Here is a 55,175-nt window from a genome sequence, read left to right on the forward strand (position 1 = left end):
CGCGTTTGCGACATCCTCGCCCGATGCGATGAGGTCGAGCTTTAAAGCGAGTTCCTGTGGCACCACGATGCCTTTGGACTTGAGCGCGCCCATGAGGGTCGTCGCGCTATCGCGTCCCTGCCTTCTACGCTTTGCCGCCTGCTCCGCTTTCTCGATCGCAGCTCGTTGCCGCCGTGCGACGTCTGCCTTCAGGAACGCGATTTCATCTGGAACCTTCTTCTGCAGTTCCATGAAAGCATCGTTGGTAATCAAAGCGGTGAGTGCCTTTCGACGTTCGTGAGTCGCTGCGATCTCCTCAGCCGAAAGCTCTCGAATACGCTGCCCCGATGCGGTCCATGCGGCAATCGCCTGGTCGAGCCGGTGTAGATGAGCTTCACAGATCGCGAGAACTTCTTCGCGCGTAACGATTCGAACAACCTTCGGCCCACTCATGCTATGACCTCCGTTTTCAGGGCTGCGTCGATTGCCGCTTTCAAGCGAGCTTTTTCTGCTGCTGGCTCGTGATACCAAGCCTGGGATGAGACGCGATGCAGTGTCGGTATCGCCCGCCGCAGGACGGACGGTCGCCAGATTTCGCGCGCCCTTGCTCTTTGAAGCAGATGGTGACGCGGGGCGTCACACTCGATACCGATGGCGTACAAGCCAGTTTCCAGGTCAGCGATAGCGAAATCAAGACCGAAGGCGTCGCCTTCCTGAGCGATAGCGGGCGACAGTCCAAGCTCACGCAGATATTCGAGAACATCCGATGCAAAGCCATCGGCTTCGCCGTTTTCCTCCAACTTGAGATGAGCGCGTTCGCTGCTCATACGGCCAAGAAGCGCCCGCCCGGTTGGGAGTTCTCCATTTGACATCGCGCGTGCGTACTCCAGATAGCCTTGGAGGTAATCACGGGGGATGGCCGGCTTACGCTTGGTGTTGAGCAGGTCCGAGATATCCCGGATGGGCATCGATGTAACAAGCACGACTTTCTTTCGAGCGCGTGTCACTGCGACGTTCAGGCGACGTTCGCCGCCTTTTTGTCCGAGCACACCGAAAAAACGCTTGAACGCGCCCTGGCTGTTGCGGCCGAAGGTTGTCGAGAAGATGATGACATCGCGCTCATCGCCCTGGACGTTTTCCACATTCTTGACGAAGACGCCCATGTCTTCGCCACCGTCGGAACGATCGCTCTCTTCCCGATACGCATTTCGGAACTCCTCGTCTTCTTCTGCGCGTAGCTCCAGCCGTTCCTCAATGAGATTAGCCTGCTTAAGATTGAACGTGACGACACCTACTGACGGGCGTTGATCAAAAGGAAGCTTCCAGAGTTCCGCGAGATATTCGACCACGCGGTCCGCCTCATCAGAATTCGTCTGGCGTTCATAGATACCGTTGACCGGAATCAGCTCCAATGGCTTGATTTCCCGAATCGTCGCTTCAGGATGCCGGACCGGCACGCTGAGTTCGTTGTCGTAGAACGCGGCGTTCGAGTAACCGATCAGTTCGCGATAGGCAGAGCGATAGTGAATCTGCAAAGTGGTAACAGGGAGGGAACTACGTGCCAGTTGGAGCAGGTCAGGGCAGTCCTTAATCTCGCGACGGTTCCAGGTGTCTTCGAAGAGTTCGCGTTCTTCCTCGGTTGCGTCTTCGTCGGGCTGCTCCCCGTCGTAAATCTCCGTTTCGTCGCTGTCCGTGCGACCCGAGAAGAACTTTGCCGGCGGCATCTGCTTTTCGTCACCGCTCACAACGGAGACGCCGCCACGGAACAGCGTGGGAATGGCGTACTCAACCGGCATCTGTGACGCCTCGTCGTAGACTACTGAGTCGAACAGATTCGACTTAAGCGGCAAAACGCGGCTGGCCACGTCCGGATTCATCATCCAGACCGGGCGCAGTGTCATTAGGCCAAGGCCGGCGCCAAGTTCGACGAACTCCCGCAGACGACGAGAGCGTCTGCCGCTCAGCCGGGTGACGTCCTCCCAGTCGCGCACCGAGCCAAGCTTGCTGCGATCAATCCCGTTGCGAAGGACTTCGCGATTGAGTTGACGCATTTCATCGTCGGCACCGGCCAGTGCTTCAACCTTTGCGGCCGTCTCAGTCTGATCGAGAAGCAGTTCTGGGTTCTCCTGCTCGAAGCGACGCTTCCATCCCAGTCGTGCCTCTCGATTGATGAGGCGTCGCACTTCCCAATCGAGATCTTTGGGCGGGACACTCGCGAGAGCTGCCTCGTGGGTTCGCATGACTGCAAACAGCTCAAGCGCTTGCGCATTGAGGTGCTTTGAACGTGCGCGGAACTGTTGATAAGCGGCCAGCGTCGGCACCGCGTCGTTGATACGGTTTAGGGGCGCCTGGTAGCTCACGTTCTCTGCAATGGCGCGGCGACAGGCATCAACCAGTTCGGGCGAGATCCATTCCTCAAGTCCGCTCAGCGCGTTGAGGCTGTGCTGGCGAGCGTTGTAACGAACGAAGGCTGTCTCAAATCCGTCAAGCAGCTGTTTTACGTGAGTCTGATCGCCCGTCATCACCGCCGAATCGAATTCGTCGCCGCGCGGAGCAATTGCGAGATGCTGGGCGAGCTCGCGTACCTCTTCGAGCTGGCGCAGGCGGGCGCGGCATTCTTCGGCGAGTGTCGGCCCGCATGCCGGCTCTATTGTATCCAGGTGCAACGAGCGGCTCGTAGCGTTCAACGCTTCGCGCTTCGGACGCCACTGCTGTTCAAGGCGCGCCGCCGCTAGCAGCACACGAAGCGCATCGTCAGTCGTTGGAGCGCCACAGTTCGCAAGGTACTTTTTCAGCCCGCTGCGTCGGATGTAGGTCCCGGGATTGAGTCGACTGAAGAGCGTCGGCGCCCTGGTGGCGAGTGCGGCGCGTGCTTCGATGTCGTTAAGTTCTGCATTGCCCAACTGCGTGAGCGCTGGCGATAGCGTCTTGTCGAAGGCGGCACCATCGATTTCCGACAACTCTTGATGGAGTTGCTTCAGCACGGCGTAGTGTTGATGACCAGGTGCGTCAGCTTTGTCGGCCGGTCGAAACAGGGGCAACCATTGGGCGAGACGCTTGCGTTGGGTCTCGTCGAGGCTCACGAGGCGGCCTGCGTTTGTGTCGAGCCACGCTCGATACGGCGCAGGGTCGTCAACATCAAACCGTGCCGGATGGGCGGCGAGGGTATCGACACGTAGCTGCTCAGCCTCGCGGAAGCTCGCGAACACGGCGTTAAATTCCTCGACTGTTGCAGGATCTGTTGCAAACGACTTCAACTGTGCGAGCGCGCTACCTTCGAACTTGGCTGGGAGCCAATAGCGGGCGAGCGGGGCGCATTGCTCCTCGAGCGTTGTCAACGCAGAGATGTCGAGCCCCGCAAGCTTTGCACGAAGCTGCGGCACGCTAACTGGCGCTGAGCCCGCCTCAAGCTGGATCAGCTCGCCGAGTAAGGCGCGATAGCTCAGGCCCGTCGAGTCGTCTACGCGATGGAGCGCTTGATGTTGTCGGTCGAGTTCGCCTTCCAGCGTTTCGATTCTCGCTGCCATGCGTTCGCGTTGGCGCACCCAGGTATTGTCAAACGACGAACCTCGAATGATGGCGTCAAGCTGCTCCCGGACAGCCCTGATCGTCGGCTCGCGGTCCTTGTTCACGTCATTGACCATGACGATGCGGTCACCTAGCCCTTCCGCAACTAGCCGCTTGTGTACCACCTCCAATGCAGCGTGCTTCTGGCACACGATCAGCAGGCTCTTGCCGCGTCCAATCGCGTCCGCAACCATGTTGACAATGGTCTGGCTCTTCCCGGTTCCCGGAGGGCCCTCAACGAGGAGACCGGGACCCTTCCGAGCCTGCATGATTGCAGACTCCTGCGACGGGTCGCTGGCCACGGTCAGAAAGCGCTCGATTTCGCTGGCTGACGCTTCGGGTGTCTCGTAGGCCGACTTGTCTTTGAGACGGAGCATCGATTCGAGCGCGGTCCCGGAGGGCGACAATACCTTCAATTGGCGCAGGTCTTCACCAATCGCCTGGCCAGCGAAATCCACGTGGAAGAAGACGCCGGCACACGCAATCCGAAGTTCGCCCACCGGCACGTCGGCCGTGGGAGATGGCAGGGCGCTGAGTTGGCGACGATCGGAATTTGCCAGCAACCCAAATGCGTCGACCACATCGGCGACTTTGAGCGCCGAGCGTCCGAGTACATCGTCCGCTGCGGCCCGCCATGCCTTTACCGAGTCCCGGCCGAGCAAACCTTCGAGCGCCGGGTTCAGCCGCACTTCCTCTCGCTCTCCGTCGAATGCTAGTGCAACCTGACCGCGAGCACCTAGCTCCATCAGCAGCTTGACCGGCCAGAGCAGAACGGGTGCAATGCGCGGGCGCGAACCGCTCCGACCATCCTTGTAGTGCAGGAACGGGAACCCGAGGTAGAGGCCGTCAATGCCGGTATCCCGCTTGTACAGAGACGTCTGTCTGAAGAGCGTATTCAGCCGGTTTTCCAGCGTCGCATTGGCGCCGAAAACAGCAGGGTCCACCGAAACCGACTGCGCATTGCGCTGAAGGAGGTGCTCAAGCAGCGTCGCGCTCGAGTAACGCTCGCCGTTTAGTTCGTGGACATCCACCCGGCCAGTCGTTTTGCCAATGGTCATTCGCACCAACGGGCCGCGCAACACAGTCGTGGCGACTTTCTTCTCGAAGAACTCCAGGATTTGCGAGACGTATTGCTGCTTTTGGGGCTCCAACCACTGCTCCGCAGGCACCGAGAGCAGGACAAGCACCTCGTGCAGCGGCAAGCGGCGTTCAAGGCGGAAATGCTCAGCCCACTCGTCAATTGACCGATTCCCGGTTCGAGCGAAGCCCGCGATCCGATCGTCAACCTTCCGGAAGAGCTCTGCCCGGGCAAGCGCAAGCTCCGCCTGAGCCGCCTCCCGGTCGAACGCAAGAACTTGTTCCCGCTCGGCTACGTCAGCGGCCTGGTTGAGAATCTCCTCAACTGACCGGAACTGCGAAATCTTTGCGCTCAGAAGAACGATTAGGTCTTCCTCGCTAACAATTCTGCGCTCCGAGAGTGATAAGAGGCCCGAGTGAGTGGAGTCGGGCAGAAGGAGCCGCCGCTCTTCCCATTGCGCTGCCAACTGTGCTCGCGAAGTGGAGAGCACCCCGACGCGCACCATGTCCTCGTCTAGTTCGATGGCGTGATTGTGCGCACGCGTGCGGACTTCCTCGGCCCGCCGCCGAAGGCGCGAGAGCCATGTCTCTGTGTGCAGTCGCTCAAGGAACGAGGGTACCGAGCCCGTCACGAGGTCATAGCCCTCAAGCGGGTTTCGAAGCAGCCATCCTGGCGTAACTATGTCGCCACGCAGGATCAGTGGCATTTCCGGGTTCAGAAGCTTAAGCGCGATCATCAGACGGCAATCGTCGTCAACGCCGTCAAGTTGCACAGCCTGACGCAGGCCGGCGAGCTCCTTAGACGGAAGGCCAGCTTCTTCCGCCCATGTGGCGATCACGCCACGATTCAGGTGGTCGCGGGCTTCGTCCCAGTTTTCGCGGTCCGCAGCCGCGAGTGCAAACACGGTGGGCTTGTGATAGAGCCGTGGGCCGAGTGAGATGCTTGCGCCTTCAGCCGTATCAGTCTCGGAAATCGCTGCAGATGGCGCATCGACGTGCTTGCCTTCGAGCCAATCCTTGACTTGCGCCCACTGCCATCGCTGATGGCGGTCGCGTGCCAGCAGACCGCGCAGAAGAAGGTTAAGGGCGGGGTCAAGGTCGTCCGGGAGCGTGACCCCGTTCGCCAGCACGTGAATCAAAAACGCACGTGGATTGATACCCTCAAAGCATTTTCCCTCGGTCAACTGCTCAAGCAGGATCATGCCGAGGCTCCACCAGTCCGAAGCAGCAGCAACACCGCCGGCGATGGCTTCAGGCGCCATGTAGCGGGTCGTTTCGAGCGGAGAAACGATGTCGAGGTCGAATTCCGACAACCGGGCCGAGCCGAATCCGCTGATCACTAGATCGAGTGGCCCGCGACTCCGCACAAGCAACGTGCCCGGCCGGAGGTCACGATGCCGCAAGCCAGCTTCGGAGAAAGAGTTGAGCGCCCGTCCGAGTTCGTCGACGACATGGCGAATCGTCGCCATGTCCCGCACCGCGATACCCACGTCAGCAAGCGTGCCACCACTGAGCTCTTCGGCGACTTCATAAGCCCGGGTATCCCAACGACCGGTCGCGATGATTTCAGGGACGTGCTCACGCGGAAGGCGACGGACAACGTCGTAGACAGACGGGTCTGGCTCGGCACCGTCGCGGTAGAGCGTCAGAACCGCTTGTCGGTTGGTATCGCAGTGCTGCACTACATAGCGCTCTCGCACGCCGTCGGTACTGGAAATCTGTCTGAGAAGGCGCCAACCGTCGATTTGAGTCTCGTTCGTCTGCGGCAGCGTGGTTTCATCGTCTCGGACGACGCGCTCGACTTCGTCGGTGCCCCGGTCGCGGTGCTCATCGTCTGCTGCCGTAGCGGGGTCGGCCCCGCACTCAAGACACATCAGGTCACCGTCATTCATCGGGTGCCCGTTAGTGCACAGCAGTTGTGGCTCGACATCCGCAGAGCAATCCGCTTCGTTTCTGTCGTTGTTTGCGTGTTCGGCTGTGACCACCTCTTGGGGTCGCCACCCCGGCGCTCGAATCGGCAGGCCGGACAAGTCCCAGTTGCACGTGACTTCGGCAACGGTGCCTGCGCAGAACCATTCCTCTACAGACCGCTCGGTCTTGCAGTTCGGGCAAAAACGCATCATTGCTGACATTTCCTGTCTTATCGGTTTTGCGCTTTATCGGCGCTGATCTGGACGCTGTGGCCCTGCTTCGTCAATAGGTCTCTCAATCGCTGAAAATCGTTCCGATTCGGTATCCCCGCGAACCAGACGCTACCGTCCTCATCGAACATGACGTCCAGCGACTTATCGCCCTTGCATAGGTCGCGTTCATATTGCGAAAACCTCTCCCGACCGAGCTCCGTGAGGAAGTGCATGCGCTGATTATCGCTACCTCGCAGTGGTCGCGTATGTGGAGCATCGAGTTCGAATGGATCAGTAATGAGCGCATCGATCAAACCTTCCGTCTGCGCAAGAATGCCTGCGAGCGACTCAATGGGGTGACCGCTGTAGACGAGAATATCGCTGGAAGACCGCTCGCGCAGTGCGCGGACGAGCGCAACGAGGGCATCCGGCTGATCAAAGGGCTCGCCACCCGAGATGGTAAAACCATCCGCGTGAGGTAGCCATGTGCAAACTTGCTCCACGACCAGTTCGAGAGTGGTTTTTCCGCCAATGACGGCCCACGTATCTGCTGAAATACACCCCGGGCAGCGAATACTGCAGCCTTGAAACCATATGCCGATACGTTGACCTGGCCCCAAAGACGTAACGGGAAAGTGCAAGCGTGATAGATGGATGTCCATGGCCTAAAGCTTTTGCAACTGCAGCTCACCGCTTGAGATACCTCTAATCAGGAACCGGTCGCCCGTCTTCGCGTCCTGGTCGAACAGGCCTCGTGCGAGCGGATTGATAAGGTGGGCCTCGATCTGGTTACGGATTCCACGACCGCCATTGGAGAGGTCGCCGAGGCACCGTTGCTGAAGCGCCACTCTGGAAAGCTGTTCGAGTTCGACGGCCATACCTTGTGATGCAATATCCTCAAGCACAACGCACACCATCTGGTCGAAAATCTCTTGCGCGACGTCGTCCCGGATAAAATCGAAAACGATGATGTTCTCGCCAATCCGGTTAAGGATTTCGGGCCGGTTGAGCACCAACTTGAAGTGTCGCTCGATCTCGCCGAGCACCTTTTCCTCCATCTCATCAAGGGAATCGGTGGCAAGCGCGTTAGGCACGCGTTGGCCCAATTCGTCCTCGCGGTAGATACCGAGATTAGAGGTGAAGATGATCAATGCCTCGGAGAAGTAGACCCTGTCACCACGACCGGATGTGAGCACGCCATCATCGAGAATCTGCAGGAACTTGTCGAGAATCCGTGGGTGTGCCTTCTCGATTTCGTCGAAAAGCACCACGCTAAACGGTCGCTCTCGAATCGCATTCGTCAATTCGCCGCCGACGTCATAACCGACATACCCGGGCGGCGCACCGATGAGGCGCTGGTCTGAATGCTCCGAGCTGAACTCGGACATGTCAAAGCGAATATAGGCGCTCTCGTCTCCAAACAGAAGACCGGTGAGCGTTTTCGCGAGCTCGGTCTTTCCGACACCAGTTGGCCCGGCGAGAAATGCGACGCCGCGTGGCCGGTTGCCCTTGCGTTGCGAACCTACGCCGGTCATCGCACGCTTGACAAGGTCTAGCATATGCGTTACCGCATGAGCTTGTCCCTTCACGCGCTTGCGGATAACGGGTTCTGCGTTGCGTATCTTCTCGCGCCCAATCAGAAGCCACGGGTCCTCCGTCACGCCGACCTTGTAACGCCTCACGGCATCAGAGATTTTCTCGATGGAGACGTTTTCGACTCGGGCGAGCGTAGCGATCGCGTTCATATCGGCTAGCAACAGGCCCTCGCTTCCGTCGACAAACGCCGACTCGGCTTCCTCGAGGGTCGTCGGCGAAGCTCCCTGCGAGCCTGGTACGCCGCGCAGAAGTGCGCCCGAAAGCGCACGCCGGGCAGCGCTGTCGGGTTTGGATACCGGGATATGTCGGATGCGCGGGTTGCCGATGAGCAGCCAATCGGGCAAGTCGCCTTCCTTGTCGACGACCCAGATCACAGTGTTAAAGAAGGGACGTCGTTGCTCGCCTGCCGGACGAGCGCTGACCGCGTGCGCGAGCACGAGCGCCCGCGTAAAGAGGTTGTGTTCTGCCGCGCTCAAAGACTCCGTCCGAACAGCGAGTCGCGAGGCGAAGTCAACGACTAGCGCTATTGGTTGCCCGGTCAGGGCAGTGAGGCGCTCAAGACAAGCCGCAAGCGCATCGATCCCGCCAGGCGCGGCACCGCCGACCGGCGTCAGACCAAGACGGTGTAACGTCTCATCGCCGCGCTCATCAGCAGGCACGCGCCCTTCGGGAACAGTAAAGCCGGACACAGGATTCCAAACCACCAACTGGGCGTAACCCGCCTCCCTGAGATTGTCAGCCAGCGCGCTCACGAGAGGCTGGGCCGTTACCACCCCGGGTGCCACCTCACAGGCTTGGAGGTCGCGAACGTTTCCGGACAGAACGAACTGGCTCTTCAATGGCAGAAAGCGCAGCAGATCCCTCAACCAGCGGGGCTTCACATAGGCGGACATGGCTTCGCGAAATGCTTGGAAATAGGCCAAAACGTTATCATATCCGGTGCCCCGAGATATGCGTACCGCATGACATCGGCGATTTTCACTGCGTCTGCTGGACAATCCTCGATTAGCGAGCAGTGATTGTCTTGCGTGAGCGCGAACGTATCGTGGGCGAGATCGACCCAGGTGGCTCAAAACGACGGAGCAGGGTGCGCACTTCGGATTGGAACAGATCTCCGCCAAAGCGTCTGCAAACGTGCACTACTACTGCAACTTTCAAGCCACGAAAGCGTTAGTGGTTGCTGCCCTTGTATGCGATACTTCGCCAAAAAATAGGTCAATACGGGGCGTCGTCATGGGGTTGTCATTCAGAAAATCGGTTAAGGCGGGGCCGTTCCGCTTCAATCTCTCCGGTTCTGGCGTTGGGGTGTCTGTTGGCGTGCCGGGATTCAGGATTGGTACCGGGCCGCGCGGCAATTACGTATCAATGTCTGGCGGTGGATTCACCTACCGCACGTCGCTTGGTTCACGGAACCCTCGTCCCGCACCTCTCCCTCAGCCAACGCCTCGGTCTTCCGAAGACGCGGAGCCTCGTCAGGGCCAGCGATTCATTCCCAGCGGGAGCGCTACTGTCGCACCGCTCGAAGTCATTCAGTCGGCCGACATTCGACAACTTTCCGACACCGATTCCGCGGACTTGGTTGAGGAGATCAACACTAAGCGGAGCAAGTTCGCCGTCTGGTACTGGCCCCTCCTACTGCTTGCTGCGCTTTGGCTGAAAGTGCTACAGGCTGACGGCGATCCCAACACGGTTTTGGTTGGCGTGCTGGCGGTACTGTCGATAGTCGTTGGCATCGGGTGCTTTTGGCTGTACATGTGGGATGAAGCCCGCCGAAGCATCGTGCTCTTTTTCGATTTTGACGACAGCGCAGCACAGACGTACGAACATGTTCTGAGTGCCTTTGAAGAGCTGCGGAGTTGCCGCGCATCATGGCGTATTTTGGCAAGCGGACGAGTGCTTGACGGACGATATAACGCTGGCGCAGGGGAGACGCTCAAGCGTAAGACTGCATCACTTGGCACGGGAGGGGTCAAGCATGTTAAATGCAACATCGACGTGCCTTGGTTGTCGGCAGGCTCCAATACGTTCTACTTCTACCCGGATCGCATCTTCATAGTCAGCGGGAAACAGGTGGCTGTGTGTACGTACGAGTTGTTGGGTGTGGGCGCACGATTGACAAGGTTCATTGAGACAGACGGGGTCCCGTCCGACTCTCAGGTCGTCGGACAAACTTGGCGCTTCGTCAACAAGAATGGCTCGCCAGACCGCCGTTTCAAGGACAATCGCCAGATTCCGATAGCACAGTACGAAGAGCTACAGTTGTCGTCGGCGCAAGGCATACAAGAGCTCTACCAGTTCTCGAGAGTTGGCACGGCTGGGTCTTTCGCGGACTCGTTGTCACAGCTTGGCCGATACGGACAAAGTTCCGCAAGCGCATCCATCGGTCGTCGCGTACGAATTTGACTTGAGGAGATTGTGGCAACATGAAAGAGTCGAAAACCGACGTCTGTCCTGGTTGCCCTTTGTCGCAGAGCGAGCGATTGTTTCCGGCGGGGGCGCGGGAGCCGAGGCTTCGGAGCCGCAGGCGGCTGAGGTTCGAGAGGTGTCGGAAATAGGGTGGCGGCAAAGAATGGTGCATCCAACAAAGCCGAAGCCAGCAAAGAAATCGCCAAAGATGACCGCGCCTTTCCAATCGGTGATGAACGCAGCCTGTCGTCGGGGCGTAGCTGCAATCCGGGGTGCGGCTGTTCTCAAAGATCGCGCGATTCGCAGCGCAGCCACGCGACACGAATGCAGAAATGGAGCGCAGCCGGGACGATGCGCAAACGCCACAATCCCATCGTCAGATTGCCCCGGTCCTCTCAGGCGTTGCAGCCGTCCGTTTGCCGCTCAGCCAACACCCGGTTGCGCCAGGTCCGGGCGACGCTAGTTCCGATTCGTTCGAACTCAACCCCATTTGCAATGCACTCGAGGCAATGCAATTCCTGCAGGGCGCCTTCGCCGCAGCGCTTGCCAAGCCGTTCGGCGAATCTCAGCTCTGCTCCGAGCTTCCGCTTGCGAAGCTCTTCGCATATCCAATCGGCGGCTGCTTGCCATTCAGTTGGACGAGCTTCTTCGGCGACACCCAACATCATCTCAGCATTTGCTTCGTCGAATGCATTGGAATGCAGAATTTCTTGGACTTCGCGCAGTACATCATCAGCACTCCAGTTCGGCTTCTGCACGGCAGAACGCCAATCGGGAAAACGCTCTGAGATGGCTTCGACGAGCGCTGGCATGTCGAAGTCGCGCCAAAATCTCGGTAGCGGCCTGTACGCAAATTCGAACGCGAGAAACAGGTGGCCCGCGTTCACGTGGGCGTCTCCGAGGCCACAGTCGGTCATGAAATCGATAATGGCTTTTGCTACTTCGTTGTGAGTGTTCGTGGCAGCTTGTTGGTTAGGTTCTATGGTGCTCATGATGTTGCGTGTGTGATTGCGAGAGATGCCAGGCGAGTTCGTCAACTATCTTGTCAATACGTGAGTTCTCGCTGGCGATCGTTGGCACGGAAAAACATGCGCGACTTTGGATCGCGCACGCTGCGTTCAGTATTCGTCCCGCCGACCCAGCATGTCATCGAAGGTGATGTCGCCTCGATGCAGGATAAACGACGTCACATCCAACTCGCACACTGGGTTTCCGGCAGTGACCTCGAGCAAAGCAACTGCCAAGTTGTTGAAGCTGCTGCACGGAAATCCAATGAGACCATGTTCAGGTTCAAGTTCCTCGAACGGCGGCTTATCAGACCCGGTGATGATGTCCACGAGCGGATTGCCCGTAGGCTTGAATCCTTCCGCAGCCCGTCGAGCTGGAGTCACGCCATCTTTTACCGCGTGCGCCAAAGCATCGAGCCAGTCGTCGAGCATCGCGTCAGAGAACGCGCCACCGTGCGCCTCGGCGGATTCGCCGGTGAAGTGGAGATTTCGACCCTCCGACATGTGGCAGACTCTTTCGTAGTATTCCCATTGCTCTTTCTCCAACGATGCGCGGTTGAAGCCGGCACGCCCGAGCCGTCGACGAAGAGTATCCGCAGTGGTCGAGTATACAAATTGCGTATCGACTACTTCGGCATCTAGCTCGTCGATGGGCGTACCGTAGATGAGCGGGTCGCGCTGGTCCCTTCGCCGGCACCGAATGATTCGGTCTTCGGGCCGGAAGCGCCAGCGGTTGTAGCTGTTGACAGTGCTTGCAATCGGAAAGCCCCCGATAGTGGCGTGTACGATGCAATCCATTTCAGTTTCCTTTATTCAGTTTCCGAACGAGTGCTGCATTGGCGGAAGCGGCGAAGCAATCGTGCGATCCGCGCTACAAGAGCAGCAGCCTTGTTAGATGTATGAGACGCGTGGTGGGTCCGCGTTGCAACCCGCGACCGGTGCGTTTAGCCGATGCGTCGACCGAGCAATGAGCGGCCAGGGACTGTCATCGACTAAACCGGCCCGATGTCAGATGTCATCCGCGAAGTGGCAGGTGGCGTCGTCCTCTTGATGGCAGCTCTTTTTGCGAAGCCTAAGGTCGTCGAACGTTGTGTCGCCTTGATATTGGACAAACAAGGACACCTCTTGCTCGCATACAGCGTTGCCCGGGGTGACCTCCAAGAGAGCCACCGCCATGTTGTCTATCGAGGTGCACGGGAACCCGGAAAGGCAGTGCTGTGGCAAGAGGTCGTCACTGGTCGGATGGTCCGAGCCGGTGATGATGTCCACGAGGACGTTGGTGGGCGTTGTGCACCGTCGCGAGACGAAAGTCACGCCTTCCTTGATGGCCTTCGTGAGCGCCTCGAGCCAATCGTCCAGCGTGGCAGCTCGGAATGCGTCAGCACGAGCGTGTGCCCTTTCGGCATCGGGATAGCTGCTAAAAAACATGTTTCCTGACTCCCCACAAGCCGCTTGGTAGTGCTTCAGGAACTCCTGCTCCAACGTTGACCGAGTGAAGCCTGCGCGCCCAAGACGCCGGCGGAGAACATCGGCGGTCACGGAATATGCGAAATCAATCTCGAGCTGCTGGGCTTCCAGTTGGGTTGTGGGCAAGCCCTGAAGGTGGGGATTGCGCTGGTCCTTTCGTCGGGACCGGATGATTCTGTCCTCCGGCCTGAAGCGCTCCCACACAGTGTATGAACGGCGCATCGTGGTCAGCGGATAACCACCAATCGTGATTGTTGAACTGCAAGTCATGCGTTTACCTCTGCAAATGAAAAATGCGACGACGAAACAGAGGTGTTTTCCGAATCGGAGGGCATCACTCTGCGCGTTTACGTCCTCGTGTCTCGACGGCTGTGTCGAAACCGCACGCAAACGTGGCGTGCTCAAGGGCGCGATCTGGGCGAGATCAGTCGGTCGGCACCCGGCGGAAAGCGCGGGTCGCATTTTTCGAAGGGAAACGCAAGACTTCTTTCATTGATGAAACGGAGTAAAGGGCTCAGCGCGAGGCGACGCGATGATGGTTAAAGGCTTTCGCGCCACTGATTATTCGCATCCTCGGGGGGGCATGGTTTGTAGCGCTCGATGTGTGTACTATAACACGAAATTCTACAATTACAAGTAATTAATGTGATAAATTCCACAAATAGGCGATTTTAATGAAAAATCTCCCTGTAAATAAGCGGTGTTTTTGCAGTAGGCGGTTGTTGCGCTGACAGCGCGCGCCGATCGCGAAGACGGCTGCATGCTCGGGTCGTCATGCCCTGCTTGCGAGCGGCGATGTGGAGATGGCACTTCGTGTGACAGTCCGCCATGAACGGCGATCGCGCTAGCTCTCGGCCCCGCGCAAATGCCGCACACTCTCGCGAGAATGGGGCGCGGCTCATGTCGTATCCCGGCGGGGTTTCTGACGCTGCCGGCGCGGTGCCGCTGGTGACTATCGAGGCGATCCAGCGAAGAAGAGCGCCGTGACAAACAGCAGCCACGACGCGGGCCTGGACGAAGCGGGCGGCGGCGAAGTGGGTGGCGCCAAAAAAGCCGGCAACCAGGCATGCGGTGTCGAGGTCGGCAGCTGCGAATAAGGCAAAAGGCGAAGAAGAGCGCTACAGCAGGGCAGGTAAAAAGGCGCCGGCGAAGTAGGCGCATGAGAGCGAAGAAGCGCCGTCCCTGGTTGCGGGGTCAGCGAGACGAAACGGGCGTGGCGACGACAGCATGACCTGTCGGTCCTGCTCCAACCGCATCAACGATCTGCGCGACACGAAGACAACCCCCCAACGAACAAGAATTCTGCGCCGGTTCGTCCCCGCGGCCGATCGCAACGCGATTGTCCCAATCAACCTTCGCTTGCCTGCGTTCGCCGAAGCCCGACGGCACTGCAGGCTTCGATGTGCGCTCGCAACCTCGTTTAGAGCAATTACTCTAATCGGAATATCGATTAGTAATTGATCGGAGATTTTTCGCACCGAGTATTTCACATGGTCTTTTCAAGCGCCAGAAAGCTTTTCAACTGTAATGCTCTGCCCTTAGAATTCAACTCATACCTTAATCGATCGATTCTCGAGAAGTCTGTTGCTGGGATTTTTCAAAAAAGATCACGAAGATTGAAAATTTTCTGCCAATACATGTTTTACGTCACGACTGCTCTCATTACGTTCTTCGTTAGCCCTCTCTGTCTTAAGCGAGAGGCGCACAGGTTTCGCCGTTCCCTTGATCTTCAGCGCACCGAGAAGTTGGCCTTTTTGAGCCGGCGGCGTGCTGTCCATCCATTCAAAGGGAGTAGAACCGATGTCCGTAGTGTTTGTCGCATGCAAGGGCCTTCAGAAGTTCAACGGAATCGTTGATGATGATTTTCGACGGTCACACTTTGAGGTAGACGCGGTCGAAGTAGAAGTAAACACTGATTGGCCATGCCTTGCCGACGGGCTCGAAGCCGGCGCCGTCTATATGTACGAGGAAGACGGTCGGTTTGGCTTCAAAAGCAGGCTCGATTTTTTCGTGAACCTGAACGAGCTCGCCGCTTTCGTTGGCTATGATTGTGGGATGCCGCCTGAGGATGACCCGAAACCGTTTCGCGAACTGTTTCGGTGGCGAGGCGAAGGAATCATTGGCCCGGTTGTCTCCGCAAAGTTGGCGGCTGATTTCGCTGAATGGGACGAGCCGATTAAGGCGCTCGGGGATGATGACTTCTATAAATTTTACCTGCATATGCGAAAGATTTTTGGGTTCGCAATGAACGATGGGTGCGTGTCCCTCCAAGTCGTGACCGAACGGCAAGTCGCTTGTTAAATCGCTTCCCCTCATGGGGTCGCAATGAGGCCACGACCGCCCAACGCGCCACAATGACGCCGTGCAACGTGGGGATTTCGACTGGCCGCCGTCTGCTGCAACCGGGTGGCGTGGTCGAAATCGCCGAGAAGGCGGCGGCGAAAAGGACTACGGCAAAGAAAGTTGCTCGTGATGCGAAGAAACTCGGCGTACCGGCATCGAAAAATGCCTTGCATCTGCAGCAGTATTTTGCCCCGCAAAAATCTCCCGTTCCACTCGGGAGTTTCTCGACCCGTCATGCCCCTCCAATCGCGTTATACATTAGGCGACGTTTGATTCAGCTCGATCGTCGACGCGCCTTCTACCGCGCAAAGCGGGCGGCGTGTTCTTAATCTCAATACATAGGAATGTGTCATGCCGGTTTTTTTCGTTGCACGCAAAGGATTGAAGAAGTTGGATTCGAAGTTCGTACAGACATCTGGGCGATGAGCGTGGACAACCTCACCGAGGTGATTGGCAATCCAGACCCAGTGCATCTGGGCCATTGAGGAAGCGCATCGCGGATCGCTGTTGCGGAGCAAAATCTGTGAGCACTTTGGTCGTGCTCCAACGAAATCTAGTAATAGGGTGAAGCAATATGGCAAGTATTAACGTGACTGGCGACCGTAGAGAGTCCATTGCAACTGCCGGCTTGGTACCATTGTCTTGTTTCGACCGAAGGCCCGAGGGAACGGTCGAAATGTCGGATGCCACTCCGGTGTTGACGTGCCGGTTCCAATCCTCTGACGCCGACCGCATCAAGACGGATTGCAGCCCGTCGCACGTTATCGTTGGCTATATTGGCGAAATCAGACTGATGCTGATTCAATTTCAGTTTGGCGACGTTCAGGTCTGTTGGCTTGCGGAGTTAGCTGTCCCGGTAATCTGGGGAGCAGTGGAAAAGTGGCGGCAGGAAGGACGAGTTCCGATGGCGTTTTACACCGGCGACGGTGAGCATGTAGCTAAATCGCTTTGTGTCGATATGACACCGAACTCCCTGCCAATGCCTTCGGCCTGGGTTGAGCCGGACCCAAATGAACCGGACGCCGCGGGGCAATTTTTCATCTCCGAAGCTATGCAGTTGGCCTCCTGAGCATCGTCCCTGCGGGTGATCGAGCGCGCAGGGACGAACCTGGCGGATGTCCCAAGTTCCCGAGCGTCAAACACCCGCATCGCGCTGGTGCCATTTTGTTATCAGGCGGTAGTCTGGGACAGGGCAATATGGCTGCATCTCGGGGCTACGAGGCGAGGCCAGCGGCCAAGACTCGCGGGGACTTGGCGATCCAGAGTCGTCATCCCCAGTGCCGCCGACCGAATTCACGCAGGTGGTGAAGGGTCTCAATGCCGCCGATGTGCGCATAGTCAAACCGCTGTCCGTGCAGATCGGTCAGGTCAACCGTGATACTGGCCCTGATGAACTTGCTTGCATTGTCCTCTATGCGGTCCACAAGATACTGACGCCGCCGAGCCGGATTTCGTATCTCCCAGCGCGGCTCCGAAATATCGTGAGCGAACGCGTTCCGAATTTGGCAGACGAGTTCTGCGAAGTGCTCGTCCTCGGTTTCCGGTAGGTTCCCGTTGCGCGCCAGCAAAGACACTCCGGTCGCTGCCTCAAATTCTTCTCTACACCGATTTAGCGTGATCGCCGCAGCACCGAATGCAACGGACAGTTGGTTGGCGCAAGCCAGGTGCAAATCGTCAGCCGAGTCGAAAATCCGGTCGGGTAGAACCCAGATGCCTGGTCCTTCAATTGTCAGGGGCTGGTCAAGCTCGCCAAGGTTCAGTTTTCCCTGTTCAACGTATTCGAGTAGCTTGGCTGCGAAAGCCAGTTGGGTAAATGCCGCGTCCAGAAAGTTCATGATATGGTGAGCGCCCGATGCGCAGGAAAATCGTAATTGTTGCCCAAGAATAACTGGAATCCGGTGCCCGATAAAAGCTCGATGGGTTGACGCCTTTTTTGTTGGGCCGACGCGCGCGAGGCGATGGGAAAGGTCGCGGTCCGAGCCGGGCATCGACTAACGTACAGGCCTTACGTCAAAGAGTCGGCGAAAGGTAGCCATCAACCTGCTCAGTCGATGGAAGGCGTTTGACAACCGCTCCTACTGTAGTTGCAGTCGTGCAATATCATCGCCGGAGACTCCTGGGACGCGATTAGCCGATGTTAAACTAAAGCTTATGCCTACCGCCAAAAGAAGACCGGATCAGCACATCATCGACCAAGAGGGACAACAGCTCCTTCGCGAGAAACTTCCAAAGTCTTGGATTCTTCGCGAGTACCGGCCCGACTACGGTCTGGACTACAGCGTCGAGGTATTCAAGACGTTGGAGCCAGTGGAGGGGAGGCGGCCTATGCACGAAACGCTGGGCGAGCACTTCTTCGTGCAACTCAAGAGCATCGACGATCCAGATATCGGCTCCCTTGACATATACGCGCGCGGCAATGTCGAGAAGGCGCGCGAGCAGCTCGACCGCAAAGACAAGGTCGCGACGATTGACACCTACCGATTCTCACTTGAGACAACGGAGTTAGTGACCGTCGAGCGAATGGGCATTGGCGTTCCCGTCCTGTTGGTCATCGCGGATCTGAAAGCCCGGCGCTGTTGCTTCGTCTGTCTGAATGACTACATCGACAAGATCCTGATTCCGCGACACGATGACTATCGAACGAAGGGACATCGCACGGTGCATGTTCCCGTAGCAAACGACATCGGCAGCGCGAGAGGCATTATTGCCCTGCGCTGGTATGCGAAGCGACCAAAGCTGCTCGCAGCCTTCCAACGATTTACGTACCAGTTCTCCGAGCTACAGTGGGCCGCCGAAGGCAACTGGGAAGAGCTCGCTCGCTACTTCGGAGGGCGGAACTCCGAGTACGATTTCTGGGACGACACTGAAATGTGCAACCCGATTCCATACCATGCGAAAGGTCTCCGGCGTTTCTTGATGGAGGGTCGGCCGCACTACTTCCATCCTGAAGACGCGGTATTCGCCGCGCTTCCCGAGGAGGAGCAGGCCGCGTGGAAGCGGAACGATGTGTTCGAACTGTGGCGATCCCTTGCGTTGCTGCCAAAGACCTATGAAGATGTGTGGCGCGAGTGGTTCTTGCCAACCGCCCTTGGCCACCACACCTCGTAAATCTACCGGACGGGATGTCAATCGTTTGCGTTCGACGGTGAACGAGTAACGAGCCATCGCGGACGGGTCGCTACAATGCGCAAGGACGTTGCCTTGACGGATTCAACATGCAAGCCAAAATCGAATCTCATTGTCCCTCTTGCGGACGCACAGATAAGCCGCGCCCCGATGGTGCTGAGCCGGTTTCGATTGATGGGGAAAGGTGGTGTTCGTGGTGCGCTGCTATCCGGCAAACGCCAAGCGGCGCGATGTATATCGAACGCCCGAGTCCAGGTCGGATGACCGATGGTGGTCTGCCGGACGACTCCCTTGACGCGTGGCTGGACTGTTATGAGATGAAGCCGAAGAAGCGAATCAGGAAAGATGACGCGAAGGCTGAAGTTCAACGGGCGTGGGCGCTATGGGATGGCGATAAAACGACTGGACAGCCAATGTTCCTGTTTTATCTTTGGCTCGCCCGACAAAGACCTTATTTCCTGACATTTCGGGCGAAAGGCGACCCTTGGCAAGCGGTGCATAGCTGGCTCATTCAGTACGAAGACCGTAAGGGCTGCCGCGCATAGACGCGGCAGCCTTTTCTTGTGACGCTGGGTTCGTGGATCTCGCGTTCGCGACAGAAAGGTGCCCACCTGTTCGCCAGCTTCGCGGCCGAAAAGATATGCATCTTATACGGAGCCGGCTAACCGGAGCCGGTTTTCGAAACCGTTTGCACATACGTATTGAGCGCTGACGCCCGTCCAACCCGAGCCGTTCTCAATTTGCTAAAACGCGGATGTACGTCCGAGGTGGTGCCAACGACACGACGTCCGAAGGCCGGCCGGAGAAGCGCGATCACTTGCTCGACTGGGAATCGCTGTAACGCGACGGAGCAAAAAGGATCTCCACGACCGGGCGGGGCGCGAGCATGTCGGCCAGAATCTGACCGAACTCGAAGAGCGACCGACCGGAATTGAGAGAGATCTGTTCGTCTTCGTCTATATTGGAAAAGCTGGCACGAAGCGTCCCACGAGCCTATCAGTCGGTACGTCGGCTACCTGTGCGGCCGTGATCTATGCGAGCGCGGTTTCGCTCTCCGGCGGTTGCGAAATGAGCCCGCCCCGCAAGGAGATTTTCGTTTAGACACTTTATGCTTGAATCCTGTTCGATAGGCCAAGTTATGCTTTCCTGCCGCGATCGCAGCCGCCGCGAGAGCCCTATGAACGGACAGCTTATGCTTTAATTCGCGGACGCCTTTTATCTAACGGCACAGTCTATGACGCCGACTCGCTGCTTCGGGGGCTTTTCGGGGGCAATAGAGCGTTTTCCAGTCGAGCCATCTCGGCATCGTTCTGGCTCCGTCAAGCCACCGTGAGTAGATTCGCAGAAACATCTCGACCGTGTGACCAACCTGGCACGCGCAGAACGCGGGCGTCATGCCCGCCATCAGCATGCTGGTGGCGGGCATGACGCATGCTGTACGGGCGCCGAGCGCAGCCCCAGTCGCTTGAGGATGCGCGCCCAATACACGCGCTGGAACGCCTCCTCGCTGTGCCATGGTTTGCCCGTGCGCGGGTCCTGGAACACGCGTCCGCCGGCCACTTGCGTGAAGGCGCGTTGACGCTGCAAGGCGGCGTGCGAGCGGCTTTTCAGGCGCACGAGTCGCGCCTCCGCCGTCTTGGTGCGGTTCTTCTCCTCGCCGGCCACCAAGACACGTTCGATCGCGATCGTGTTGTCCTTAAATCCACGAAGCGCCATTCCAGCCCGTTGATCTCGGACGTGCGCAGCCCCGACCAGAACCACACTTCGATGTAGTTGTGGATCTGCGGGTCGACGTTCGCCGCGTCGGCGATGATCGCTTCCGACTCCTCGCGCGAGAACGGATCGGTCGGTTGGCGCTGATGCTTGGCGCGCGAGACGGCTTCGGCGATGTTGGTCGGCATGAGCTGATCGGCGACGGCGACGGCGACGCCAAGCGCCAACCGCAGCACGGAGACGTAGTTGTTGATGGTCTTGCCGGAGAGTTCGCGGCGGCTGGCGATGGCGGTGAGGATGTGCGAGAGCTTGAGCGCGGCGAGCGGCAGTGTGCCCAGCTTACAACCTCGGTTGTCGCAGGACGCGTGGCACCAGAACTTGACGGCGGCGTCGTAGCCGATGCGCGTGGAAGTTTCGATGCGCGTCATGTCGAGCCATTGCGTGAGCCAGCTCTCGATGGTGGGCTCGGCGCTCGCATCGCCCTTTGTTCTTCGCTTCGTTCGAGGTGGCTTTTCCGGCGATTCTTCAGCCGGCTGCGGCACCGCCTCGTGCGTCCGTGGTGGTTTCAGCGGTGGCTCGAGCGGCGCGCCGATCGCCGGCGCGTGCGACGCCGACAGTCGCTTGACCGGCGTGGCGCCTTGCGGAAAGTACTCGGCCATGTCGAAGGCGCCGGCTTTGATGCGCGTGCAGATTTCGCCGATGAGCCGGTTGGCGTACTTGATGTTCGCCGGCGTCGGCGGCACCGCCACGCCGTCGATCATGAGCGTGGTCCGATAGCGCACGCCGTCTGCTGTGAAGCTCAGGCGAATGGAGGTCGCGCGGACTTCTATGCCTCCTGTTGTTCTACCGGCCATCCGGCGCGCGCCGGTATTCGCGTGCCTCGATCGACCGGCCTTCTTCGATCTTGCGGCGGATGGCTTTCTCGGAGAGACCGGTGAGGGCGGCGGCCAGCGGAATCGTCACGTAGTTCGCATTTGCCGTTTGCTTGGCTGGGTTAGCCGGTTGCGTGCGTATGATAAGTGATCCTTATAGTGTCGATGGAATGCAAGCGTGATCGTGTCAGCGCGCCGCCCCGCAAGGTCCGTCCCCGTGTGGGTCAAGCCGGTGGTGATCGAAGGCGATCGTCTGCGTGTCCACCTGCGTGGCGTGGCCGATCACAAGGGGATGCGCGTCCAGCGCGATGGTGTGTTGCGTGGTGCTGTCTTTGGCGTTCATGCGTTTGCTCCGTAAGTGGGGTAACGCCATTTACGCTCTGGTGCCGAACGATTGCGAGTCGTTTGCGCACCTTCTATGCGTGGATCGAGGCGCAACAGGAAGCGCTCTTCACCGCGCCGTTGTCGCGTCTGTTGAACGTGATTCAGTTGTCGCAGTTCGGCGCGATCGATGCGGACATCGGCTTCAGCTATGTGCCACTGTGGACGCCGTCGGAAGAGCAACTGGCCAACATGCGCAAGGTGGAAACCCGAACTTGCGCCGGACGGTACGATGGCCCATGACGCGAGTCCCGCGAGAACGCCGTGTCGACGAATGCGAGCGCCACCGAGCTGCCGACTGGCACGACGGAATCAGGATCGGCAAGCCCCGGAAATACGAAGTCAGCGGCGGCGGCTTCCACGAAAATGGGCTGGTTGCGTGAGCAGGCGGCGGGCCTCGCGGCGAACCTCAACATCGAGAGCGGCCTGCGCCCCGACATCACCGGTGACAACGGTGCAGCCTACGGTATCGGCCAGTGGCATCCCGACCGGCAGGGCGAATTCAAACGCGTGTTCGGTCACGAGATCCGTGGGTCGACGCTCGAGGAGCAACTGCAGTTCGAGAATCACGAACTCACGCGCGGGCGCGAGCAGGGGCGGGACGCGCGCTTCGGCAAGCGCGATCAGCGGGTGAGGCGGGTGCGATCGTGTCGGCGAAATACGAGCGCCCTCTGCACGTCGAGGAGGAGAAGGCCAAGCGTTCGGCGGCAGCGAGCCAGTCGTATGCCTCGTTGAACCGCTCGACGGGAGGCGCGGCCGTGCCGACAGCGGCGCCGATGATGGCCGCAGCCTATCCGGCAAGCGCCGGCGGATCGTCAGCCGTCAACAGCCACAACCGCGTGCAGACCCATATCGGCACGGTCAACGTCTATGGTACCGATACGAGCGACGGGCACGCCGTGGTGGCCGGTGCGCGACGAGCTGAAACAGAACGGGCTGATCGCGCAGGGCGCGTGGGGCATGACCTGAGTTCGCGCGACATGCCGCAGTCTTGCCGATTCATGTAACGCGAACATCGATTAATGAAACAGTGAAGTGAGCAGGCGTACCAGCGTCTCGATCATCGTCGTCGGGACTGCTTCCTGGACGGGATTGCGCGGCAGGTCAGCTTGGCGGGAGAGTGCGGCGACATCGATCAGAAAGAAGGGGCTCATGACTGTTTCACCTCGGTTGCGTGATTCGGTTGCGTTTCGGACAGGATTAATTTTGAGATGAAAGGGGTTTGGTCTCCATCGGACGTATCTCAAAATTCTTGGCCCGACGGGCTCGAATCGCCGTAGGAGGTTTTATGCCGCTGATTCCGTTTCCCGACGTGCCGCCGGTGGCAGGCGTGCCGGACCTCAACCGCTTGCCGCTAGCGGTAGGTGTGCTCACCGGCGTGACTCAGGCGTTGCAGGGGCCCGACTACTTCGGATGGCTGCCGGGCGACACACCGCAATGGATCCTCTGTGACGATCAGGGAAACGCGCTCGTGACGCCCGATGCGGTGGTCGATCTCGGCTTTCGCGGCGAGCAGCGCGTTGCCTCCTATCCGGTCGAGCAGGGCGCGTTCGCCTCGTACAAGAAGGTGGCGCAGCCGCAGGAACTGACGTTGCGCCGCGACGTGTTCTTGCTCGAACTGGGGTCTCTGCTCGGGTCGCTCACGCTGGTGAACGTCACGACGCCCGACGAGACGTATCGCGGCTACAACCTGGACCGACTTGACTACCAGCGCCGCAGCTCAGCGGGTCTGTCGCTGATCGTCGCGGAAATTCACCTGACCGAAATCCGCACGAGCGCGCAGGCGTCGTATTCGAACACCGCGCAGCCGTCGGGCAACGATCCGCAAATCCAAGGGTGGGTCTGCACCGCGGCGGAGCTACCTACGCCGACCAATCGGCTCACGCCGGTGCAGCAGGCGGCAGCCAGCATGCACGCCATGTTCGCGAACGCGCAGCAGTCGGTTGAGAAGATCGAAACGACGGCAGCGACGCAACTCACGCAGGGGTTCTCCGGCGTGGCGACCTCGCTCGAGTCCGCTGTCTCCGGCGTGTTCGCCTGACATGCCGACGATCCCGCGCTGGCAGCGACGCCGTCGCAGCGCTTGTCCGTGGCCCTCGCTCAGCAATCGTGCGGGCTTGCCGTCTATCAGAAGCGCACGGGTCTATACCTCGACTTGTATGTCGCGGGTAAGCTTGTCATGGCGGGCGTGTTGTGCCGCAATCACGTGTATCTGGTGCACGAAACGTATCTCGCGTTCACCGGAGACCTCGCGTTCGTTGATACCGCTGGCAGTGACGATCCGCAGTACAGCGGCCTGCGCGCGCTGGCAACTGCCGTATGTCGAGGTTAAGCCGTAAGAGCATGCGATGCCGTTCGCCAAGTGCCGCATCGACGTGACCTTTGCGCTCGCGAAGACGACTTTCCCTAACGGTTCGCAGGTTCTCGATCTGGCGGGTCATCGTGGGCAGGTGAGTCTCGCGAACAACGGCATGAAGTTGGCAGATATGGGCGTGTTGGCGGCGCGGGGGCTGACGGGCATTGCTGTGCGCGATGATCAGGTGACGATCGCGGTGGGCAATGTTGCTAGCGGTGGCAACGGACTCATGAACACTATCTTCGTGGGCACGATGTATTTGGCGGTCACCGACTTCAGCGGCAGTCCCGAGGTGTCGTTCGTCGTGAATTCGTCGAGCGGCTTTCTACAGCGGATTCAGGCCGCGCCGCCGAACGCCTATCCCGAGCCGCAGGACGTCGCAAGTATCATCGGCGGGCTGGCGAGACAGGCGGGTTACGCGTTCCGGAATCACGGCGTGAGCGCGAAGATTTCCGGGCAGTATCTGGCCGGCACGCTGATGGATCAAATCGGGCGCGTGGCGGGCGCGACGCAGACGCTCGTCTTGCTGGATCAAGGCATGCCGCACATCTGGCCCAACGGCGGCGCTCCGGACTTTCCGCCGGCGACGCTGTCGGCCGAGACGGGTATGCGCGGTTAGCGACTTCTCCTGATGTCGGCACATGCATGTCGAGCGATGTCCGACTTGCTGCGCGGCGCTTCCACGCCATTCCATGGCCTCATGGCAGCGACCTCCGAATTCGTCATCAGGCTGCATTCGTTCTGAATGTGACATGGGGCGCGCCTGTGAAGAGCATGACGACCAGCGAAAACCTGTGCGGGCGATACCGTGGTATCGGGTCGGCTGATAGCCATAATCGCCGAGAGGCCACTAGCCAGATTTTTGGGGCGACTCGCGAGGACGTTCGAGTCGTGCGTTTAGTCTAATTCGCGCCACATGCGGCGGCACGTCGCAGGGTTTTCCCGCGAAGATTCCTATACTTGAAGTCAGAGACAGGTCGCTAAGGCCCACACCAAGCGACTATTCGGGCTGTTCGCGCATTGCTCGACCACAGACGATAATTTTCCGGGCCAACCGCACTGGCTCAAAGCAAAGTGGCGCACATTGCCAACTGATTAGGCATGCTACTGATTATCAAATCTAAATCACGGAGATTGCTCATGAAAAAGAATGATGTATCGATGATTGTGCACGAGATCGCGCTTGCGACAAATCACTCGGAAGAGTTGGTCGCGGACTTGTACACGGCTGTTGCTATGGATATGAAGCGTGACGCTCGAATTATGGATTTCGTTCCGTTGCTCGCGGCGAGACGCGTACGCGAAGACCTAAAGGCGCGTCCATCTGCAAAGCAGGGATGTTGACGTGCAGGGTGCGGGTGACTCCGCATCGCGGCCGCGTAGGTCGATTGCTATGCGGTTGCTTTACCTAAAATCCTTCCCATAAATGACGCACGAAGTCGCTTCAATTGATTAACAGGCCGTTGAAATACCCTCTTCGCGGGTCATCCTTGCGCAAGGGAGAAACGTTGATTTAAAGAATCGAACGACACAGAGACGGAAGCGATGCGCGGCCCCGACAGCTACACTGAATCGATGTTCACGATGTCCAGACTGGACGATTTCGTTCCGGCCAATCATCCGCTGCGACCGATTCGCCTGTGGCTGAACGAGGCGCTCACGCGCATGGACGAGGTGTTTTCGCGCATGTACGAGAGCGAGGCCAAGGGCGGTCGCCCGAGCATCGCGCCGGAGAAACTGATACGCGCGCTGTTGTTGCAGGTGCTGTATTCGATTCGCAGCGAACGCATGCTGATGGAGCAAATCTCCTACAACATGCTGTTTCGATGGTTCGTCGGACTGGCGATGGACGATGCGGTCTGGGACCACTCCACCTTCAGCAAGAACCGCGACCGGCTGATGGTCCACGATGTCATGGTCAGCTTGTTCAACGAGACTGTCGAGACGGCTCGCGTCGAGGTCACCTGTCGGGCGAGCACTTTAGCGTCGACGGCACACTCATTCAGGCGTGGGCGGGACACAAGAGCTTCATGCCCAAGACAAAGTCGGATGACGATTCGCCGCCTGAGGGCGGAGGCGGCTCGCAGGAGAACTGGCGCGGCGAGAAGCGCAGCAACGATACGCATGAATCCAGCACGGACACTCAAGCGCGCCTGTTTCGCAAGAGTCGTGGCACGGGCGCGCTGCTTTGTTACATGGGTCACGTGCTGACCGATAATCGGCATGGTCTCGTGGTGAACGCACAAGTCACGCAGGCCAACGGCACGGCCGAACGGGATGCGGCCGCGGAAATGCTTGCGGATGCTGCGCGATTTGCCGGTACGACTATAACGGTCGGTGCCGACAAGAACTACGATACGGCCGGATTCGTGGCGACGTGCCGCGAGAACAACGTGACACCGCACGTGGCGCAAAACGATGCACGCGCGGTGACCCTGCCTCGTTTCCACGTACAGCAAATCATGCAGCGATCAATCTAGCCTCGCAGTCGATTGGAGTGCAGAAATCGATAGAGGTGTGCAGGCGTTCCCGATTGTAGTAGCCCTCGACCCAGTCGACGATATCCAGACGGGCCTGAGCGCGCGTTTCGTAGTGAACCTGATAAATCCTCTCGACCTTAAGCGTTTTGAAGAAGCTTTCCATCGGCGCGTTGTCCCATGCGTTAGCGCGACGGCTCATCGAAACGTTCCGGGCCTGCACGAACCAGTCTCGATATTCACTGTCGCTTTCTACCGAGAACGCCTTCGCAGCGTTGATGAAATCGGCCTGATTGCAGACCTTCACGCAGAAAGCCGCACTATTCGCACAGTTCGACGATGCCGCTCTGTACCCTGCCGTCAGTCGCCGCCAGAATTTGGCACGGATACGCTCGACCGACGAAATCGCCATCGCTGATTTTTTCCGACTCGGCCAGCGCATTGCCGAAGGCAAGAATTTCGGCACGCGATGCCGTGTCGAAATTCTCCGGGGAATCGATTGGTCGGGACCAAACCGTCCGGCCACCGAATGCAACCACGGAAGGCCCGGAAGCACACGAAAACGTGCCGGCCGTCGCTAGCAGTGAGCCCAGCGGACTCAGGACGCCGCAGCGTCATGCCGATACTGCGGACGCTAACGAGCGATCAGGAAGCGCGACTCGTATCGGACCGCAGGGTGCTATTCCAAACTATCAAGCCTGCCCGTCGCGGAGTTCGCGTCGCAGGATCTTGCCAATATTGCTCTTGGGCAGCGCCTCGCGGAACTCGACGAGCTTTGGGCGCTTGTAGCCGGTGAGTCTGTCCTTGCACCAGTCGAACAGATCGGTCTCACGCAACGCGGAATCTCTGCGGACGACGAAAATTTTCACGGCCTCGCCGGAGTGGCGATCGGGGACGCCTACCGCCGCCACTTCGAACACGCCCGGATGCCCGGCCACCACATCTTCGATCTCGTTCGGATAGACGTTGAAGCCTGAGACGAGAATCATGTCCTTCTTGCGATCGACGATCTTCAGAAGGCCGCTTTCGTCCATCACGGCGATATCACCTGACTTGAAGAAACCGTCCGATGTCATGACCTTGGCGGTTTCTTCCGTATGTTTCCAGTAGCCTGCCATCACCTGTGGGCCGCGAATACACAGTTCGCCGGGTCGGCCGAACCCGAGTTCATTGCCGTCGTCATCGCGGATCGACACTTCGGTCGAGGGCAACGGCAGGCCGATCGCGCCGCTGTATGCCGTCGAAACCGGGGAATTACAGATTACGCACGCCGACGTCTCCGTGAGCCCGTAGCCTTCGATAATCGGCACCCCCGTCTTTTCGAACCAGCGCTTCGCCACGGCTTCTTGCACCGTCATGCCGCCGCCGACGACCGCGAACAACTGCGAGAAGTCGAGCTTGTCGAAATCCGGATGATCCAGCATCGCGTTGTAAAGCGTGTTCACGGCGGGAAACATGGTGATGCGGTAGCCGCGCAGCGAATCGATCATGCCGCCCAGATCGCGCGGGTTAGGGATCAACACGGTCAAGCCGCCGGTGTGGATGGTCAGCAGCGCGCAGACGGTGAGCGCGAACACGTGATAGAGCGGCAAGGCTCCGACCGTGGTCAGTTGCGCGATATCGGCGCGCTGTGCACGCGCCGGTTCGAGCCACGCCTGCGTCTGCAGCAGGTTGGCGATCAGATTGCGATGCAGCAGCATTGCGCCTTTGGACACACCGGTCGTTCCGCCCGTGTACTGGAGGAACGCGAGATCGTCGGGACTCGCATTGCCGCGCGTGAACGGCAATCGTGCGCCCTTGGCGAGTGCAGTCCTGAACGTCGTGTGGCCGGGCAGATGCCAGGCGGGCACCATCTTCTTCACCCGCCGAACCATGAAGTTCACCAGGAGCCCTTTCGGGCCGAGCAAGTCGCCCATCGATGCAACCACCACATGCCTGATCGACGTATTCGCCACGACGGCCTGCACTGTAGCCGCGAAGTTTTCGAGCACGATGATGACTTCGGCTCCGCTGTCCTTGAGCTGGTGCTCCAGTTCGCGCGGCGTATAGAGCGGGTTCACATTCACGACCACGTAGCCGGCGCGCAGGATCGCCACGAGCGCGACCGGGTATTGCAGCACATTGGGCATCATGATCGCGACACGCGTGCCCCGCGCGAGACCCTTCGATTGAAGCCACGCAGCAAGCCGCTGCGAGAGCTGATCCAGTTGCGCATAGCTGATCGACTTGCCCATGCACGCGAACGCGGGCCTCGCGCCGTGCTTGCAAAAACTCGCTTCGAACAACTCGGCGATCGAGCCGTTGCGGTTCATGTCGATTTCCGCTGGCACGCCGGGCGGGTAGGAATCAAGCCAGATCTTGTTCATGCTCTTAATGGATGCTTCGGTCTTCGCGTCGCGGGAGATTCGAGGACTTCAGAGTTGTGGACCGAAGCATATGAACAGTGGAATAAGGAAACGAAGTGCTACGCAATACCGCCTTGAGTATCACTTTTTAAGACTTCTTCGAGCGGCGAATCTCGCGAATGCGTTGCCCATCGTCAAGTGAAAAAGTAGCGTGTGAGATGAAAGAAGACCGGTGCGGCAAAGCAGATCGAATCGACGCGATCGAGCATGCCGCCATGGCCCGCGATCATGATGCCCCAGTCCTTCGCGCCCATCGACCGTTTGACGGCGGAGAGCACGAGGCCGCAGATGAAGGCGCCAGTCACCGTGACCGCCGACATCAACGCAGCCTGCCAGAGATTGAACGGCGTGAGACCATGGAGCAGCGTGCCGAGGCCGATGGCGAGCGCGCCGCCGCCGATCAGGCCTTCCCATGTCTTGGAAGGACTCACGAGCGGAGAGAGCTTGCGCTTGCCCCACAGCTTGCCGCAGACATACTGGAACACATCGCTCGACTGCACGACCAGAAGGAAGAACAGCAACAGCGGCCCGTTGTTGCCAAAGTAGTGAGGCAAGGGCAGAAGCAGAAGAGCCGGCGCGTAGCTCAACGAATACACGCATACCATCAGCGCCCATTGGATTCTGGCGTTACGCTCCAGAAAATTCGTCGTATCCTGCGCGAACGCGCTGGCCGCCGGGAGCACGAAGAACATGTACACCGGCATGAAGATGGAGAAAAGGCCATACCAGTGAATCGCGACCAGCAGGTACTGAACGGGCAATGCGACGTACCAGGCGAGCACGAGCGGCCAGTAGTCGGCCGCCCTGGTCGGCGTGAGCGTGATGAATTCGCGCAGTGCGAAGAACGAGCAGATGAAGAACAGGAACAGGGTCGCGTAAGGGCCGAGCCAGAGCGCGACGGTGACCACGGCGATCATGACCCACCACGCCGAGATGCGCTGGTTCATGTTGACGATCGTCGTGTTCTGCGCGCCGTACTTCACGCGCAGCACGGCTCCCGCAATCGTGAAGAGACAGAGCAGGGCGAGTACGCCCACGATGGTGATCCAGAATACGTGCGGCATGGCTAGCTCCTTACCGGGTCTTTGACCTTGATGACCGCGTCGCGCGCCATCGCGAGGAATTCGTCCTTGTCGAACGCTGCCGCCCCCGGCACGGCGTCTCCGAAGGACACCTGACAGTTGAATGGCACCGGAAGCAGCTTGCCCTTGGGCATCGCGCGGACCAGATCGGCGAGATACACGGGAATCAGTTGCACGTCGGGGAATTCGCGCGAGAGCCAGTAAAGACCGCTCCTGAACGGGGCGATCTCGCCGGTCTCGCTGCGAGTACCCTCCGGAAAGAGAATGATCGACCAGCCGGACGCGAGTGCGTCGCGTACGAGCTGAAGCGGGTCTTCGCCTTCGGTGCGCTGGCGTGTCACGTAGACGACGCCCAGCACGCGCTTTGCAATGAAACGCCGTACAGGCGTGGCCTCCCAGTAGTCGCGCGCCGCCGCGGGGCGCACGCTTGCGCGCACATCCGGCGGCAGCGCCGTCAGAATGGCGAGCGTATCGACGTGGCTCGTATGGTTGGCGAAGTAGATCGTCTGTCGCGCTGACGGCGGCACGCTCGCGAAGCGGCCGCGCGCGCCCACCACGAGACGCACGACGCCAAGCAGTCCGCGCTGCATCACGTTACGCATGACGGGCCTCCTCGGCGTCTCGTCGAGTCCGACGCAGATCGAGCACGAGGGCGCGCGTGCGGGTGATGCATGTCAGTGCGCTGCCTGCCGCAATGATCGCGAGACCCGCAAGCAGGCTGACGTGCGGCCGGTGCAGCCAGATTTCGGCGATCGTCGCGGCGCAGGCGAGCGTGAGCACCGCCATCCGATGCTGTTTGGCCATCGGCCCGATGAAGCGCTGCGGCAGTCCCGCGGAACCGCCGAACACGCGCACGTAGGCGGTGAGCGCGGCAAACAGTGACGCGGCCCATCCGAGCGACGCCGCGCCGCACGCGTAGCCTGCGGCGATGAGCAACACGCTGTCCGCGAGGCGATCCGGAAACTCGTTGAAGATCGGCCCGACGATGGACTTCTTGTCGCCCTCTACCGCGACGAGGCCGTCGATGACGTTGCACAACAGCCGCAACTGGACGCAGGCGATGACGATCAGCATGGCGAGCACGCTGTCGGTGCGTAGCAGCGCCAGTGCGCCCATCGTCGCAAAGACCACGCTCGCGGCCGAGATCTGATTGGGCGTGACGCGTGTATGGGCGAGCCAGTTGGAGAGCGCGACGATTGTCGTATTGCTGCGTGATTTGATCGGGCGCCGGTTATCGTCCATGATCTGCTGATTTGCGAGGGAAGGGATGGAGTCGGAGCGATTCGCGAGAAGACTTGCCGGGTCGGGCATGTGATTCAGCGGCCTTTTGTGGACTCATCGCACTTTGTGGAGTCGTGGTGGAAGATCGGCGTGCGGTGCTGCGCGTGGGAACGTCTTCGAGCTGATCTCATTGCCACCGTGATTCGAAGTGCACGAACTTAGCATTGCAGAAGATATATGGCAACGGGATTAATTTGAGATGCTGATTCGTCGAGAACGTGTTCGATCGCGTGGAATGGCGAGAGTCACCTCTTTATTGGGCGGGGTGACGATCTTCGGGTTCGTGCCGTTGCGGTGTTTGCACGATTTGGCGTCGTCGGTCTCGGTCGTCAGCATGCGCTCGGCGAGTTGCTTCTTGAGTAAGCCGGGTTTTGTGAAGGCTCCAACTCTCGAGACAATGGAGCTATGAACAGGAAGGCAACCAAGTTTTCCCCAGAAGTCCGCGAGCGCGCAGTGCGCCTGGTTCGCGAGCAGCGTAGTGAACATCCGCCGATGTGGGCGGCGGTCGAATCGATTGCGCCGATGATCGGCTGTACACCGCAGACACTGCACTAGTGGCTCAAGCGCGACCAAGTCGACCTTGGTGAGCGCGCTTTCCGCCCAGGCGGAGCTCGACCGCTGTTTCAAGTCCGGAAGGCCTTTTGTCGATCAATATCGCGATACCTTCGGGGTCGAGCCGAACTGCAAGGTCTTGCGGATTGCCCCGTCTGGCTACCGACGCCATGCCGCACAGCTTCGCGATCCGTCCAGACGCTGCGCTCGAGCGAACCGCGATCAGATCCTGCAACTCGAGATCAAGCGCGTCTGGCAGGCCAGCATGCAGGTCCATGGCGTGCCGAAGGTCTGGAAGCAAACGAATCGGGAAGGTATTGCGGTGGCAGTCCGCCCGTCAGACCGAACATGATGATCTGTCCGGTGGTGACGTCCTTGTTCGCGAAGCGTCGCTTGATGTCATTCGCGTGCGCGCGTTCATGTGCGTCCTGATACTCTGCCGACGACACATCAAGCCCCGTCGTTTCACTATGATGACCGTGCTCGACATACTCGACGTCGTAGTGGTGGCTGTGCCGCTCGTGGCTGATCTGCACGCGAGCCGTGAACTGATGCGGCTCGGGGATCGCTTCCTTGGATTCGAGAAAGCCATCACGTTCCCGGAAGGTAAAAACCTGCTGGGTGCCGTCAGGCCGCTTCGTCTCGATGACAACCTGTTCCGGGCGAAGCTCGCCGTGCCGATGCCCTTCCCGGAAGAGTCGAAAGCGGGGCGGCACGCCGTCCTCGAAGATCTCCAGTCGAACGAAGCCATGTCCCGTATCGATGCGCTTCGTCTCATCGCCGTGTTCATGGTGGTGATGGTGGTGCTCGGCGGCCATCTGTTGGTCGCGCCGCGTGCGCCAGATCATCCAGGTAGCCACCAGCACGACCAGGACAGCGGACGCGAGCTGAAAGTAGGGCTCGGTCGTCTCGGGATTGAGATTCCTGCCGAAGTACATGCCAGCGAGTGCCACGGCCCAGACCACCGCCGTATGCGAGATGGTGGCCGAAAGACCGAGCAAGACAGCCTGGCCGACGGTCCCGCGGATCGCGACGATAAACGCGGCCATCATCGTCTTCGAATGACCCGGCTCGAGTCCGTGGAGTGCGCCCAGCAGCACGGCGCTCGGGATGAACAGCCAGGCACTCGCCGTGCCTTGCTGCAAAAGCGTTGAAAAATCAGTCATTTCAGTTTCAAAGATACTTGGTAATGGCTTTGAGCTCGGCGAGTGACTCCGCCGTGCTCTGCTTGCCCTCGCGCACCGTCGCTTCCAGACAATGGTCGATGTGGTCGCGGATCAGCGTTTGTTTGGCGCTGGAGACCGCGCTCTCGACCGCCTGCAGTTGCTGGGCGATATCGAGGCAGGGCTTCTCCGCTTCGAGCATGGCGATCACGCTTCGCAGATGGCCCTCGGCCCGCTTGAGCCGTTTGATGATGTCGGGGTGAGAAGTGTGTACGGACATGGTGGTGATTGGCTGCAAGTAAGACGTGGAAGTCATCCTATCCACGGGGACAGGATAATAACTCATTGTGCCACGAGCTGGAGCGTGACCCTGGCAACCTGACCGTCTGCCTCAAAGTTTACTTGTAGCGATAAATACAGCCGTGTAGAGTTCGCTACATGGAAACCCTCTCGATGTGGTCGTTGCTCGTCCTGACGTTGCCGACCGAAAATGCGACCGCGCGCATGCGTTTCTGGCGCGCGCTCAAGGCCAAGGGCTGTGGCGTGCTGCGTGACGGCATATATCTGCTGCCCTATTCGGCGCAGCGGGAAGCGGCGCTGCGTGAACTATCGGTGGCGATCGGAGAGAACGGCGGCACCGCGTACCTGCTGCGCGCCCCGAGCCTGGATGCGGAGCAGGACGTCGAATTCCGCGGATTGTTCGACCGCTCCGAGGACTATGCGACGTTCATCCAGTCGCTCACGGAGTCGCGCAAGACGGTCGCCGGCCAGTCGGAGAGCGAACTCAGGCGCTTGCTACGTCGGGTGCGCAAGGATTACGAGACGATCGTCGCGATCGACTATTTCCCGGACGCAGGCGCGACGCGTGCCGAGGCAGCGTTGCAGGACTTCGTGGCGCACGTCGATACCGTTCTCTCGCCCGGTGAGCCGCATTCGGCCGAGCGAGCCATCCGGCCGCTGGCGATCGCGGATTATCAGGGCCGGACGTGGGCTACGCGTCGGCACCTATGGGTGGATCGCGTCGCCAGCGCCTGGCTCATTCGGCGCTTTATCGATCCGGACGGCCGTTTCCTCTGGCTGACCTCTCCCGACGCGTGCCCGAAGAATGCGCTGGGCTTCGACTTCGACGGAGCCGCGTTCACGCACGTAGGCGAGCGGGTGACCTTCGAGGTGCTGCTGGCGAGCTTCGACCTTGAGCGCGACCCGGCGCTGCTACGGCTCGGCGCGATGATTCACGTCATGGACGTGGGTGGCGCACCCGTGCCGGAAGCGATTGGTTTCGAGGCGATCATGGCGGGCGCCCGCGAACGTGCCGCAGACGACGACGCGTTGCTCGACGAGATGTCGCGTGTCCTCGACTCGATGTACGCCCACTTTGCAGCCAGCGCAAAAAGCAGCGACGCGGGGAGTCGTTCATGAGAACGACCGCGGCGGTCACGCCTTCCTACTCGCTCGGCCAATTGGTGCGCTACATGCTCAAGCTCGGCACATTCGGATTTGGCGGGCCGGTGGCACTCGTTGGCTATATGCACCGCGATCTGGTCGAACGGCGCGCCTGGATCACGGACGACGACTATCGTGAAGGGCTCGCGCTCGCGCAGATGATGCCGGGGCCACTGGCCGCCCAGCTTGGGATCTATCTCGGCTATGTCCACTACCGCGTGCCCGGTGCGACGGCTGCCGGCATTGCGTTCGTGGTTCCCTCGTTTCTGATGGTGGTGGCGCTCGGTTGGGCGTACGTGCACTTCGGCGGCTTGCCATGGATGCAGGCGGTGTTCTACGGCGTCGCTGCAGGGGTGGTCGGCATCATTGCAATAAGCGCCTACAAGCTCGTCAACAAAACCCTCAAGACTGACAAGCTGCTGTGGGCCATCTTCCTGCTGTTGGCTGTGGTGACGATCGTGACGGAGTCGGAAATTGCCTGGCTGTTCATTGCCGGCGGCTTCGTGAACATGTTTTATCGCGCACCGCCGCGCTGGCTTGGCAGAGGCGGCGTCAACGCGCTGGCAGCCGCGCATGGACCGGCGCTCGGTGGACTCATGAGCGGAATCGATGTTTCGCTGCTGACTCAGATCGGGCTTTTCTTCGCCAAGGCGGGCGCCTTCGTGTTCGGCTCGGGGCTCGCGATCGTGCCGTTCCTCTATGGCGGTGTCGTCACGGAGCATCACTGGCTCAACGACAAGCAGTTCGTCGACGCGGTTGCGGTCGCGATGATCACGCCCGGCCCGGTCGTCATCACCGTCGGGTTTATCGGCTATCTGGTCGCAGGATTGCCCGGTGCGTGCGTGGCGGCGCTCGGTACGTTTCTGCCCTGCTATCTGTTCACGGTCTTGCCCGCTCCGTACTTCAAAAAGTACGGGAGGCTCCCTGCCGTCAAAGCCTTTGTCGACGGAATCACAGCGGCTGCGGTTGGCGCGATTACCGGCTCGGTGATCGTGATCGCACGTCGCTCCATTGTCGACTGGCCGACGGCGCTGCTGGCGTTGGTCACCGTGCTCGTGCTCTGGCGTTTCAAGAAGTTGCAGGAGCCGATGGTCGTCGGGGCGGCCGCGCTGATCGGTCTCGTCGTTTATCCGCTCGCTCATCTTTGAGTCGGCTGAAGCCGTGGGCCAGAAGCGAACTGGAGACACGACCTCCGTACACTACGAGGAGACATCATGGCAAACCGTCGTACATTCCTGCATCAGACCGCTGCGGCGGGGGCCGGTTTAATGATCGCGAATTCCGATTCCGCTCACACTGCGGAAGAGGGCGGCTATATCGACAAGCTCACCGACGCGGAAGGCAAATATGCCGCCGGGCCGCTACCGTTCGCATTCGACGCGCTGGAGCCTGTCATCGACGCGCGCACTGTCGAACTGCACTATAACTTCCATCACAAACCGGCCGTGGCGGCAGCGAACAAAGCCGAAGACGCGCTGAGCAAAGCGCGTGAGTCCAACGACTTCTCGCTCGTGAAGTATCACGAAAAGGAACTCGCTTTCCAACTGTCGAGCCATATCCTCCACACGGTTTACTGGGCGAGCCTGTCAGGCAAAGGTGGCGAGCCGAGGAACGAGCTGGCCCAGGTCATCGACAAGAATTTCGGCTCTTACGCGAGGTTCAAAGCGCAACTTGTGGCAGCCACGATCGCAACGGAAGCGTCCGGTTGGGGCGTGGTGGGCTATTTGCCTTCGACCGGCAAGCTCATGATCCTCCAATGCGAGAACCATCAAAAGCTCACAGCATGGGGAATCCAGCCGATTCTCGTGCTGGATGTGTTCGAGCACGCGTACTACCTGAAGTATCAGAACCGGCGCATGGAGTACGTCAATCAGCTCTTCAACATTCTGAATTGGGATAACGCAGCCATGCGCCTGCAGGGGGCGATGCCTGTCCGGCGCGCGTGACCGAACGGGCGTGGACAGCCGAGCGGAGACAGCGCATGAATGCCTCGCTGAAAATTTCTTCTCTGTCTGCTTTACTCGCCGCAACCCTGAGCCTTGCGGTCACGTTCACATGGTTCATCGCGCCTGCCGCGTTCGCAAGATCGAATGGACGCACGTCCGAAGCGCCATCGCTGCGTCACGTCGCCGATGTTCCTTTGCCGGGTCGTGCCACGCGCTTCGACTACGAAAGCGCGGACCCTGCGCGCGGCCTGCTGTTCATCGCACATCTCGGCGATAGCGAGGTGCTCGTCTTCGACACGAATGCGGATCGCGTCATCGCAACCGTTCCCGGCGTGGCGGACGTACATGGCGTGCTCGTCGTTCCCGAACTCGGACGCGTCTTTGCATCGGCGACCGGAACAAACGAGGTCGTCGCAATCGATGAAAGTACGTTAGAAGTCGTTGCGCGGATGCCCGGCGGTGGCTATCCGGACGGGATGGCGTACGTCCCTGACACGCACAAGCTGTATGTCTCCGACGAGTCTGGCAAGACTGAGACTGTCATCGACACAACGACGAACAAGCGTGTCGCGACCATTGCGCTCGGGGGCGAAGTCGGCAACACGCAATACGATCCGGTCTCGCGCCATGTCTTTGTGAATGTCCAGACGCGGCGGCAATTGATCGAGATCGACCCCGCGAAGGATGCCGTCGTCGCGCGCATCGACTTGCCAGGAGCCAAGGGCAATCATGGCTTACTGATCGTGCCGGATCGTCGGCTCGCATTCATCGCATGCGAAGGGAATGATCGGTTGCTCGTGCTGGATATGCAGACGAAGCGTGTTTCTCAAGCCTTCGACGTCGGCGCTGATCCCGACGTTCTCGCTTTTGATTCATCGACCCGGACCGTGTATGTCGCGGGCGAGCAAGGCATGGTTTCTCTGTTCCAGATAGATCCCACGGGAGTCAGGCATCTGGGCGACGAACAGTTAGGGCCTGACGCGCACGTCGTCTATGTCGACGCCAAGACGCATCGCTCCTACTTTCCGCTTATGAAAGTCGAAGGGCACCCGCTGCTTCGGATCATGGCGCCTCGGTGAAGAAAGATTTGGGTTGCGAAGCATCATCGGGGGACTCGGCTAACAAAGGTTCAATCAATCGAACGGAGCATTCAAATGAGGACACTGGTCGGAGTAATTACGCTGATCGCCGCCGCCTCGGCCTGCGCGACGCCACCACATGTTAGCGACGGCAGACTCGTCGATGAAGACGGCATGACGCTCTACTCGTTCAGCGGGAAAGGTGCACCCGATGCCGAATCCTGCGAGGGCGATTGCGTAAGAAACTTCCCGCCTGCACTGGCGAGTCCGGGCGATATGGCCAGCGACAAACTCGGAACGGTCGATACTGCAAGCGGCGATCGACAGTGGACGTATCGGGGCAAACCGCTATACCGCGGTCTGATGGACAAAAAACCGGGTGATCGTGCGGGGGACGGGCTTAATACTGTTTGGCACGCTGTACCAGTGCGTTGAAGTTGCGTGTCATGACGAGCCTGAACGTGATCCTCAATCGGCCCAATCTTCCGAAGGTCGCGACCACGGGCCAGTACAGCGATCTCGCGGGGACACCAACCGCCTTCATTCCGCCAGGTGCCTTGTTGTCGTTCTTGGGCAGCGCCGTGCTGGTGGGCTACCTGCAAAAATCCGAAACATCGCGCCAAACGCAAACCCCACTCCCCGCTATATCCGTCCATACATCCCGTCCTATACAAACAATAAAAATGTTTTGCTTTCACCGATGGTTGTTCTGCCCCAACATGAAGTGATTTGTAAAAACACACGGAGCGAGACATGGGCAACACCACAGACCTGAAACGCTACGAATTGCTGATCGACGGCGAATTCGTTCCCCCGAGCGGGGGCGAATACTCGACGAACCTCGATCCCGCCACGGAAAACCCCATCTCCCGCGTGGCGCAAGGAACGTCCGCCGACGTCGACCGCGCCGTGCAAGCCGCGCGCGCCGCGCTCAAGCCGTGGAACGCGATCCGCGCCGCCGAGCGCGGCCGGATCCTGATGAAGCTCGCCGAGTTGCTGCGCGAAAATCAGGAAGAACTCGCGGCGCTCGAAAGTCTTGACGCGGGCAAGCCGATCGCGGGTGTGCAGCGCCAGGACGTACCGGCCGCCATCGATACCCTCGCGTACTACGCCGGCTGGTGCGACAAGATCAACGGCCAGGTCGTGCCCGCGCGCCCCGACGCACTGACGTACACGATGCGCCAGCCCGTCGGTGTCGTCGCGGCGATCGTGCCGTGGAATTTCCCGCTGATGATCGGCATGTGGAAAATCGCGCCCGCGCTGGCGTGCGGCTGCACGCTGATCGTGAAACCCGCCGAAATCACGCCGCTCTCCGCGCTGATGGTCGGACGGCTCGCGCTGGAAGCAGGCGTGCCGCCGGGCGTGCTCAATATCGTGACCGGCAAGGGTTCGGTCGTCGGCGACGCGCTCGTCGCGCATCCGGGCGTCGACAAGGTGACGTTCACCGGCTCGCCATCGGTCGGGCGCGGCATCCTGCAGGGCGCGGCCGGCAATTTCAAGCGCGTCACGCTGGAACTCGGCGGCAAGTCCGCCAACGTGATTTTCGCGGACGCCAATCTCGATGGCGCCGTGCGCGCGGCCGCCTCGGGCATCTTCTTCAACGCCGGCCAAGTCTGCTCGGCGGGCTCGCGGATTCTCGCCCAGCGCGCCGTATACGACGAAGTCGTCGAGCGCCTCGCGCAACGCGCACGGACGATCAAGCTCGGCGATCCGTCGCAGCGCGAAACCAACATGGGCCCGCTCATCTCCGCCAAGCAGATGAAGAGCGTGCTGGACTACGTGGACATCGGCAAGGAAGAAGGCGCGTCGCTCGTGACGGGCGGCAGGCGCTCAGGCGAGCGCGGTTATTTCGTCGAGCCGACGGTGTTCGCGAATGTCGAACACGAAATGCGTATTTCGCAGGAGGAAATCTTCGGACCGGTCGCGAGCGTCATTCCCTTCGACGACGAAGCCGACGCGCTGCGCATCGCCAACGGCACCGCATACAGTCTCGCCGCCGGTGTGTGGAGCGCGGATATCGGCCGGGTGCATCGCATGGCTGCCGAGCTCAAGGCGGGCACGGTCTGGGTGAATACCTACGGCTTCACCGATGTGCGCCTGCCGTGGGGCGGCGCGGGCGATTCCGGCTTCGGCCGCGAACATGGCGACGTCGCCATCGAGAATTTCACCGAGCCGAAGTCGGTTTGGGTCGCACTGACGCCCTGAATTTGACGCCGCCGCGGGCAACCGCGGCGAACATGCGCAAACGCAAACCATGCAAAAGGGCGGTCCGGGATTCCCGGACCGCCCATATCAATAGTGAATAGTCTTCAGACGCGCGCCGTTTCCTGGTTGCGCGCCCGCCAAAGCCGCGCCCGCTGCGTGCTGTCTTCGTACTGAACCGTGTTCTGGCGGCACGCTTCGACGGTCGAATTCTTCCGCTCGACAATCGCCTGGCAGAGAAACTCCGCGCTGTACGCTTTCAACAGATGCGGCGAATGCGTCTCGATGTACTGGGCGATCTTCCCGTAATCGCTGTCCGCCGATGCCAGCGCGCGATAAGTCTGCGCATCCCAACGGAACATCAGGTCGAGTTCTTCGAAAGCGGTATTGAATGCGCAGACTTGCGCGTGAACTTCGCGGTCATCGCTGTGCGTGGCGTGGATCATGATCGTCTCCTGAATGGCCGTGTGGGGCATGAATTCAGGATAGGAAACACCATCCATATACGATAGTTAAAGTTTTTTCGCTTATCTATCCAGAAAGCATTATGAGTTGGGTTTGCCGGTCTTTGCGACGATGTGCGTGATCGCTTCGATCTGCGCGGCGCCTTCTTCGACGAGAAACTCCTTGAACGCGAGCGCCACCGGCGGCAGGCGCTTGTTGTTCCGATGCACGACGAACCAGTTGAGCATCACGGGAAAACCCTCGATATCGAGCACCGCCAGTTTGCCGACCTGCAGCTCCATGCTGATCGTATGCGCGGACAGAAAGCTCAGGCCCATGCCGGCGATCACCGCCTGCTTGATCGTCTCCGTGCTGGTGATTTCCATCGCGACATTCAGGTTGGAGAGCCGGCCGGCGAAGCCTTCCTCCATCGAATTCCAGGTATCCGAGCCGCGCTCGCGGACGATGAACGGCTCGTCGGCCAGCGCTTCGAGCGGCAAGTTCCTGCGTCCGACGAGCGGATGATCCGGCGGCGCGACGATCACATACGGATGGGGCGCGAACGAGACGTTGATCGTGTCCATGTCGCGCGGCGGACGCACCATCACGGCGAGGTCGGTGAGATTGTCGGAAAGCTGATGCAGCAGTTCTTCGCGATTATGCACCGCAAGATTCAGCCTGACATCGGTATTACGCTGCGTGAATGCCGCAAGCAGTCGCGGAAAGAAGTAATCGCCGGCGCTGATCACCGCGACGTTGAGCGTTCCGCCCGATATGCCCTTGAGCCGCGCCATCGCGTCGTCGGCTTCGCGGAACTGCTCCAGAATCGCACGGCTGTAATGGAGCATTTCATTTCCGGCCGGCGTAAGGTAAATTTTCTTGCCCAACTGTTCGAAGAGCGGCAAGCCGGCGTGTTCCTCCAGTTGCTTCACCTGCGTCGAAACGGCGGGCTGCGTGAGATAGAGTTCCTCTGCGGCGCGGGAAAAACTCAGTCGGCGGGCAACGGTTTCGAAGATTTTCAACTGACGCAAGGTGGCGTTGCGAAGCACGGCAGTCCTTCATCCATTAACGATAGCTAATTTATACAATAATTTTTTCTAACTTTCCTTAATCGTTTTTCTCCCCCACGATGCTTTCACGCCCTCATAGTTGTAAGGCGGACAGTCGCGGTTAGCACGAACGGCCATGCTTTACCCCGGGCATTGCCGAGTGTTTTCCGCCCGGTATCACGAGCACGACACAGTACAAAAACGAAGCCTGCAAAGGCCCGCATCAACCATCCGGACTCTATTGGGAATCGCTTGAAATGATTCGTCGATCGCCTGACGCGGATGTTTGCCCGAGGTGCGAATCGATCGCCCAATTCAGCATGCGCAACACGCGCGACCGGCGGCCTCACGCCCACGCCGCCTGGACCGAGCACTTCCCCTGACCGACCGCTCGCCGCCGACGCACCGCGCCGGCTTCTCGCAGCACATCAAGCGCCGCACGAGCGCATAAAACATAACGGAGACAGACATGGCAAGCGCAGACACGGTTGTGTCCGGGCAATCGCACGGGCGTCATCACAACAGATGGTTCCAGCTAGTGATCGGCATCCTATGCATGGGGCTGGTCGCAAACCTGCAATACGCATGGACCCTTTTCGTCGTTCCGATGGATGCGAAACATCATTGGGGCCAGGCGGCGATTCAGACAGCCTTCACCATTTTCATCGTCACTGAAACCTGGCTCGTGCCCGTCGAGGGCTGGCTCGTCGATAAGTTCGGGCCACGGCCGGTGGTCATCGGCGGCTCGATCTGCGCGGCGCTCGGCTGGATCATCGACGCACACGCGACGAGTCTCATCCATCTCTATATCGCGGCAGTGGTCGCGGGCATCGGCGCGGGCTGCGTGTACGGCACGTGCGTCGGCACGGCGCTCAAGTGGTTTCCGGACAAGCGCGGTCTCGCGGCGGGCCTGACGGCAGCCGGTTTCGGCGCGGGCGCGGCTGTCACCGTGATTCCGATCTCCAACATGATTCAGGCTTCGGGCTACGAGCACGCGTTCATGTTCTTCGGCATTCTGCAGGGCGTGTGCATCTTCGTGCTCGCGCTGATGCTCGTGCGGCCGAATCCGCCGAAGGGCATCGTGCCGGCCAAGCGCATCGTGTCGACGAAAGTCGACTACACGACCGGACAAATGGTGCGCTCGCCGCTCTTCTGGGTGCTGTATCTGATGTTCGTGTTCGTCGCGGCGGGCGGCGTGATCGCGACCGCGCAGTTCGGGCCGATCGCGAAGGAGTACGGCTTCGCGAAGATGCCGGTGAACCTGCTGGGCGTGACGCTGCCGCTGCTCGCGATGACGCTGTCCATCGATAACCTCTGCAACGGCTTCACGCGTCCGCTGTGCGGCTTCATTTCGGACAAGATCGGCCGCGAAAACACGATGTTCATCATCTTCCTGGGCGAAGGCATCGCGCTGCTCGGGCTGATGGAGTTCGGCCACGATCCGTATCTCTTCATGCTGTTCGCGGCGATGACGTTCCTCTGCTGGGGCGAAATCTTCTCGATCTTCCCCGCGACCTGCGCCGATACCTTCGGCAGCAAGTACGCCGCCGCCAACGCGGGCACGCTCTACACGGCGAAGGGCACGGCGTCGATGCTGGTGCCGCTCGCATCGGTGCTCGCGTCGATCGGCTCGTGGAACGCGGTGTTCATCACGGCGGCGGTGACGTCGATCGCGGCGGGGCTGTGCGCCAAATTCGTCCTCGCGCCGATGCGCAAGCGCTGGATCGAAAACACGGTCGAGGAAGCATCGAGCGAATCGTCGATCAACGCCCCATTGCGGACCGGCTCGATTCAATGAAAGACGACGCGCGATCGTTGAGCGTCTCGCTGCATCAACTGAGATTGTTCGTGACGCTCGCGCGGCATCGTAGCTTCACGCGCGCGGGCGATGAATTCGGCATCACGCAATCGGCGGTCAGCCGCAGCATCCGCGAACTCGAAGACGAAGTCGCGCTGCGGCTCTTCGATCGCACCACGCGCCAAGTTGCTCTCACCGACACCGGGCGCAGGCTGCTCGCGCGGATCGCACCGCTCGTGGAGGAACTGGAAGCGACGCTGCGGCCGCGTGTGCAGGAGGGCGGCGAGCCGGGCGTCGTGAATCTCGCGAGCAGTTGCGGTCTCACGGCGAGCGTTTTGCCCGCCATGCTCGCATCGTGTCGCGCGCGCCTCGCGGATATCACGATCGTGATGATGGATCGGCCGCAAAACGCCGTGCTGCAACTCGTGCGTTCGGGCGAGGCGGAACTGGGCGTCGTGATTGCGCCGGACAATCTCGACGAACTGGCCGCCGAACCGCTTTTCGCCGATGGCCTCGCGGCGGTCGTCGGCGCGTCGCACCGGCTGAGCGAGGCGGCGCGCATCGACTGGCAGCAGTTGCGCGGCACGCCGCTGCTCCTTCTCGACGACGACACCGGCAGCCTCGGCGCCATCGAAGCCGCGCTCGCGCTGCACGGCGTCACCGGCGCGGTTCGCCAGAAACTCACGCAATCGGCGGCGGTCGCGCGCATGGCCGAAGCGGGCTTAGGCGTCGGAATTCTGCCGATGCACGCACGCGCCGCCTGCGATGGCCCGCACGCGCGCTTCATCCCGCTCGCGCCCGACGTATCGCGCACGATCATGCTCGTGCGGCGCAAAAGCCGCGCATTGCGCGCGAGCGCGGCGAGTGTGTGGTCGCACATCGTCGCGTCCTCGTCGCATACTCTGATCTCGGGTCAGGCCGTCGACGCCTGATCGTCCCGTTTTTTCCACGCTCGTTCGAACCCGCGGCGCGCCTTCGCGCATGCGGGTTTCCGCTCGTTCGCGAATGTACGATTCGCCTTGTTCTTGGCTGATACGGAATGTAGTATCTTGTATATCAGAAGGCTACAAGGCTACAACCTCAGGAGACGAACCATGAAAATCTGCGTGTACGGCGCCGGCGCGATCGGCGGTTATATGGGTGCGCAATTGGCGCGCGCCGGAGCGGACGTCAGTTTCGTCGCGCGCGGGCCGCATCTCGCGGCCATGCAGGCGAACGGCGTCAAGCTGCGGATCGATGGCGAGGAGCACACCGTCAAGGTGCGCTGCACCAATAATCCCGCCGAACTCGGCCCGCAGGACTACGTGATCATCGCGCTCAAGGCGCATTCGATTCCCGGCGTCGTCGATCTGATTCCGCCGCTGCTCGGACCGGAAACGGCGATCGTCACGGCCGTCAACGGACTGCCTTACTGGTACTTCTACAAGCACGGCGGCGAGCTCGAAGGCACGAAGCTGCAGAGCGTCGATCCCGGTGGCCGGCAATGGGACGTGTTCGGGCCGCAACGCGCGATCGGCTGCGTGCTGCTGCCGGCGGCGGAGATCGCGGAGCCGGGCGTTATCGAGCATCACTACGGCAAGAAGTTTCCGATCGGCGAGCCGAGCGGCGAAATCACGCCGCGTCTCCAGGCGCTGCACGACCTGATGGCCAAGGCGGACATGGAAGCGCCGATGCGCGACAACATTCGCGACGAAATCTGGCTGAAGCTGTGGGGCAACCTGTGCTTCAACCCGATCAGCGCGCTGACCGGCGCGACACTCGACGTGCTGACGAGCGATCCCGGCACGCGCGCGCTCTCGAAGGCGATGATGCTGGAGGCGAAGGCCATCGGCGACAAGATCGGCGTGAACTTCCGCGTGGACGTGGAGCGGCGCATCAACGGCGCGGGCGCGGTCGGCGCGCACAAGACGTCGATGCTGATGGACTGCGAGGCCGGACGCCCGATGGAAATCGATCCGCTGATGACCGTCGTACAGGAAATCGGCCGACTGGTGCACGTTGACACGCCGATGCTCGATGCCGTCCTCGCACTGATCAAGCTGCGCGAGGGCGTGAACCAGGGCACGGCGAAGCCGCTGCCGCTCCCGCAATCCCAAAAAGCCGCCTAAACTGCACGAAGGCACCAGCGTTTGTTTCTGATATACAAGATGCAAAATATGTTGCGCGCTGTTGCGATGCAGCATATACTGAGGGCTCTTGAGTGATTTGACTGGAGCCTGAGATGAGCATCGCCCTGTTTGTTGTTGTCGGATTCGCGCTGGTTGCCGTGGGTGTGGGTGTTACGTTTATGATTGCGTCGTCGGTGCCGCAGAGCATGCTGCAGCGCGCACAGGATCATGGTCGCTTCGCCGGACTCGCGGCGGACGATCAGAACGGCGGTTCGGGCAAGCGTGTCGACGCTCGCCGTCCGCACTTGGGAAATCAAGCCATCAATGCCATCTGATACTCAATCCGTAGACAGGCCGGAAGCTCGCCCGGACGCTCGTTCGTCGGGGCTGACGCTTTCGCTTGAGCCGATCAATGCCACGGTCTCGCTGCGCGATCAGGCATACGCGAAGCTGCGGCAGGCCATTGCCGAGGCGGACATCTACCGTTCGCGGGAAGAAATCCGTCTCGACGAGAAAGAGCTGACCGAGGCGCTCGGCGTCTCGCGCACGCCGATCCGCGAAGCCATGACGCTGCTCGAGCAGGAAGGGTTTCTGCGCACGGTGCCGCGCCGCGGCGTCTACATCTTGCGCAAGACCAAGCGCGAGATCGTGGAGATGATCCATATGTGGGCGGCGCTGGAGAGCATGGCGGCGCGGCTTGCGACGCAGCGCGCGACGGACGAGGAAATCGCCCACTTGCGCCACATGTTCGACAACTTCCGCGACTCGACGCCCGCCGAGCACATCGACGAGTATTCGGACGCGAATATCGCGTTCCATTCGGCCATCGTGCGGTTGTCGAAGTCGGAAATCATCTTCGAGACGATCAAGAACATCTTCGTGCACGTGCGCGCCATCCGTAAGATGACGATCTCGCAAAGCGACCGGGCGTCGCGTTCGATCGTCGATCACATGCGGATCATCGAGGCGCTGGAGAAGCGGGACACGGAACTGGTCGAGCGGCTCGTGAAGCAGCATTCGCTGGATCTGGCGGCGTTCGTCGAGGCGAATTGCGACTTTCTGGACTGATGCAGGATTGAGGTCGAGGTAATAAGAAAGGCTGCGTGGCGTTTGCTCCGCAGCCTTTTTTTTCGTCCCGATGCGGCTAGCGCATCGCGCGAACCATCGTCTCGCCGAGCGCAGCGGGAGAATCCGCGACGTAAATGCCCGCCGACTTCATGGCGTCGATCTTCGCGCTCGCCGTGCCCGAGCCGCCCGAGATGATCGCGCCCGCGTGGCCCATGCGTCGTCCCGGCGGCGCGCTCGTCCCGGCGATGAAGCCGACCACCGGCTTGTTCGTCTTCGCGTCCTTGAGAAATTGCGCGGCTTCTTCTTCCGCCGATCCGCCGATCTCGCCGATCATGATGATGCCCTCGGTGGCGTCGTCTTCGAGAAAAAGCGTGAGACAGTCGATGAAATTCGTCCCGTTCACCGGATCGCCGCCGATGCCGATGCAGGTCGTCTGCCCGAGCCCGGCGGCGGTCGTCTGCGCGACGGCCTCATACGTGAGCGTGCCCGAACGCGACACGACGCCGATCTTCCCCGGCTGATGGATATGCCCCGGCATGATGCCGATCTTGCATTCCCCCGGCGTGATGACGCCCGGACAATTCGGGCCGACGAGCCTGCTCGTCGAGCCGCTCAGCGCGCGCTTGACGCGCAGCATGTCGAGCACGGGAATGCCTTCCGTGATGCAGACGATGAACGGCACCTGCGCATCGATGGCTTCGAGAATCGCGTCGGCGGCGAAGGGCGGCGGCACGTAGATGACGGACGCATCGGCGCCGGTTTTCGCGACGGCGTCGGCGACGGTGTCGAACACGGGCAGGTCGAGATGCGTCGTGCCGCCCTTGCCGGGCGTCACGCCGCCCACCATGCGCGTGCCGTACGCGATCGCCTGTTCGGAGTGAAACGTGCCCTGCGCGCCGGTGAAACCCTGGCAAATCACTTTCGTGTCGTTATCGATCAGGACGCTCATTGGGCGTTTCCTCCTTGGGCGACGGCGCTGACGATCTTGTCGGCGGCATCGGCGAGATTGTCGGCGGGGATGATCGTGAGGCCGGAGGTGCGCAGGATTTCGCGGCCCGCATCGACGTTCGTTCCGGCAAGACGCACGACGAGCGGCACGCGCAGGTCGATTTCGCGCGCGGCCGCGACGACGCCTTGCGCGATCACGTCGCAACGCATGATGCCGCCGAAGATGTTGACGAGAATGCCTTGCACCTTCGGGTCGCGCAGAATCAGCTTGAACGCGGTGGCGACGCGCTCTTGCGTCGCGCCGCCGCCGACATCGAGAAAGTTCGCGGGCTCGCCGCCGTACAGCTTGATGATGTCCATGGTGGCCATCGCGAGGCCGGCGCCGTTCACCATGCAGCCGATGTTGCCGTCGAGCTTCACGTAGTTCAGACCGTGTTTCGCCGCTTCGATTTCGGCGGGATCTTCCTCGTCCTCGTCGCGCAGCGCTTCGATATCGGGATGACGATAGAGCGCGTTGTCGTCGAAATTGAGCTTGGCGTCGAGCGCCATCACGTCGCCGGAGCCGGTCACGACGAGCGGATTCACTTCGACGATCGACGCGTCGAGATCGACGAAAGCCTGATACAGCGCGGTGATGAACTTCGACGCCGCGCCGACTTGCTTGCCGCTCAAACCGAGGCCGAATGCAATCTGACGCGTGTGAAAGGGTTGCAGCCCGGTCGCCGGATCGATCGCGACCTTGAGGATCTTCTCCGGCGTGCGATGCGCCACTTCCTCGATTTCCATGCCGCCTTCCGTCGACGCCATGATCGTGATGCGCGACGTGGCGCGATCGACGAGCATGCCGAGATACAGCTCGCGCGCGATATCGCAGCCTTCCTCGACATAGAGACGCTTCACTTCCTTGCCCGCAGGCCCGGTCTGCTTGGTCACGAGCACCGAAGCGAGCATCTTTTGCGCGTTCTCGCGCACCTCGTTCACCGATTTCACGACGCGCACGCCGCCTTTGCCGTCGGGATCGTTGGAAAAGCGCCCCGCGCCGCGGCCGCCCGCGTGAATCTGCGACTTCACGACCCAGACCGGTCCGCCCAGCGCGCTCGCGGCGTCGGCGGCCTCCTGCGCGGAAAAGGCGACGCGGCCCTCCGGAACCGCGACGCCGTACTTTCGCAGCAGCGTCTTCGCCTGATACTCGTGGATGTTCATTGCGTCTCCTGATGTCCTCTGATGGGAATGCGCGCGGTCAATTTGCGCTGAAATACTGTATATCAGATTTCAGGTGGAGCAAAATGTTTGGATGATGCGCCGGGTTTCCTGCGAAGGTCTAAGGACTGGTGCGATGCAGCAATAAAAACCGCGATTGCGTTCAGGAGAAGGGATTTCAGACCATCGTGCAATGCATCAAAGGGTTTTCGCTGAGCGCAAGACTGTTGACTAATACTGTGTGTGGAATATTGTATATCAGAGATTTGCAGCGGCTGCGGCGAGAACGTGCGCGACGTTAGCTGACGGCGCAGACGATGTACGCATATATTTGAACCTATAAACGACGAACTAAAGATTTGGGAGACAAGCCATGACGGTGAACAACTCTGGCAAGGCGCTGGACGGCGTGCGCATCCTGGATTTCACGCACGTCCAGTCGGGACCGACCTGCACGCAATTGCTGGCGTGGTTCGGCGCGGACGTCATCAAGGTGGAACGCGCGGGCGCGGGCGACATCACGCGGGAGCAACTGCGCGACATCCCCGATGCCGACAGTCTCTACTTCACGATGCTCAACCACAACAAGCGCTCGATCACGATCGACACCAAGAATCCCGAAGGGAAGAAGGTGCTCGAAACGCTCGTGAAGAAATGCGACGTGCTCGTCGAGAATTTCGCGCCCGGTGCGCTCGATCGCATGGGCTTCACGTGGGAGCGCATCCAGGAGTTGAATCCGCGGATGATCGTCGCGTCGGTGAAAGGCTTCGGGCCGGGACCGTACGAAGACTGCAAGGTCTACGAAAACGTCGCGCAATGCGCGGGCGGCGCGGCCTCGACGACCGGTTTCGACGACGGCCCGCCGACGGTCAGCGGCGCGCAGATCGGCGATTCCGGCACGGGCCTGCATCTCGCGCTCGGCATCGTCACGGCGCTCTATCAGCGCAACACGAGCGGACGCGGCCAGAAAGTGCTCGCCGCGATGCAGGACGGCGTGCTCAACCTCTGCCGCGTGAAACTGCGCGACCAGCAGCGCCTCGAACGCACCGGCGTCATGAAGGAATATCCGCAATACCCGAACGGCTCGTTCGGCGAAGCGGTGCCGCGCGCGGGCAACGCCTCGGGCGGCGGCCAGCCCGGCTGGATCCTGAAGTGCAAGGGCTGGGAAACGGATCCGAACGCGTATATCTACTTCATCACGCAGGCGCCGGTGTGGGGTGAAATCTGCAAGGTGATCGGCAGGGAGGAATGGATCGATCATCCGGATTACAAGACGCCGAATGCGCGCTTGCCGCATCTGAAGCAGATCTTCGACGAAATCGAGCGCTGGACGATGTCGAAGACCAAATTCCAGGCGATGGAAATTCTCAACAAGCACGACATTCCGTGCGGCCCGATTCTTTCGATGAAGGAAATCGCCGAGGATCCGTCGCTGCGCAAGACCGGGACGGTGGTCGAAGTGGATCATCCGGTGCGCGGCAAGTACCTCACGGTCGGCAATCCGATCAAATTGTCCGACAGCCCGACCGAAGTCGTGCGTTCGCCGCTGCTCGGCGAGCACACGGACGAAGTCATGGCCGAACTCGGCTACACGCCCGACCAGATCGCCACGCTGAAGAGTCTCGGCGCGATCTAGCCGACTTTCGCGCAGTCGTTTTTGCCTCTCGCCGCCTTCGAAGGAAGGCGGCGCGGATCCTGCACGTCGATATGAACCGGAGCCATACGATTACGCCCGCACGCGACGAAACCGCTGGGCGCGAAGGACAAGCGGGCCCGCGGCGCGGGTCTGATTCGAGGTACGGAGGAGGGGACGAGAGCGCGGGCCATGTACGCCCGCGCTCCTCATAAGGAGACAGACTTGACACACTGGATTCGTTTTCGTGACGCAGGCGGCAGCATCGGTTTTGGTACGCTCGACCAGCATTCGGGCCGCGTCGTTCAGCATGACGGCGCGCTGTTCGACCATCCGCGCCCGACCGACATTTCCTTCGCCGCCGACGATCTCACGCTGCTCGCGCCATGCCAGCCGAGCAAGGTCATCGCGCTGTGGAACAACTATTACGCGCTGTCGCAGAAGCTCGACAAGGCGCCGCCGCAGCATCCGCTCTTTCTGATCAAGCCGCCGATGTCGGTGATCGGGCCGAACGAGTCGATCCGGAGGCCGAAGAGTTATCAAGGCAAGATCGCGTATGAAGGAGAACTGGGCATCGTGATCGGCAAGACGGTGAGCGGGGCGTCGGTCGAGGAAGCGGAAGCGGCGATCTTCGGCTATACATGCGTGAACGACGTCACCGCGATCGAACTGCTGCAGGAAGATCCCAACTTCGCGCAGTGGTGCCGCTCGAAGGGCTTCGACACGTTCACGTGCCTCGGACCCGCGATCGTCACGCCGGGCAATGGTTTCGACTGGCGCACGGCGAATGTCGTCACGACGCTCGAAGGCGTCGAGCGGCAGAACTATCCGCTCGACGACATGATCTTCTCGCCCGCGCAGCAGGTCAGCATGCTCTCGCAGGACATGACGCTCGTGCCCGGCGATGTCATCGCGTGCGGTACGTCGATCGGCGTCGGCTCGATCAAGGACGGCGCGCGGGTGGATGTGTCGATCGCGGGGATCGGGACGCTGTCGAACGTGTTGGCCGTCTGAAGGAGCGGCGCATGTCCGATGCTCTGGCCGGCGCGCTGTGCGTGCTGGCGGCGCTGTCGGCGGGTTCGTCGATGCGATCGGGCGCGGTGCGTTCGCGCGCGCTGGCGGCAGCGGGCGCGGTGGTCGTCGTCGCTGCCTGCGCGAGCGGCGGTGCTGCCGCGCTTGCGCCGATGGCCGCCGCGCTCTTGCTCGCCACTGTCGCGGGATTGGCCGGATATCGACTCGATAGAAACGCCCCCGGCGCATCGACACAGGCTTTGCTCGCTACGATCGCTTTCGTCGCATGGATGCTGCCGGATTTGAACGGAGCGTACGCGGTGCTTGCGGGCGGCGGGATCGCGGCGCTGGGAAAATTGCTCTGCGCGCGGGGAAGCCGCGAAAACATGACGCTCCCGCCGCTGCATCTCGTCTGCGCGGGCGCCTGCGCGGCGCTCGCCTATGTATTCGGCGCGCAACCGGACGTGCTCGCCGTGGTGTCGGTGGTTGCGATGATCGCGCTCATCGGCGCGCATTTGTCTCTCGCGATGGGCGGCGTCGCAGGCGCGCCAACGGCGAACGTTTTGAGTTCGGTGGCCGCGTGCGGACTGGCCGTCGCGGCGGCGATCGGCGGCAGGCATGGCGCGCTCGTCGTCGCGGCGCTTGCAATCGCCATCGGCTGCGCACGGTCCGCTGCGCCGGTCGGCGTCGTGCGCGAGGCGCCATGAACGACAAAGCCGGCGCGGTTGCCCGCGCCGGCTTTGTTTCGATGCGTCATGCGCGCGGCGAGCCGCCCATCACCGATCCCGATTCCACAACGCCCCCAGCACGAAGCCGACCGCCGCGGCGATCAGCACGCCCTGAATCGGCTGGCTCGCGACCGCCATGCGCACGTTGTCGACGGTCTGTCCGTAGCTCTGCTGCAAGTTGCCGTACGCCTGCCGCACTTTGCCTTCGGCTTGCGTCGCTTCATCGCCCGTCAGCGCGCCGACCGCGTCCTGCACCTTGCCGACGACTTTTTGTGCCGCGCCTTCCACTTGATCCTGCACCATGGTGCCTCCCTTCGGGTTGAGCGGTTTCTCGTGAGTCCGGATTCGCCGGAACGCACCTTTGCAGCACGCCGCGTGCCACGCCCGCTCAAGCCGGGCCGATCAGATCTTTGACGGTGTCGATCAGATCGTCGATCGAAAGCGGCTTGCGGCGAAACTGCGCACGCGGATGCGCCAGCGCCGGCGCATTGGCCGCCGCGCTCATGAGGATGACCGGCACGCCGGCGAGTCCGTCGCTTGCGGCGAGCTGGCGGATCAGCTCGACGCCGTTCATGTGCGGCATCATCCAGTCGGTAATGACGAGCGCCGGCGGATTCGCGCGCGCCGCATCGAGCGCGGTGCGTCCGTTGGATGCGGTCGAGACCTCGTAACCCTCCATTTCGAGCACGAGCCGCCACGTGGTCAGAATGTCGAATTCATCGTCGACGACGAGGATCTTTTTCATGCGCGCGCGCCGGGGTCCGACACAGAGAGCGCGGGCGCGACCGACGGGTGTCCGGACAACAGACCCGTCGGGCCGATGAAGCCTTCGCTGATATGCAGGCCGCGCGAGTCGATCGTGAGCCGGCGAATCGCCGAATCGTGCGAGCCTTCGCGCTGCTTGATGACCGACACCATCCGATACAGCGCGGAGTTCGCCTCCACGTAACGCATGAGGACGATGTTCTCCGTCATCGCCGACGCGCGCAGCGTCGCGGGCAGGCCCGCGTCGCCGTAGAGCGCCAGTTCCTCGGTGAGGACGGTGGTCACGCCCGCGTCGCGCAGGCGGTGCGTGAGCGCGTTGAGAAAGAGCCCGAAGCGCTCGGTGCGGTTCGCGGACTGAAAAAATCCGTCGATGCCATCGACGACGAGCCGCGACGCGTTCGACTTCCTCACCGCGTTCAGCAGTTCGACGGCGAGTTCGTCGATCGCCAGTTCGACAGCCGGATGCCATTGGATCGTGAGACGTCCGTCCTGCACGGCCGGCGCGAGATCGATGTTGACCGACTTCGCTTTCGCGAGCAGCCGCTCGGGCGACTCGTAAAGGCCGAAATAGACGCAGCGCTCGCCGCGCTCCACGCCCGCCTGCAGGAATTTGAGCGACAGGAGCGTCTTGCCGATGCCCGACGGCCCGACGAGCGTGGTCGTCGAGCCGCGCACGACGCCGCCGCCGAGCATCTGATCGAAATCGGGAAACGCGAAGCCGAACTTGCTGGTGAAGTCCGGCGTGCCTTGATCGTTCGCGGGCGTAGCCTCGATGCGCGGAAAGGTCACGAGGCCGTCTTCGGTGATCTTGAAGAAATGCTTGCCGAGCAGATGATCGCGGGCGCGCAGCTTGTGAACCTCGATCTCGCGGGCGCGCCGCATGCCGGTGTTGTAACGGTTCAGTTCAATGAGGCCGTCGACGAGCGTGTGCTCCGGATGCGGCTCGTTGCCGGACAGCGGCGCGAGGATCAGCGTCGTGCAACGCGCGGCGCTCACGAACGCCGACAACTCGTGGATGAACTGCGAGAGTTCCAGCTCCGTCGAGCTGAATTCGCGCGCGCTGCGAAAACCGTCGATGACCATGAAGCGCGGCCGGCTCGTCTTGATCGTCGAGGCGATCAGCGCGAGAAAACCGGACAGGCCGTCGCGCATCAGTTCGTGATAGCCGGAGACGAACAACATCCGGTCGGAGATGGCGTCGGCGTTGTAGAACGAAAGTCCCCGCAGATGGGACAGCAGCTTGGTATGCGATTCGGCGATCAGCGTGATGTACAGCACCATGTCGCCCTGCGCGACGCGGTGAAAGCCGATCTGCGACGAGAGAATCGTCTTGCCCGCGCCCGCCATCCCTTCGACCAGATACAGGCCGCCTTCGACGAGGCCGCCACCCAGGATGTCGTCCAGGCCCGCGACGCCGGTCGTCACGTTGCCGTCGTTGGCGGCGGGCTGCCTGGGCTGATCGGTCGAGTGCTTGTCGTCTTGAGTCATGGCATTTTCATTTTTACTTGGCGAATCGGCATTTTTGGGAAGGCGCATTATGGCGGACTCTTCGCAACCTGTGGCCGCCTGCCGTACCGATGTTCGCCCTCGCCGTGCCTTTTTTGAGATCGTCGAGACGCGCGGGGCCGTGCTCGCGCGCGCAAGCGAATGCCTGTCGAGCGCATTTTTCACGCCCGATCGCTTTGTCTGAGGGGAGAAGCGGTTCGCGGGCAAGAATTCTTTGAGAACTCTCCCATGGGCAGACGGCGCGACGGCTGTTGAAATGTCGAACGATGCAGTACACGCACGCCGTATGTTTCTTCCGGCGCTCAGTTCCGGCGCTCGCGCGCTCTCATTGCCTTCTCCTTGCCATGCACCGTTCGCACTCGATCCAGGGCGCTTTTGCGCTCATTGCCAGCTTTTTCGCTTTCTTCGCCACGGCCTCCGCGCCGGTTCATGCTGTCGAGCCCTTGCCCGACGCGCGCATTTTGTCGGCCAAGCCGTTCGAGTTCCAGGCGGACCACAGTATTTTCGGACGCATGCCCGCTGAACCGGGCGATTCGCGCATTCTCATGCCTGTCGAAGTCACGCGCAGTGCGGGCGAAGCGCGATTGCTGCAACAACGTTCCAAACACCAGCGGACGATTTGAACAGCATCTTCATTGCGACGAGATAAAAGCGATTTCGATCGTCTGGAATCGGCGGCATTACCGCGCCATAATCCATTGCGAGCGATGTGCTTTGTCACTATGGAAAAATCGCAATGAAGCGGTTGGTGATTGCGAAAATCGCGCTGATCGCGATCAGTTCATTCGGGCCGCTCCCGTGGGCCTGCGCCGCCGACGAGGTGCGAGCGGGTTCGTCACCGAATAAACCGGACGCGGCGGCAACGAATGGCGACGTCGCGGAATTTCAAAGTCTGGTCTCCACCGGAAGGATCACCGAATTGCGCAAGACGTTGAATGGCAGCTACGGTGCGAGTCTTTCGTACTTTGCCGACCAGATGACTTATTACGTCGCGCTTTTTCAGCAAAACAATATCTGGCGCGTATTCAAAACACAAAATGATGGACGCGCGGAAACGGTCTATTCCGATTTCGCCAAAACATCGACCACGCTCGCCGATGCCGAAATCAAGCGCATCAAGCTCGAAGCCGAAAAAGCGTATGCCGACAGGCAGATTTCCGTGCAGCAGGAACGCGCCAGCCGGTTGCAAGCGGATCTCGATATCGCTCGCGCGCAGCAAAGCCAGGTGACGAGCTATCAACTGGAGCAGCAGAACGCGATCCGCGAATTGCGCA

General features: G+C 60.6%; 56 protein-coding genes, 4 pseudogenes and 1 other annotated feature (2 of these 61 cut by a window edge). Of the genes and pseudogenes, 33 read left to right on the forward strand and 27 right to left on the reverse strand.

Going from position 1 to position 55,175, the window contains the following annotated elements; genetic code table 11:
• The 4 genes in view from NOV72_RS10610 to NOV72_RS10625 are tightly spaced (at most 17 nt apart) and all read right to left on the reverse strand, a layout consistent with a single transcriptional unit that may run on beyond the window.
• Nucleotides 1-432: the beginning of a hypothetical protein gene (locus tag NOV72_RS10610; protein WP_106854537.1), read on the reverse strand. The gene continues 915 nt to the left of window position 1, outside the view; only the first 432 of its 1,347 coding nucleotides appear in the window; its start codon is at nucleotides 430-432; its stop codon lies beyond the left edge, outside the window.
• Complete coding sequence (locus tag NOV72_RS10615) at nucleotides 429-6,746, reverse strand: AAA domain-containing protein (RefSeq protein WP_106854621.1); 6,318 nt, start codon at nucleotides 6,744-6,746, stop codon at nucleotides 429-431. The genes NOV72_RS10610 and NOV72_RS10615 overlap by 4 nt, the downstream gene beginning before the upstream one ends.
• Nucleotides 6,747-6,763: 17 nt before the next feature.
• On the reverse strand, nucleotides 6,764-7,408 hold the full coding sequence (locus tag NOV72_RS10620) for a 4Fe-4S single cluster domain-containing protein (protein ID WP_106854538.1): 645 nt from the start codon (nucleotides 7,406-7,408) through the stop codon (nucleotides 6,764-6,766).
• Nucleotides 7,409-7,411: 3 nt separating this feature from the next.
• The gene (locus NOV72_RS10625; protein ID WP_106854539.1) at nucleotides 7,412-9,235 is read right to left on the reverse strand and encodes an AAA family ATPase; all 1,824 of its coding nucleotides are present in this window, start codon (nucleotides 9,233-9,235) and stop codon (nucleotides 7,412-7,414) included.
• Between the two features lie 340 nt (nucleotides 9,236-9,575).
• Between NOV72_RS10625 and NOV72_RS10630 the strand changes: the two genes are divergently transcribed.
• A complete protein-coding gene (locus tag NOV72_RS10630) occupies nucleotides 9,576-10,745 on the forward strand; it encodes a DUF4236 domain-containing protein (protein ID WP_106854540.1) in 1,170 nt (389 codons plus the stop codon).
• A 398-nt stretch (nucleotides 10,746-11,143) separates the two neighbouring features.
• Here the strand turns inward: NOV72_RS10630 and NOV72_RS10635 are convergent, their stop codons facing one another.
• The 3 genes from NOV72_RS10635 to NOV72_RS10645 all read right to left on the reverse strand — a co-directional run bounded on the left by NOV72_RS10635 (nucleotide 11,144) and on the right by NOV72_RS10645 (nucleotide 13,492).
• A complete protein-coding gene (locus NOV72_RS10635; protein ID WP_106854541.1) occupies nucleotides 11,144-11,740 on the reverse strand; it encodes a hypothetical protein in 597 nt (198 codons plus the stop codon).
• A gap of 126 nt (nucleotides 11,741-11,866) precedes the next feature.
• The gene (locus tag NOV72_RS10640) at nucleotides 11,867-12,553 is read right to left on the reverse strand and encodes a HEPN/Toprim-associated domain-containing protein (RefSeq protein WP_106854542.1); all 687 of its coding nucleotides are present in this window, start codon (nucleotides 12,551-12,553) and stop codon (nucleotides 11,867-11,869) included.
• A gap of 210 nt (nucleotides 12,554-12,763) precedes the next feature.
• Nucleotides 12,764-13,492, reverse strand: coding sequence for a HEPN/Toprim-associated domain-containing protein (locus NOV72_RS10645; protein WP_106854543.1), 729 nt, complete (start codon nucleotides 13,490-13,492; stop codon nucleotides 12,764-12,766).
• Between the two features lie 1,530 nt (nucleotides 13,493-15,022).
• On the opposite strand from NOV72_RS10645, the gene NOV72_RS10650 reads away from it, so the two are divergent.
• The 3 genes from NOV72_RS10650 (at nucleotide 15,023) to NOV72_RS10655 (ending at nucleotide 16,634) form a co-directional block, all read left to right on the forward strand.
• Entirely contained in the window at nucleotides 15,023-15,523 is a 501-nt protein-coding gene (locus NOV72_RS10650; RefSeq protein WP_106854544.1) for a hypothetical protein, read from the forward strand.
• Nucleotides 15,524-15,576: 53 nt separating this feature from the next.
• Nucleotides 15,577-15,894, forward strand: a complete 318-nt coding sequence (locus tag NOV72_RS31890; protein WP_146149982.1) for a hypothetical protein — start codon at nucleotides 15,577-15,579, stop codon at nucleotides 15,892-15,894.
• Nucleotides 15,895-16,241: 347 nt separating this feature from the next.
• Nucleotides 16,242-16,634 carry a hypothetical protein gene (locus NOV72_RS10655; RefSeq protein WP_106854545.1) on the forward strand — a complete coding sequence of 131 codons (393 nt, stop codon included), beginning with the start codon at nucleotides 16,242-16,244 and terminating at the stop codon, nucleotides 16,632-16,634.
• Nucleotides 16,635-16,833: 199 nt separating this feature from the next.
• Here the strand turns inward: NOV72_RS10655 and NOV72_RS10660 are convergent, their stop codons facing one another.
• Nucleotides 16,834-17,400, reverse strand: coding sequence for a hypothetical protein (locus NOV72_RS10660; RefSeq protein ID WP_106854546.1), 567 nt, complete (start codon nucleotides 17,398-17,400; stop codon nucleotides 16,834-16,836).
• Between the two features lie 316 nt (nucleotides 17,401-17,716).
• Between NOV72_RS10660 and NOV72_RS10665 the strand changes: the two genes are divergently transcribed.
• Complete coding sequence (locus NOV72_RS10665) at nucleotides 17,717-18,673, forward strand: DUF4365 domain-containing protein (protein ID WP_106854547.1); 957 nt, start codon at nucleotides 17,717-17,719, stop codon at nucleotides 18,671-18,673.
• A gap of 107 nt (nucleotides 18,674-18,780) precedes the next feature.
• A complete protein-coding gene (locus NOV72_RS31895) occupies nucleotides 18,781-19,236 on the forward strand; it encodes a hypothetical protein (RefSeq protein WP_146149984.1) in 456 nt (151 codons plus the stop codon).
• Between the two features lie 1,062 nt (nucleotides 19,237-20,298).
• On the opposite strand, the gene NOV72_RS10680 is transcribed toward NOV72_RS31895, so the two are convergent.
• From NOV72_RS10680 to NOV72_RS32245, 3 genes are read right to left on the reverse strand one after another with little or no spacing between them, the layout of a single operon-like run.
• Nucleotides 20,299-21,258 (reverse strand): Arm DNA-binding domain-containing protein, encoded by a 960-nt coding sequence (locus NOV72_RS10680; RefSeq protein WP_106854550.1) that lies wholly within the window; start codon nucleotides 21,256-21,258, stop codon nucleotides 20,299-20,301.
• On the reverse strand, nucleotides 21,248-21,418 hold the full coding sequence (locus tag NOV72_RS10685) for an excisionase (RefSeq protein WP_106854551.1): 171 nt from the start codon (nucleotides 21,416-21,418) through the stop codon (nucleotides 21,248-21,250). The genes NOV72_RS10680 and NOV72_RS10685 overlap by 11 nt, the downstream gene beginning before the upstream one ends.
• Nucleotides 21,419-21,463: 45 nt before the next feature.
• Nucleotides 21,464-21,619, reverse strand: coding sequence for a hypothetical protein (locus NOV72_RS32245; protein ID WP_181290979.1), 156 nt, complete (start codon nucleotides 21,617-21,619; stop codon nucleotides 21,464-21,466).
• A gap of 62 nt (nucleotides 21,620-21,681) precedes the next feature.
• Here NOV72_RS32245 and NOV72_RS10695 point away from each other — a divergent pair, with 62 nt between their 5' ends.
• From NOV72_RS10695 to NOV72_RS32700, 3 genes are all read left to right on the forward strand, one after another.
• The gene (locus NOV72_RS10695) at nucleotides 21,682-21,900 is read left to right on the forward strand and encodes an anti-CBASS protein Acb1 family protein (RefSeq protein WP_245932983.1); all 219 of its coding nucleotides are present in this window, start codon (nucleotides 21,682-21,684) and stop codon (nucleotides 21,898-21,900) included.
• Between the two features lie 123 nt (nucleotides 21,901-22,023).
• Nucleotides 22,024-22,392, forward strand: a complete 369-nt coding sequence (locus tag NOV72_RS32695; RefSeq protein ID WP_106854553.1) for a phage tail tip lysozyme — start codon at nucleotides 22,024-22,026, stop codon at nucleotides 22,390-22,392.
• On the forward strand, nucleotides 22,305-22,664 hold the full coding sequence (locus NOV72_RS32700) for a hypothetical protein (protein WP_146149986.1): 360 nt from the start codon (nucleotides 22,305-22,307) through the stop codon (nucleotides 22,662-22,664). Before NOV72_RS32695 ends, NOV72_RS32700 begins: the two co-directional genes overlap by 88 nt.
• Before the next feature lie 12 nt (nucleotides 22,665-22,676).
• Here the strand turns inward: NOV72_RS32700 and NOV72_RS32980 are convergent, their stop codons facing one another.
• Complete coding sequence (locus tag NOV72_RS32980) at nucleotides 22,677-22,811, reverse strand: hypothetical protein (protein WP_281261804.1); 135 nt, start codon at nucleotides 22,809-22,811, stop codon at nucleotides 22,677-22,679.
• Between the two features lie 134 nt (nucleotides 22,812-22,945).
• Here NOV72_RS32980 and NOV72_RS10705 point away from each other — a divergent pair, with 134 nt between their 5' ends.
• The 5 genes and pseudogenes from NOV72_RS10705 to NOV72_RS10725 all read left to right on the forward strand — a co-directional run.
• Nucleotides 22,946-23,698, forward strand: coding sequence for a hypothetical protein (locus NOV72_RS10705; protein WP_106854554.1), 753 nt, complete (start codon nucleotides 22,946-22,948; stop codon nucleotides 23,696-23,698).
• 48 nt (nucleotides 23,699-23,746) lie between these two features.
• Nucleotides 23,747-23,989: a phage baseplate plug family protein gene (locus NOV72_RS10710; RefSeq protein ID WP_245932984.1), complete on the forward strand. Its 243-nt coding sequence runs from the start codon at nucleotides 23,747-23,749 to the stop codon at nucleotides 23,987-23,989.
• Between the two features lie 16 nt (nucleotides 23,990-24,005).
• Complete coding sequence (locus NOV72_RS10715; protein ID WP_106854555.1) at nucleotides 24,006-24,632, forward strand: hypothetical protein; 627 nt, start codon at nucleotides 24,006-24,008, stop codon at nucleotides 24,630-24,632.
• A 521-nt stretch (nucleotides 24,633-25,153) separates the two neighbouring features.
• Nucleotides 25,154-25,357: a DUF3562 domain-containing protein gene (locus NOV72_RS10720; RefSeq protein WP_106854556.1), complete on the forward strand. Its 204-nt coding sequence runs from the start codon at nucleotides 25,154-25,156 to the stop codon at nucleotides 25,355-25,357.
• A gap of 201 nt (nucleotides 25,358-25,558) precedes the next feature.
• Nucleotides 25,559-26,442 (forward strand): annotated as a pseudogene (locus tag NOV72_RS10725) (IS5 family transposase); the annotation flags it as partial.
• A 31-nt stretch (nucleotides 26,443-26,473) separates the two neighbouring features.
• On the opposite strand, the pseudogene NOV72_RS10730 reads toward NOV72_RS10725, so the two are convergent.
• From NOV72_RS10730 to NOV72_RS33120, 6 genes and pseudogenes are all read right to left on the reverse strand, one after another.
• A pseudogene (locus tag NOV72_RS10730) lies at nucleotides 26,474-26,701 on the reverse strand (integrase core domain-containing protein); the annotation flags it as partial.
• 481 nt (nucleotides 26,702-27,182) lie between these two features.
• Complete coding sequence (locus NOV72_RS10740; protein ID WP_106854558.1) at nucleotides 27,183-28,856, reverse strand: long-chain-fatty-acid--CoA ligase; 1,674 nt, start codon at nucleotides 28,854-28,856, stop codon at nucleotides 27,183-27,185.
• 173 nt (nucleotides 28,857-29,029) lie between these two features.
• Nucleotides 29,030-29,959 (reverse strand): phosphatidate cytidylyltransferase, encoded by a 930-nt coding sequence (locus NOV72_RS10745; protein ID WP_106854559.1) that lies wholly within the window; start codon nucleotides 29,957-29,959, stop codon nucleotides 29,030-29,032.
• A gap of 2 nt (nucleotides 29,960-29,961) precedes the next feature.
• Entirely contained in the window at nucleotides 29,962-30,579 is a 618-nt protein-coding gene (locus NOV72_RS10750; RefSeq protein ID WP_106854560.1) for a lysophospholipid acyltransferase family protein, read from the reverse strand.
• Entirely contained in the window at nucleotides 30,572-31,219 is a 648-nt protein-coding gene (locus NOV72_RS10755; RefSeq protein ID WP_106854561.1) for a CDP-alcohol phosphatidyltransferase family protein, read from the reverse strand. Before NOV72_RS10755 ends, NOV72_RS10750 begins: the two co-directional genes overlap by 8 nt.
• Before the next feature lie 261 nt (nucleotides 31,220-31,480).
• Nucleotides 31,481-31,624, reverse strand: a pseudogene (locus tag NOV72_RS33120) (IS256 family transposase); the annotation flags it as partial.
• Between the two features lie 39 nt (nucleotides 31,625-31,663).
• Here NOV72_RS33120 and NOV72_RS10760 point away from each other — a divergent pair.
• Nucleotides 31,664-32,138: pseudogene (locus NOV72_RS10760) on the forward strand (transposase family protein); the annotation flags it as partial.
• Nucleotides 31,847-31,964 (forward strand) — a sequence feature (AL1L pseudoknot). (Overlaps the previous pseudogene by 118 nt.)
• On the opposite strand, the gene NOV72_RS10765 reads toward NOV72_RS10760, so the two are convergent.
• Nucleotides 32,053-32,976: a nickel/cobalt efflux transporter gene (locus NOV72_RS10765; protein ID WP_106854562.1), complete on the reverse strand. Its 924-nt coding sequence runs from the start codon at nucleotides 32,974-32,976 to the stop codon at nucleotides 32,053-32,055. The pseudogene NOV72_RS10760 and the gene NOV72_RS10765 overlap by 86 nt on opposite strands.
• A 7-nt stretch (nucleotides 32,977-32,983) precedes the next feature.
• The gene (locus NOV72_RS10770; protein ID WP_281261805.1) at nucleotides 32,984-33,289 is read right to left on the reverse strand and encodes a metal-sensing transcriptional repressor; all 306 of its coding nucleotides are present in this window, start codon (nucleotides 33,287-33,289) and stop codon (nucleotides 32,984-32,986) included.
• A gap of 122 nt (nucleotides 33,290-33,411) precedes the next feature.
• On the opposite strand from NOV72_RS10770, the gene NOV72_RS10775 reads away from it, so the two are divergent.
• The 7 genes from NOV72_RS10775 to NOV72_RS10800 all read left to right on the forward strand — a co-directional run bounded on the left by NOV72_RS10775 (nucleotide 33,412) and on the right by NOV72_RS10800 (nucleotide 39,646).
• Nucleotides 33,412-34,392 (forward strand): chromate resistance protein ChrB domain-containing protein, encoded by a 981-nt coding sequence (locus NOV72_RS10775; protein ID WP_106854563.1) that lies wholly within the window; start codon nucleotides 33,412-33,414, stop codon nucleotides 34,390-34,392.
• Entirely contained in the window at nucleotides 34,389-35,564 is a 1,176-nt protein-coding gene (locus NOV72_RS10780) for a chromate transporter (RefSeq protein WP_106854564.1), read from the forward strand. The genes NOV72_RS10775 and NOV72_RS10780 overlap by 4 nt, the downstream gene beginning before the upstream one ends.
• A 66-nt stretch (nucleotides 35,565-35,630) precedes the next feature.
• Entirely contained in the window at nucleotides 35,631-36,362 is a 732-nt protein-coding gene (locus tag NOV72_RS10785) for a superoxide dismutase (protein WP_245932985.1), read from the forward strand.
• Between the two features lie 35 nt (nucleotides 36,363-36,397).
• Nucleotides 36,398-37,441 carry a YncE family protein gene (locus NOV72_RS10790; RefSeq protein WP_106854566.1) on the forward strand — a complete coding sequence of 348 codons (1,044 nt, stop codon included), beginning with the start codon at nucleotides 36,398-36,400 and terminating at the stop codon, nucleotides 37,439-37,441.
• A 75-nt stretch (nucleotides 37,442-37,516) separates the two neighbouring features.
• Nucleotides 37,517-37,876, forward strand: a complete 360-nt coding sequence (locus tag NOV72_RS10795; protein ID WP_106854567.1) for a COG4315 family predicted lipoprotein — start codon at nucleotides 37,517-37,519, stop codon at nucleotides 37,874-37,876.
• Between the two features lie 11 nt (nucleotides 37,877-37,887).
• Nucleotides 37,888-38,169, forward strand: coding sequence for a hypothetical protein (locus tag NOV72_RS31910; protein ID WP_146149987.1), 282 nt, complete (start codon nucleotides 37,888-37,890; stop codon nucleotides 38,167-38,169).
• A 25-nt stretch (nucleotides 38,170-38,194) separates the two neighbouring features.
• Nucleotides 38,195-39,646: an aldehyde dehydrogenase family protein gene (locus NOV72_RS10800; RefSeq protein WP_106854568.1), complete on the forward strand. Its 1,452-nt coding sequence runs from the start codon at nucleotides 38,195-38,197 to the stop codon at nucleotides 39,644-39,646.
• 104 nt (nucleotides 39,647-39,750) lie between these two features.
• Here NOV72_RS10800 and NOV72_RS10805 read toward each other — a convergent pair whose 3' ends face one another.
• Nucleotides 39,751-40,089, reverse strand: coding sequence for a hypothetical protein (locus NOV72_RS10805; RefSeq protein ID WP_106854623.1), 339 nt, complete (start codon nucleotides 40,087-40,089; stop codon nucleotides 39,751-39,753).
• 99 nt (nucleotides 40,090-40,188) lie between these two features.
• Nucleotides 40,189-41,136 (reverse strand): LysR family transcriptional regulator, encoded by a 948-nt coding sequence (locus NOV72_RS10810; protein ID WP_106854569.1) that lies wholly within the window; start codon nucleotides 41,134-41,136, stop codon nucleotides 40,189-40,191.
• A gap of 469 nt (nucleotides 41,137-41,605) precedes the next feature.
• On the opposite strand from NOV72_RS10810, the gene oxlT reads away from it, so the two are divergent.
• From oxlT to NOV72_RS10830, 5 genes are all read left to right on the forward strand, one after another.
• Complete coding sequence (oxlT, locus tag NOV72_RS10815; protein WP_106854570.1) at nucleotides 41,606-42,934, forward strand: oxalate/formate MFS antiporter; 1,329 nt, start codon at nucleotides 41,606-41,608, stop codon at nucleotides 42,932-42,934.
• Nucleotides 42,931-43,866: a LysR family transcriptional regulator gene (locus NOV72_RS10820; RefSeq protein ID WP_106854571.1), complete on the forward strand. Its 936-nt coding sequence runs from the start codon at nucleotides 42,931-42,933 to the stop codon at nucleotides 43,864-43,866. Before oxlT ends, NOV72_RS10820 begins: the two co-directional genes overlap by 4 nt.
• A 162-nt stretch (nucleotides 43,867-44,028) precedes the next feature.
• Nucleotides 44,029-45,042: a 2-dehydropantoate 2-reductase gene (locus tag NOV72_RS10825; protein ID WP_106854572.1), complete on the forward strand. Its 1,014-nt coding sequence runs from the start codon at nucleotides 44,029-44,031 to the stop codon at nucleotides 45,040-45,042.
• Between the two features lie 113 nt (nucleotides 45,043-45,155).
• On the forward strand, nucleotides 45,156-45,377 hold the full coding sequence (locus tag NOV72_RS31915) for a hypothetical protein (protein ID WP_146149988.1): 222 nt from the start codon (nucleotides 45,156-45,158) through the stop codon (nucleotides 45,375-45,377).
• A complete protein-coding gene (locus tag NOV72_RS10830) occupies nucleotides 45,367-46,110 on the forward strand; it encodes a GntR family transcriptional regulator (protein WP_106854573.1) in 744 nt (247 codons plus the stop codon). Before NOV72_RS31915 ends, NOV72_RS10830 begins: the two co-directional genes overlap by 11 nt.
• Before the next feature lie 76 nt (nucleotides 46,111-46,186).
• Here NOV72_RS10830 and sucD read toward each other — a convergent pair whose 3' ends face one another.
• The gene (sucD, locus tag NOV72_RS10835) at nucleotides 46,187-47,059 is read right to left on the reverse strand and encodes a succinate--CoA ligase subunit alpha (protein ID WP_106854574.1); all 873 of its coding nucleotides are present in this window, start codon (nucleotides 47,057-47,059) and stop codon (nucleotides 46,187-46,189) included.
• Complete coding sequence (sucC, locus tag NOV72_RS10840; RefSeq protein WP_106854575.1) at nucleotides 47,056-48,261, reverse strand: ADP-forming succinate--CoA ligase subunit beta; 1,206 nt, start codon at nucleotides 48,259-48,261, stop codon at nucleotides 47,056-47,058. Before sucC ends, sucD begins: the two co-directional genes overlap by 4 nt.
• 370 nt (nucleotides 48,262-48,631) lie before the next feature.
• On the opposite strand from sucC, the gene frc reads away from it, so the two are divergent.
• From frc to NOV72_RS10855, 3 genes are all read left to right on the forward strand, one after another.
• Nucleotides 48,632-49,894, forward strand: coding sequence for a formyl-CoA transferase (frc, locus tag NOV72_RS10845; RefSeq protein ID WP_106854576.1), 1,263 nt, complete (start codon nucleotides 48,632-48,634; stop codon nucleotides 49,892-49,894).
• A 222-nt stretch (nucleotides 49,895-50,116) separates the two neighbouring features.
• Nucleotides 50,117-50,905: a fumarylacetoacetate hydrolase family protein gene (locus tag NOV72_RS10850; RefSeq protein WP_106854624.1), complete on the forward strand. Its 789-nt coding sequence runs from the start codon at nucleotides 50,117-50,119 to the stop codon at nucleotides 50,903-50,905.
• 11 nt (nucleotides 50,906-50,916) lie between these two features.
• A complete protein-coding gene (locus NOV72_RS10855) occupies nucleotides 50,917-51,609 on the forward strand; it encodes a hypothetical protein (RefSeq protein WP_106854577.1) in 693 nt (230 codons plus the stop codon).
• Between the two features lie 69 nt (nucleotides 51,610-51,678).
• On the opposite strand, the gene NOV72_RS10860 is transcribed toward NOV72_RS10855, so the two are convergent.
• The 3 genes from NOV72_RS10860 to NOV72_RS10870 form a co-directional block, all read right to left on the reverse strand.
• Nucleotides 51,679-51,933 (reverse strand): CsbD family protein, encoded by a 255-nt coding sequence (locus tag NOV72_RS10860; protein ID WP_106854578.1) that lies wholly within the window; start codon nucleotides 51,931-51,933, stop codon nucleotides 51,679-51,681.
• 85 nt (nucleotides 51,934-52,018) lie between these two features.
• Nucleotides 52,019-52,375 (reverse strand): response regulator, encoded by a 357-nt coding sequence (locus NOV72_RS10865; RefSeq protein ID WP_106854579.1) that lies wholly within the window; start codon nucleotides 52,373-52,375, stop codon nucleotides 52,019-52,021.
• Nucleotides 52,372-53,883, reverse strand: coding sequence for an ATPase domain-containing protein (locus NOV72_RS10870; protein ID WP_106854580.1), 1,512 nt, complete (start codon nucleotides 53,881-53,883; stop codon nucleotides 52,372-52,374). The genes NOV72_RS10865 and NOV72_RS10870 overlap by 4 nt, the downstream gene beginning before the upstream one ends.
• On the opposite strand from NOV72_RS10870, the gene NOV72_RS31920 reads away from it, so the two are divergent.
• From NOV72_RS31920 to NOV72_RS10880, 3 genes are all read left to right on the forward strand, one after another.
• Complete coding sequence (locus tag NOV72_RS31920; RefSeq protein ID WP_146149989.1) at nucleotides 53,882-54,085, forward strand: hypothetical protein; 204 nt, start codon at nucleotides 53,882-53,884, stop codon at nucleotides 54,083-54,085. The two genes, NOV72_RS10870 and NOV72_RS31920, sit on opposite strands and share 2 nt — an antisense overlap.
• A gap of 82 nt (nucleotides 54,086-54,167) precedes the next feature.
• Nucleotides 54,168-54,524: a hypothetical protein gene (locus NOV72_RS10875; RefSeq protein ID WP_146149990.1), complete on the forward strand. Its 357-nt coding sequence runs from the start codon at nucleotides 54,168-54,170 to the stop codon at nucleotides 54,522-54,524.
• A 113-nt stretch (nucleotides 54,525-54,637) separates the two neighbouring features.
• Nucleotides 54,638-55,175, forward strand: partial view of a DUF2968 domain-containing protein gene (locus NOV72_RS10880; protein WP_106854582.1) — the 5' portion only. The gene runs 101 nt beyond the window's last position; 538 of the gene's 639 nt are visible here — the first part of the coding sequence; the start codon lies at nucleotides 54,638-54,640; its stop codon lies off the right edge, out of view.

Origin of the sequence: Caballeronia novacaledonica (assembly GCF_900258035.1) — a bacterium.
Classification (GTDB): domain Bacteria; phylum Pseudomonadota; class Gammaproteobacteria; order Burkholderiales; family Burkholderiaceae; genus Caballeronia; species Caballeronia novacaledonica.

Excerpts from the sequence above, each read along its gene's own strand:
- frc (WP_106854576.1), top strand. The coding sequence starts at position 48,632 with ATGACGGTGAACAACTCTGGCAAGGCGCTGGACGGCGTGCGCATCCTG.
- NOV72_RS10650 (WP_106854544.1), top strand. The coding sequence starts at position 15,023 with ATGTCCGTAGTGTTTGTCGCATGCAAGGGCCTTCAGAAGTTCAACGGA.
- NOV72_RS10715 (WP_106854555.1), top strand. The coding sequence starts at position 24,006 with ATGCCGTTCGCCAAGTGCCGCATCGACGTGACCTTTGCGCTCGCGAAG.
- NOV72_RS10875 (WP_146149990.1), top strand. The coding sequence starts at position 54,168 with ATGCAGTACACGCACGCCGTATGTTTCTTCCGGCGCTCAGTTCCGGCG.
- sucD (WP_106854574.1), bottom strand. The coding sequence starts at position 47,059 with ATGAGCGTCCTGATCGATAACGACACGAAAGTGATTTGCCAGGGTTTC.
- NOV72_RS10640 (WP_106854542.1), bottom strand. The coding sequence starts at position 12,553 with ATGGATTGCATCGTACACGCCACTATCGGGGGCTTTCCGATTGCAAGC.
- NOV72_RS31920 (WP_146149989.1), top strand. The coding sequence starts at position 53,882 with ATGGCATTTTCATTTTTACTTGGCGAATCGGCATTTTTGGGAAGGCGC.
- NOV72_RS10855 (WP_106854577.1), top strand. The coding sequence starts at position 50,917 with ATGTCCGATGCTCTGGCCGGCGCGCTGTGCGTGCTGGCGGCGCTGTCG.
- NOV72_RS10870 (WP_106854580.1), bottom strand. The coding sequence starts at position 53,883 with ATGACTCAAGACGACAAGCACTCGACCGATCAGCCCAGGCAGCCCGCC.
- NOV72_RS10790 (WP_106854566.1), top strand. The coding sequence starts at position 36,398 with ATGAATGCCTCGCTGAAAATTTCTTCTCTGTCTGCTTTACTCGCCGCA.
- NOV72_RS10745 (WP_106854559.1), bottom strand. The coding sequence starts at position 29,959 with ATGCCGCACGTATTCTGGATCACCATCGTGGGCGTACTCGCCCTGCTC.
- NOV72_RS10665 (WP_106854547.1), top strand. The coding sequence starts at position 17,717 with ATGCCTACCGCCAAAAGAAGACCGGATCAGCACATCATCGACCAAGAG.
- sucC (WP_106854575.1), bottom strand. The coding sequence starts at position 48,261 with ATGAACATCCACGAGTATCAGGCGAAGACGCTGCTGCGAAAGTACGGC.
- NOV72_RS10680 (WP_106854550.1), bottom strand. The coding sequence starts at position 21,258 with ATGGCCGGTAGAACAACAGGAGGCATAGAAGTCCGCGCGACCTCCATT.
- NOV72_RS10805 (WP_106854623.1), bottom strand. The coding sequence starts at position 40,089 with ATGATCCACGCCACGCACAGCGATGACCGCGAAGTTCACGCGCAAGTC.
- NOV72_RS31895 (WP_146149984.1), top strand. The coding sequence starts at position 18,781 with ATGCAAGCCAAAATCGAATCTCATTGTCCCTCTTGCGGACGCACAGAT.
- NOV72_RS31910 (WP_146149987.1), top strand. The coding sequence starts at position 37,888 with ATGACGAGCCTGAACGTGATCCTCAATCGGCCCAATCTTCCGAAGGTC.
- NOV72_RS32980 (WP_281261804.1), bottom strand. The coding sequence starts at position 22,811 with ATGAGCCCCTTCTTTCTGATCGATGTCGCCGCACTCTCCCGCCAAGCT.
- NOV72_RS10765 (WP_106854562.1), bottom strand. The coding sequence starts at position 32,976 with ATGACTGATTTTTCAACGCTTTTGCAGCAAGGCACGGCGAGTGCCTGG.
- NOV72_RS10630 (WP_106854540.1), top strand. The coding sequence starts at position 9,576 with ATGGGGTTGTCATTCAGAAAATCGGTTAAGGCGGGGCCGTTCCGCTTC.
- NOV72_RS10635 (WP_106854541.1), bottom strand. The coding sequence starts at position 11,740 with ATGAGCACCATAGAACCTAACCAACAAGCTGCCACGAACACTCACAAC.
- NOV72_RS10775 (WP_106854563.1), top strand. The coding sequence starts at position 33,412 with ATGGAAACCCTCTCGATGTGGTCGTTGCTCGTCCTGACGTTGCCGACC.
- NOV72_RS31915 (WP_146149988.1), top strand. The coding sequence starts at position 45,156 with ATGAGCATCGCCCTGTTTGTTGTTGTCGGATTCGCGCTGGTTGCCGTG.
- NOV72_RS10705 (WP_106854554.1), top strand. The coding sequence starts at position 22,946 with ATGCCGCTGATTCCGTTTCCCGACGTGCCGCCGGTGGCAGGCGTGCCG.
- NOV72_RS10720 (WP_106854556.1), top strand. The coding sequence starts at position 25,154 with ATGAAAAAGAATGATGTATCGATGATTGTGCACGAGATCGCGCTTGCG.
- NOV72_RS10820 (WP_106854571.1), top strand. The coding sequence starts at position 42,931 with ATGAAAGACGACGCGCGATCGTTGAGCGTCTCGCTGCATCAACTGAGA.
- NOV72_RS32245 (WP_181290979.1), bottom strand. The coding sequence starts at position 21,619 with ATGAACGCCAAAGACAGCACCACGCAACACACCATCGCGCTGGACGCG.
- NOV72_RS10780 (WP_106854564.1), top strand. The coding sequence starts at position 34,389 with ATGAGAACGACCGCGGCGGTCACGCCTTCCTACTCGCTCGGCCAATTG.
- NOV72_RS10615 (WP_106854621.1), bottom strand. The coding sequence starts at position 6,746 with ATGATGCGTTTTTGCCCGAACTGCAAGACCGAGCGGTCTGTAGAGGAA.
- NOV72_RS10620 (WP_106854538.1), bottom strand. The coding sequence starts at position 7,408 with ATGGACATCCATCTATCACGCTTGCACTTTCCCGTTACGTCTTTGGGG.
- NOV72_RS10750 (WP_106854560.1), bottom strand. The coding sequence starts at position 30,579 with ATGCGTAACGTGATGCAGCGCGGACTGCTTGGCGTCGTGCGTCTCGTG.
- NOV72_RS10860 (WP_106854578.1), bottom strand. The coding sequence starts at position 51,933 with ATGGTGCAGGATCAAGTGGAAGGCGCGGCACAAAAAGTCGTCGGCAAG.
- NOV72_RS10865 (WP_106854579.1), bottom strand. The coding sequence starts at position 52,375 with ATGAAAAAGATCCTCGTCGTCGACGATGAATTCGACATTCTGACCACG.
- NOV72_RS10660 (WP_106854546.1), bottom strand. The coding sequence starts at position 17,400 with ATGAACTTTCTGGACGCGGCATTTACCCAACTGGCTTTCGCAGCCAAG.
- NOV72_RS31890 (WP_146149982.1), top strand. The coding sequence starts at position 15,577 with ATGACGCCGTGCAACGTGGGGATTTCGACTGGCCGCCGTCTGCTGCAA.
- NOV72_RS10825 (WP_106854572.1), top strand. The coding sequence starts at position 44,029 with ATGAAAATCTGCGTGTACGGCGCCGGCGCGATCGGCGGTTATATGGGT.
- oxlT (WP_106854570.1), top strand. The coding sequence starts at position 41,606 with ATGGCAAGCGCAGACACGGTTGTGTCCGGGCAATCGCACGGGCGTCAT.
- NOV72_RS32695 (WP_106854553.1), top strand. The coding sequence starts at position 22,024 with ATGGGCTGGTTGCGTGAGCAGGCGGCGGGCCTCGCGGCGAACCTCAAC.
- NOV72_RS10785 (WP_245932985.1), top strand. The coding sequence starts at position 35,631 with ATGGCAAACCGTCGTACATTCCTGCATCAGACCGCTGCGGCGGGGGCC.
- NOV72_RS10795 (WP_106854567.1), top strand. The coding sequence starts at position 37,517 with ATGAGGACACTGGTCGGAGTAATTACGCTGATCGCCGCCGCCTCGGCC.
- NOV72_RS10645 (WP_106854543.1), bottom strand. The coding sequence starts at position 13,492 with ATGACTTGCAGTTCAACAATCACGATTGGTGGTTATCCGCTGACCACG.
- NOV72_RS10655 (WP_106854545.1), top strand. The coding sequence starts at position 16,242 with ATGTCGGATGCCACTCCGGTGTTGACGTGCCGGTTCCAATCCTCTGAC.
- NOV72_RS10740 (WP_106854558.1), bottom strand. The coding sequence starts at position 28,856 with ATGAACAAGATCTGGCTTGATTCCTACCCGCCCGGCGTGCCAGCGGAA.
- NOV72_RS10830 (WP_106854573.1), top strand. The coding sequence starts at position 45,367 with ATGCCATCTGATACTCAATCCGTAGACAGGCCGGAAGCTCGCCCGGAC.
- NOV72_RS10770 (WP_281261805.1), bottom strand. The coding sequence starts at position 33,289 with ATGACTTCCACGTCTTACTTGCAGCCAATCACCACCATGTCCGTACAC.
- NOV72_RS10800 (WP_106854568.1), top strand. The coding sequence starts at position 38,195 with ATGGGCAACACCACAGACCTGAAACGCTACGAATTGCTGATCGACGGC.
- NOV72_RS10755 (WP_106854561.1), bottom strand. The coding sequence starts at position 31,219 with ATGGACGATAACCGGCGCCCGATCAAATCACGCAGCAATACGACAATC.
- NOV72_RS10625 (WP_106854539.1), bottom strand. The coding sequence starts at position 9,235 with ATGTCCGCCTATGTGAAGCCCCGCTGGTTGAGGGATCTGCTGCGCTTT.